The organism is Rhodococcus sp. IEGM 1307, from assembly GCF_030056915.1.
GTDB classification, from domain to species: domain Bacteria; phylum Actinomycetota; class Actinomycetes; order Mycobacteriales; family Mycobacteriaceae; genus Rhodococcus_F; species Rhodococcus_F opacus_D.
In genome coordinates this window covers 1-57416 of record NZ_JASHKW010000006.1, presented here as the reverse complement: position 1 = coordinate 57416, position 57416 = coordinate 1, and the positions used below count along the sequence as shown (strand labels likewise).

The 57416-nt window shown below is 68.0% G+C and carries 55 protein-coding genes and 1 pseudogene (1 of these 56 running past the window's edge); 12 read left to right on the top strand and 44 right to left on the bottom strand.

Annotated features, from left to right (window positions below; all coding sequences use genetic code 11):
• From coaBC to QM841_RS13130, 14 genes are all read right to left on the bottom strand, one after another.
• Window positions 1-1194, bottom strand: the 5' portion of a protein-coding gene (gene coaBC, locus QM841_RS13195) for a bifunctional phosphopantothenoylcysteine decarboxylase/phosphopantothenate--cysteine ligase CoaBC (RefSeq protein WP_120659113.1). The gene continues 111 nt to the left of window position 1, outside the view; the window shows 1194 of its 1305 coding nt (coding positions 1-1194); the start codon lies at window positions 1192-1194; its stop codon lies off the left edge, out of view.
• A 14-nt stretch (window positions 1195-1208) separates the two neighbouring features.
• The gene (rpoZ, locus tag QM841_RS13190) at window positions 1209-1514 is read right to left on the bottom strand and encodes a DNA-directed RNA polymerase subunit omega (RefSeq protein ID WP_005241734.1); all 306 of its coding nucleotides are present in this window, start codon (window positions 1512-1514) and stop codon (window positions 1209-1211) included.
• Between the two features lie 41 nt (window positions 1515-1555).
• The gene (gene gmk / locus QM841_RS13185) at window positions 1556-2179 is read right to left on the bottom strand and encodes a guanylate kinase (RefSeq protein ID WP_283332344.1); all 624 of its coding nucleotides are present in this window, start codon (window positions 2177-2179) and stop codon (window positions 1556-1558) included.
• Between the two features lie 8 nt (window positions 2180-2187).
• Complete coding sequence (gene mihF / locus QM841_RS13180) at window positions 2188-2508, bottom strand: integration host factor, actinobacterial type (RefSeq protein ID WP_005262298.1); 321 nt, start codon at window positions 2506-2508, stop codon at window positions 2188-2190.
• A gap of 126 nt (window positions 2509-2634) precedes the next feature.
• Window positions 2635-3474: an orotidine-5'-phosphate decarboxylase gene (gene pyrF / locus QM841_RS13175; RefSeq protein ID WP_183102180.1), complete on the bottom strand. Its 840-nt coding sequence runs from the start codon at window positions 3472-3474 to the stop codon at window positions 2635-2637.
• A complete protein-coding gene (gene carB, locus QM841_RS13170; RefSeq protein WP_283332343.1) occupies window positions 3471-6839 on the bottom strand; it encodes a carbamoyl-phosphate synthase large subunit in 3369 nt (1122 codons plus the stop codon). Before carB ends, pyrF begins: the two co-directional genes overlap by 4 nt.
• Window positions 6839-7999 carry a glutamine-hydrolyzing carbamoyl-phosphate synthase small subunit gene (carA, locus tag QM841_RS13165; RefSeq protein WP_222820817.1) on the bottom strand — a complete coding sequence of 387 codons (1161 nt, stop codon included), beginning with the start codon at window positions 7997-7999 and terminating at the stop codon, window positions 6839-6841. Before carA ends, carB begins: the two co-directional genes overlap by 1 nt.
• Window positions 7996-8562: a PH-like domain-containing protein gene (locus QM841_RS13160; RefSeq protein ID WP_120659116.1), complete on the bottom strand. Its 567-nt coding sequence runs from the start codon at window positions 8560-8562 to the stop codon at window positions 7996-7998. The genes carA and QM841_RS13160 overlap by 4 nt, the downstream gene beginning before the upstream one ends.
• Window positions 8559-9902, bottom strand: a complete 1344-nt coding sequence (locus QM841_RS13155; RefSeq protein WP_283332342.1) for a dihydroorotase — start codon at window positions 9900-9902, stop codon at window positions 8559-8561. The genes QM841_RS13160 and QM841_RS13155 overlap by 4 nt, the downstream gene beginning before the upstream one ends.
• A gap of 11 nt (window positions 9903-9913) precedes the next feature.
• Window positions 9914-10858 (bottom strand): aspartate carbamoyltransferase catalytic subunit, encoded by a 945-nt coding sequence (locus QM841_RS13150; RefSeq protein WP_280782175.1) that lies wholly within the window; start codon window positions 10856-10858, stop codon window positions 9914-9916.
• Window positions 10859-11488, bottom strand: coding sequence for a bifunctional pyr operon transcriptional regulator/uracil phosphoribosyltransferase PyrR (pyrR, locus tag QM841_RS13145; protein WP_283332341.1), 630 nt, complete (start codon window positions 11486-11488; stop codon window positions 10859-10861).
• Between the two features lie 140 nt (window positions 11489-11628).
• On the bottom strand, window positions 11629-12138 hold the full coding sequence (nusB, locus tag QM841_RS13140) for a transcription antitermination factor NusB (RefSeq protein ID WP_009480418.1): 510 nt from the start codon (window positions 12136-12138) through the stop codon (window positions 11629-11631).
• Window positions 12139-12702 carry an elongation factor P gene (efp, locus tag QM841_RS13135; protein ID WP_105421857.1) on the bottom strand — a complete coding sequence of 188 codons (564 nt, stop codon included), beginning with the start codon at window positions 12700-12702 and terminating at the stop codon, window positions 12139-12141.
• 34 nt (window positions 12703-12736) lie between these two features.
• The gene (locus tag QM841_RS13130; RefSeq protein ID WP_009480416.1) at window positions 12737-13840 is read right to left on the bottom strand and encodes an aminopeptidase P family protein; all 1104 of its coding nucleotides are present in this window, start codon (window positions 13838-13840) and stop codon (window positions 12737-12739) included.
• A 135-nt stretch (window positions 13841-13975) separates the two neighbouring features.
• Between QM841_RS13130 and QM841_RS13125 the strand changes: the two genes are divergently transcribed.
• The gene (locus QM841_RS13125; protein WP_283332340.1) at window positions 13976-14722 is read left to right on the top strand and encodes a B-4DMT family transporter; all 747 of its coding nucleotides are present in this window, start codon (window positions 13976-13978) and stop codon (window positions 14720-14722) included.
• 86 nt (window positions 14723-14808) lie between these two features.
• On the opposite strand, the gene aroB is transcribed toward QM841_RS13125, so the two are convergent.
• The 14 genes from aroB to aspS form a co-directional block, all read right to left on the bottom strand.
• A complete protein-coding gene (gene aroB, locus QM841_RS13120; protein ID WP_283332339.1) occupies window positions 14809-15921 on the bottom strand; it encodes a 3-dehydroquinate synthase in 1113 nt (370 codons plus the stop codon).
• A 94-nt stretch (window positions 15922-16015) separates the two neighbouring features.
• Window positions 16016-16522, bottom strand: a complete 507-nt coding sequence (locus QM841_RS13115; RefSeq protein WP_005241678.1) for a shikimate kinase — start codon at window positions 16520-16522, stop codon at window positions 16016-16018.
• A 38-nt stretch (window positions 16523-16560) separates the two neighbouring features.
• Entirely contained in the window at window positions 16561-17748 is a 1188-nt protein-coding gene (gene aroC, locus QM841_RS13110; RefSeq protein WP_009480413.1) for a chorismate synthase, read from the bottom strand.
• A 75-nt stretch (window positions 17749-17823) separates the two neighbouring features.
• Window positions 17824-18483, bottom strand: a complete 660-nt coding sequence (locus QM841_RS13105) for a prepilin peptidase (RefSeq protein WP_283332338.1) — start codon at window positions 18481-18483, stop codon at window positions 17824-17826.
• Between the two features lie 34 nt (window positions 18484-18517).
• On the bottom strand, window positions 18518-19345 hold the full coding sequence (locus QM841_RS13100) for a shikimate dehydrogenase (RefSeq protein WP_283332337.1): 828 nt from the start codon (window positions 19343-19345) through the stop codon (window positions 18518-18520).
• The gene (locus QM841_RS13095) at window positions 19335-21044 is read right to left on the bottom strand and encodes an endolytic transglycosylase MltG (protein WP_283332336.1); all 1710 of its coding nucleotides are present in this window, start codon (window positions 21042-21044) and stop codon (window positions 19335-19337) included. The genes QM841_RS13100 and QM841_RS13095 overlap by 11 nt, the downstream gene beginning before the upstream one ends.
• Window positions 21041-21577 (bottom strand): Holliday junction resolvase RuvX, encoded by a 537-nt coding sequence (gene ruvX / locus QM841_RS13090; RefSeq protein WP_105421869.1) that lies wholly within the window; start codon window positions 21575-21577, stop codon window positions 21041-21043. Before ruvX ends, QM841_RS13095 begins: the two co-directional genes overlap by 4 nt.
• A 2-nt stretch (window positions 21578-21579) precedes the next feature.
• Entirely contained in the window at window positions 21580-24252 is a 2673-nt protein-coding gene (gene alaS, locus QM841_RS13085) for an alanine--tRNA ligase (protein WP_283332335.1), read from the bottom strand.
• A gap of 88 nt (window positions 24253-24340) precedes the next feature.
• Complete coding sequence (locus QM841_RS13080; RefSeq protein WP_016880315.1) at window positions 24341-25777, bottom strand: replication-associated recombination protein A; 1437 nt, start codon at window positions 25775-25777, stop codon at window positions 24341-24343.
• Between the two features lie 54 nt (window positions 25778-25831).
• Complete coding sequence (locus QM841_RS13075) at window positions 25832-27007, bottom strand: phosphotransferase family protein (RefSeq protein ID WP_009480406.1); 1176 nt, start codon at window positions 27005-27007, stop codon at window positions 25832-25834.
• A gap of 65 nt (window positions 27008-27072) precedes the next feature.
• Complete coding sequence (locus tag QM841_RS13070; RefSeq protein WP_280782185.1) at window positions 27073-28023, bottom strand: transglutaminase family protein; 951 nt, start codon at window positions 28021-28023, stop codon at window positions 27073-27075.
• A complete protein-coding gene (locus tag QM841_RS13065) occupies window positions 28020-30599 on the bottom strand; it encodes a circularly permuted type 2 ATP-grasp protein (RefSeq protein WP_283332334.1) in 2580 nt (859 codons plus the stop codon). Before QM841_RS13065 ends, QM841_RS13070 begins: the two co-directional genes overlap by 4 nt.
• The gene (locus QM841_RS13060) at window positions 30599-31570 is read right to left on the bottom strand and encodes a DUF389 domain-containing protein (protein WP_105421877.1); all 972 of its coding nucleotides are present in this window, start codon (window positions 31568-31570) and stop codon (window positions 30599-30601) included. Before QM841_RS13060 ends, QM841_RS13065 begins: the two co-directional genes overlap by 1 nt.
• Before the next feature lie 70 nt (window positions 31571-31640).
• Window positions 31641-33449 carry an aspartate--tRNA ligase gene (gene aspS / locus QM841_RS13055; RefSeq protein WP_283332333.1) on the bottom strand — a complete coding sequence of 603 codons (1809 nt, stop codon included), beginning with the start codon at window positions 33447-33449 and terminating at the stop codon, window positions 31641-31643.
• Between the two features lie 143 nt (window positions 33450-33592).
• On the opposite strand from aspS, the gene ypfJ reads away from it, so the two are divergent.
• The 3 genes from ypfJ to QM841_RS13040 all read left to right on the top strand — a co-directional run bounded on the left by ypfJ (window position 33593) and on the right by QM841_RS13040 (window position 35930).
• A complete protein-coding gene (ypfJ, locus tag QM841_RS13050) occupies window positions 33593-34519 on the top strand; it encodes a KPN_02809 family neutral zinc metallopeptidase (protein WP_283332332.1) in 927 nt (308 codons plus the stop codon).
• A 65-nt stretch (window positions 34520-34584) separates the two neighbouring features.
• Window positions 34585-35160 (top strand): ArsR/SmtB family transcription factor, encoded by a 576-nt coding sequence (locus QM841_RS13045; RefSeq protein ID WP_283332331.1) that lies wholly within the window; start codon window positions 34585-34587, stop codon window positions 35158-35160.
• Between the two features lie 53 nt (window positions 35161-35213).
• Window positions 35214-35930: an SRPBCC family protein gene (locus QM841_RS13040; RefSeq protein WP_283332330.1), complete on the top strand. Its 717-nt coding sequence runs from the start codon at window positions 35214-35216 to the stop codon at window positions 35928-35930.
• Window positions 35931-35947: 17 nt separating this feature from the next.
• On the opposite strand, the gene QM841_RS13035 is transcribed toward QM841_RS13040, so the two are convergent.
• Complete coding sequence (locus QM841_RS13035; RefSeq protein ID WP_283332329.1) at window positions 35948-36403, bottom strand: hypothetical protein; 456 nt, start codon at window positions 36401-36403, stop codon at window positions 35948-35950.
• A gap of 130 nt (window positions 36404-36533) precedes the next feature.
• Between QM841_RS13035 and QM841_RS13030 the strand changes: the two genes are divergently transcribed.
• A complete protein-coding gene (locus tag QM841_RS13030) occupies window positions 36534-36956 on the top strand; it encodes a PPOX class F420-dependent oxidoreductase (RefSeq protein WP_271211387.1) in 423 nt (140 codons plus the stop codon).
• On the opposite strand, the gene QM841_RS13025 is transcribed toward QM841_RS13030, so the two are convergent.
• Window positions 36943-37986, bottom strand: coding sequence for an Rv2578c family radical SAM protein (locus QM841_RS13025; protein ID WP_283332328.1), 1044 nt, complete (start codon window positions 37984-37986; stop codon window positions 36943-36945). The genes QM841_RS13030 and QM841_RS13025 overlap by 14 nt on opposite strands.
• Window positions 37987-38103: 117 nt before the next feature.
• Between QM841_RS13025 and QM841_RS13020 the strand changes: the two genes are divergently transcribed.
• The gene (locus QM841_RS13020) at window positions 38104-38493 is read left to right on the top strand and encodes a RidA family protein (protein WP_411194544.1); all 390 of its coding nucleotides are present in this window, start codon (window positions 38104-38106) and stop codon (window positions 38491-38493) included.
• A 248-nt stretch (window positions 38494-38741) separates the two neighbouring features.
• On the opposite strand, the gene QM841_RS13015 is transcribed toward QM841_RS13020, so the two are convergent.
• The 10 genes from QM841_RS13015 to QM841_RS12970 form a co-directional block, all read right to left on the bottom strand.
• On the bottom strand, window positions 38742-38969 hold the full coding sequence (locus tag QM841_RS13015) for a hypothetical protein (protein ID WP_283332327.1): 228 nt from the start codon (window positions 38967-38969) through the stop codon (window positions 38742-38744).
• Window positions 38970-38973: 4 nt separating this feature from the next.
• Window positions 38974-39234, bottom strand: a complete 261-nt coding sequence (locus tag QM841_RS13010) for a hypothetical protein (protein WP_283332326.1) — start codon at window positions 39232-39234, stop codon at window positions 38974-38976.
• Between the two features lie 178 nt (window positions 39235-39412).
• Window positions 39413-40582 carry an acyl-CoA dehydrogenase family protein gene (locus QM841_RS13005; RefSeq protein WP_491932797.1) on the bottom strand — a complete coding sequence of 390 codons (1170 nt, stop codon included), beginning with the start codon at window positions 40580-40582 and terminating at the stop codon, window positions 39413-39415.
• A 49-nt stretch (window positions 40583-40631) separates the two neighbouring features.
• Window positions 40632-42473, bottom strand: coding sequence for a fatty acid--CoA ligase FadD11 (fadD11, locus tag QM841_RS13000; protein ID WP_283332325.1), 1842 nt, complete (start codon window positions 42471-42473; stop codon window positions 40632-40634).
• Window positions 42470-43441, bottom strand: coding sequence for an SDR family oxidoreductase (locus QM841_RS12995; protein WP_283332324.1), 972 nt, complete (start codon window positions 43439-43441; stop codon window positions 42470-42472). Before QM841_RS12995 ends, fadD11 begins: the two co-directional genes overlap by 4 nt.
• Complete coding sequence (locus QM841_RS12990) at window positions 43441-44925, bottom strand: aldehyde dehydrogenase family protein (RefSeq protein WP_283332323.1); 1485 nt, start codon at window positions 44923-44925, stop codon at window positions 43441-43443. The genes QM841_RS12995 and QM841_RS12990 overlap by 1 nt, the downstream gene beginning before the upstream one ends.
• A complete protein-coding gene (locus QM841_RS12985; protein ID WP_283332322.1) occupies window positions 44922-45449 on the bottom strand; it encodes an SRPBCC family protein in 528 nt (175 codons plus the stop codon). Before QM841_RS12985 ends, QM841_RS12990 begins: the two co-directional genes overlap by 4 nt.
• Window positions 45446-46549, bottom strand: coding sequence for a PDR/VanB family oxidoreductase (locus tag QM841_RS12980; RefSeq protein ID WP_283332321.1), 1104 nt, complete (start codon window positions 46547-46549; stop codon window positions 45446-45448). The genes QM841_RS12985 and QM841_RS12980 overlap by 4 nt, the downstream gene beginning before the upstream one ends.
• A complete protein-coding gene (locus QM841_RS12975) occupies window positions 46546-47478 on the bottom strand; it encodes a metal-dependent hydrolase (RefSeq protein WP_283332320.1) in 933 nt (310 codons plus the stop codon). The genes QM841_RS12980 and QM841_RS12975 overlap by 4 nt, the downstream gene beginning before the upstream one ends.
• Complete coding sequence (locus QM841_RS12970) at window positions 47475-49019, bottom strand: flavin-containing monooxygenase (protein ID WP_283332541.1); 1545 nt, start codon at window positions 49017-49019, stop codon at window positions 47475-47477. The genes QM841_RS12975 and QM841_RS12970 overlap by 4 nt, the downstream gene beginning before the upstream one ends.
• 265 nt (window positions 49020-49284) lie before the next feature.
• On the opposite strand from QM841_RS12970, the gene QM841_RS12965 reads away from it, so the two are divergent.
• Window positions 49285-49425 (top strand): hypothetical protein, encoded by a 141-nt coding sequence (locus tag QM841_RS12965; protein ID WP_283332319.1) that lies wholly within the window; start codon window positions 49285-49287, stop codon window positions 49423-49425.
• 90 nt (window positions 49426-49515) lie between these two features.
• Here the strand turns inward: QM841_RS12965 and QM841_RS12960 are convergent, their stop codons facing one another.
• Together QM841_RS12960 and QM841_RS12955 are read right to left on the bottom strand one after the other, a co-directional pair.
• A complete protein-coding gene (locus tag QM841_RS12960; protein WP_283332318.1) occupies window positions 49516-49953 on the bottom strand; it encodes a carboxymuconolactone decarboxylase family protein in 438 nt (145 codons plus the stop codon).
• Between the two features lie 55 nt (window positions 49954-50008).
• Entirely contained in the window at window positions 50009-50647 is a 639-nt protein-coding gene (locus tag QM841_RS12955) for an HD domain-containing protein (protein WP_283332317.1), read from the bottom strand.
• A 125-nt stretch (window positions 50648-50772) separates the two neighbouring features.
• Between QM841_RS12955 and QM841_RS12950 the strand changes: the two genes are divergently transcribed.
• Window positions 50773-51759 (top strand): GlxA family transcriptional regulator, encoded by a 987-nt coding sequence (locus QM841_RS12950; protein WP_411194547.1) that lies wholly within the window; start codon window positions 50773-50775, stop codon window positions 51757-51759.
• A gap of 123 nt (window positions 51760-51882) precedes the next feature.
• Window positions 51883-52380, top strand: coding sequence for an SRPBCC family protein (locus tag QM841_RS12945; RefSeq protein ID WP_283332315.1), 498 nt, complete (start codon window positions 51883-51885; stop codon window positions 52378-52380).
• 2 nt (window positions 52381-52382) lie between these two features.
• Here QM841_RS12945 and QM841_RS12940 read toward each other — a convergent pair whose 3' ends face one another.
• The gene (locus tag QM841_RS12940; protein ID WP_283332314.1) at window positions 52383-53300 is read right to left on the bottom strand and encodes an alpha/beta hydrolase; all 918 of its coding nucleotides are present in this window, start codon (window positions 53298-53300) and stop codon (window positions 52383-52385) included.
• A 94-nt stretch (window positions 53301-53394) separates the two neighbouring features.
• On the bottom strand, window positions 53395-54717 hold the full coding sequence (locus tag QM841_RS12935) for a class I SAM-dependent methyltransferase (RefSeq protein ID WP_283332313.1): 1323 nt from the start codon (window positions 54715-54717) through the stop codon (window positions 53395-53397).
• Between the two features lie 245 nt (window positions 54718-54962).
• Here QM841_RS12935 and QM841_RS12930 point away from each other — a divergent pair, with 245 nt between their 5' ends.
• The 3 genes and pseudogenes from QM841_RS12930 to QM841_RS12920 form a co-directional block, all read left to right on the top strand.
• Window positions 54963-55223 carry an acyl-CoA-binding protein gene (locus QM841_RS12930; RefSeq protein ID WP_283332312.1) on the top strand — a complete coding sequence of 87 codons (261 nt, stop codon included), beginning with the start codon at window positions 54963-54965 and terminating at the stop codon, window positions 55221-55223.
• Between the two features lie 80 nt (window positions 55224-55303).
• Complete coding sequence (locus QM841_RS12925; RefSeq protein WP_283332311.1) at window positions 55304-56530, top strand: NAD(P)/FAD-dependent oxidoreductase; 1227 nt, start codon at window positions 55304-55306, stop codon at window positions 56528-56530.
• Between the two features lie 645 nt (window positions 56531-57175).
• Window positions 57176-57416 (top strand): annotated as a pseudogene (locus QM841_RS12920) (DEAD/DEAH box helicase); the annotation flags it as partial.

Genomic DNA, 57416 nt, shown 5'->3' with positions numbered 1-57416 from the left:
GTCGTTGTGGTCGACCTCGAACGCCTTGCCCTCGCCGACCGCGTTGACGACGAGGAGGTCGCAGCCCTTACGCGCGAGCTTGGCCCTCGCGTAGGTGAGGACGTCGCCGTCGGCGTCGCCCGTCTCGGCCGCGAATCCGACGATCACGGTCTTGGACGGGATCTCGCCGTCCCGCCGGGACTGCACCAGCCCGGCGAGGATGTCCTCGTTCTTGGTGAGTGCGATCGAGTCGGGCTCGCCCGCACCCTTCTTGATCTTGCTCGCCACCATCGTCGACGGCCGGAAGTCGGCCACCGCCGCGGCCATGATCACGGCGTCGAATCCGGGCGCGTGCTTGCCGACCGCGACCCGCATGTCTTCCGCCGTGCGGACGTGCACCATGTCGACGGCGGCCGGGTCGGCGAGGCCGGCGGTGTAGCCGGAGACGAGGGTGACCTCGGCCCCGCGCTGCACGGCGAGCCGGGCGATGGCGTATCCCTGCTTGCCCGAACTGCGGTTACCGAGGAACCGCACCGGATCGAGCGGTTCGCGGGTGCCGCCCGCGGACACGAGGATCCGCCGGCCCTCGAGATCACGGGGCAGGGCGTCGGGACGCTCCACCAGCAACGACGCCAACCCGACGATCTCGTCGGGTTCCGGCAGCCGGCCGGCGCCGGTGTCCTTGCCGGTGAGGCGGCCGGATGCGGGTTCGATGACGGTCACGCCGCGTGCGCGCAGCGTGGCGACGTTGGCGACGGTGGCCGGGTGTTCCCACATCTCCGTGTGCATCGCGGGAGCGAACACCACGGGACATCGTGCGGTGAGCAGCGTCGCGGTGAGGAGGTCGTCCGCGCGTCCCGCCACGGCCCGCGCCATGAGGTCGGCGGTGGCGGGCGCGATGACGACGAGGTCCGCTTCCTGCCCGAGACGGACGTGCGGAACCTGCGGAACGTCGGTGAACACACCCGTGTGCACGGGGTTGCCCGACAGCGCCTCGAACGTCGCCTTGCCGACGAACTCGAGCGCGGACTCCGTCGGGATGACCCGCACGTGGTGACCGGCCTCCGTGAAGGCCCGGATGACGGCACAACTCTTGTACGCGGCGATGCCGCCGCCGACACCGACGACGATCCGCTTGCGGGCTGCCCCCGCCAGAACCGGTTCCGGTGAATCCGTCACGTGCCCGGTGCCCGGGCCCGCTGCCTGTTCAGGCACGGCAGATCCTCCGCTCACTCGCCTTCGGTGTGCTCGAGAAGATCGGAGTGGATCTCACGCAGCGCGATCGACAGCGGCTTCTCCTGCAGGCCCGGCTCGACGAGGGGGCCGACGTACTCGAGGATGCCGTCACCGAGCTGGTTGTAGTAATCGTTGATCTGACGCGCACGCTTGGCCGCGTAGATCACCAGCGCGTACTTCGACGACGTGCGGGCGAGAAGCTCGTCGATCGGAGGATTGGTGATGCCGAGCGGGGTGTCGTAAGCCGGCAGGGCGCCGTGGCTGGGAGTTGCGGACGCTACTGCGGGGGTGCTGCTCACTCGGTATCTCCTGAAATAGTTCTGGCTAGTTGATGTGAGATCTAGTGGGTCGACTCGGACTGTTCCGGTCGTCCAACCAACAAGGTTACCAACTCGTCGCACGATCGGCTGACATCCTCGTTCACGATGACCTCGTCGAACTCGTCCTGCGCCTCCAGCTCGACTCTCGCGGTCGCGAGACGCCGCTCCACCACCTCGGCGGATTCGGTGCCCCGGCCGGTCAATCTCTCGACCAGCACGTCCCAGCTCGGGGGCGCCATGAAGACGAGCAGAGCCTCCGGCATCGCGGCGCGGACGGCCCGCGCACCGGCGAGATCGACCTCGACCAGCACCGGTTTGCCCTGCTCGATGGCCCGGCGTACGGGTGCGGCCGGGGTTCCCGACAGCTGGAGTCCGCCGTGGATCTCGGCCCATTCGAGCAGCTCACCGGATTCGATCATCCGCTGGAACTCGTCGCGAGAGGTGAACCGGTAGTCCTTGCCGTCCACCTCGCCCGGGCGTGGGTCGCGCGTCGTCGCGGACACGCTGAAGACGAGCTCCGGCATCCGTTCACGCAGGAGTCGCACCACGCTGGACTTACCGACGGCCGAGGGGCCGGCCAGAACTACCAGCCGACCCCTCCGCACTGCGGTCTTGCTCTCTGACACTTGTGCGTCAGCTACCACTGTCGTGCTCAGGCCTCGAAGTCGAACCTGGCGAGCAGGGCCTTCCGCTGCCGATCGCCGAGGCCACGGAGGCGACGGGTCGGAGCGATCTCCAGCTCGGTCATGATCTCCTGCGCCTTGACCTTGCCCACCTTGGGCAGCGCCTCGAGCAGTGCCGACACCTTCATCTTGCCCAGGATCTCGTCGTCCTCGGCGTCCTTGAGAACCTGCTTGAGGTCGGTGCCACCACGCTTCAGGCGCTCCTTGAGCTCAGCCCTGGCCTTGCGGGCAGCAGCTGCCTTCTCCAAAGCAGCAGCGCGCTGCTCATCAGTCAACTGGGGAAGGGCCACGGTTCCTCCGTCTCGTCGTTGGCAAATAGTCCAAACCACTGGATAACCAGCAGCGATAGCGACCGTACTCACGCCCGGCGCCGATTGCGAACCCACCCCCCGAGGTCAGAGCCGGATTCGGGTGGGCTATGAGAGTGCGGACTCGATCTCGTCGCGGACCTTCACGGCCGCCTCACGCAGTGCCGTCACCGACGGTCCGGCACGGAGAACACCACGAGAACTGTTCGGCAACAACAGTTTTCGAGAATCGGGAAAAATGTCGGCGAGGTCACCGGGAGTCGCGCCCTGGGCGCCGAGACCGGGCGCGAGAATCGGTCCGGAAAAATTCGACAAATCCAGGCCGTGTCCGCGTGTCGCGCCCACCACCAGACCCACCAGACCGGGTTGCGCGTCGTTGTGCCGGACCGCCGCGTCCACCACGGACTGGGCCACGGACGCTCCCCCGGCGGTCTGCGCCGCCTGCAGGTCGCCGCCCTCGGGATTGGACGTCCGGGCCAGCACGAAGAGCCCGCGGCCCTGCTCCGCCGCCAGCGACAGCGCCGGGTCGAGCGCACCGAATCCCAGATACGGCGACACCGTCACCGCATCGGAGGACAGGGCCGACTCCGCACCCAGCCAGGACTGCGCGTACGCCGCCATCGTCGACCCGATGTCCCCGCGCTTGGCATCGGCGACGACGAGCGTCCCTGCCTCTCTGAGGACCGAAATGGTGCGTTCGAGCACCGCGTACCCGGCGGAGCCGTACGCTTCGAAGAACGCCACCTGAGGCTTCACGACGGCCACCTCACCGACGAAGGCCTCCACGCAGATCTCCGCGAACGTCTCCAGCCCCTCGGCGGAGACGGGCAGCCCCCACGCCTCGAGCAGTCCCGGATGCGGATCGATCCCGACGCACAACCGCCCCCGGTGCTCGACCGCCGATGTCAGCCGATGCACCCAGGAGTGGTGGTGATGGTGTCCGCTCACGACGACGCGGAACCGCTCGCGGGAGCCACGACGACGGCGGGCGACCGCAGCCGCTCGTGCAGCGCCTGGAGCGACTGGACACCGATGTCGCCGCGAATCGCGGCCTCGATGCCCTGCACCGCGGCGGACGCACCCTGCACGGTGGTGACGCACGGGATGTTCATGGCGACGGCCGCGCTGCGGATCTCGTAACCGTCGACGCGCGGTCCGGAGTTGCCGTACGGCGTGTTGATCACCATGTCGACCTCGCCGTCGCGGATCATCTCGACGATGGTGCGCTCACCCTCCTCCAGCTTCTCGCCGGAGTGCTTGTGCACCTCCTGGCAGGTGATCCCGTTCCGGCGGAGAACCGCCGCGGTGCCCTCGGTGGCCAGGATCCGGAAACCCAGGTCGGCGAGCCGCTTGACCGGGAAGATCAGCGATCGCTTGTCCTTGTTGGCGACGGAGACGAACACTGACCCCGACGTGGGCAGCGAGCCGTACGCGGCCGTCTGGCTCTTCGCGAACGCGGTGCCGAAGTCGGCGTCGATGCCCATGACCTCGCCGGTCGACTTCATCTCCGGGCTCAGCAGGGTGTCGATGCCGGTGCCGTCGGCGCGCCGGAACCGGTTGAACGGCAGCACGGCCTCCTTGACGGCGACGGGTGCGTCCGCCGGGGTCGAGCCGCCGTCGCCGGTGGCCGGGAGCACACCGCTCGCACGCAGATCGGCGATGGACTCGCCCAGCATGACGCGGGCGCACGCCTTGGCGAGCTGCACCGCCGTCGCCTTCGACACGAACGGCACGGTGCGGCTGGCGCGGGGGTTGGCCTCGAGGACGTAGAGGATGTCGTCCTTCAGGGCGTACTGGACGTTGAGCAGGCCCTTGACGCCGATGCCCTTGGCGAGCGCCTCCGTGGAGCGGCGGACGTTCTCGAGGTCGGCGCGGCCGAGGGTGATCGGCGGCAACGCACAGGCCGAGTCGCCCGAGTGGATGCCGGCCTCCTCGATGTGCTCCATCACACCGCCGAGGTACACCTCGGAGCCGTCGCAGAGCGCGTCGACGTCGATCTCGATGGCGTCTTCCAGGAACCGGTCGACCAGGACGGGCCGATCGTCGGAGATCTCGGTGGCGCGGGAGATGTAGCTCTCCAGCGATGCCTCGTCGTAGACGATTTCCATGCCGCGGCCACCGAGGACGTACGACGGGCGCACCAGCACCGGGTACCCGATGCCGGCCGCGATCTCGCGGGCCCCGGCGAACGTGGTGGCGGTGCCGAACTTGGGAGCGGGCAGACCGGCCTCGACCAGCACCTTGCCGAACTCGCCGCGATCCTCCGCGAGGTCGATCGCCTCAGGGCTGGTGCCGACGATCGGCACGCCCGCGGCCTTCAGCCGCTTCGCCAGACCCAGCGGGGTCTGTCCGCCGAGCTGCACGATCACGCCGGCGACGGTGCCCGACAGCGTCTCGGCCCGGTACACCTCGAGCACGTCCTCGAACGTGAGCGGCTCGAAGTACAGGCGGTCGGCGGTGTCGTAGTCGGTGGAGACGGTCTCCGGGTTGCAGTTGACCATCACCGTCTCGTAGCCGGCCTCCGACAGCGTCAGTGCGGCGTGGACGCAGGAGTAGTCGAACTCGATGCCCTGACCGATGCGGTTCGGTCCGGAACCGAGGATCAGGACCTTCGGACGCTCGGTCTGCGGGGCCACCTCGGACTCGGCCGCCGGGTCGAGTTCGTACGTGGAGTAGTGGTACGGCGTCTTTGCCTCGAACTCGGCGGCGCAGGTGTCGACCGTCTTGTACACGGGGTGGACGTTCCACTGCTCACGCAGCGCCCGGACGGCGTCCTCGCCGCCGATCTCGGGGCGCAGGGCCGCGATCTGCCGATCCGACAGGCCGTGGTGCTTGGCGCGGCGCAGTACCCGCTCGGTCACCTCGGGCGCCTCGCGCAGCGTGTCGCCGAGCTCGTGGATCTGCAGGATCTGGTCGAGGAACCACGGGTCGATCTTCGTGGCGTCGAACAGCTGCTCGACGGTGGCGCCGAGAGCGAACGCCTTCTCGAGGCCGTACACGCGGCCGTCGCGGGGGATGCTCAGTTCCGCCAGGAGGCTGTCCAGGTCGGTGGCCTCCACGTCGGGTCCGGTCCAGTACCCGGCCCGCTTGGTCTCCAGCGAGCGCAGCACCTTGCCGAACGCCTCGGTGAAGTTGCGGCCGATCGACATGGCCTCACCGACCGACTTCATCGTCGTGGTGAGGGTGTCGTCGGCGCCGGGGAACTTCTCGAACGCGAACCGCGGCGCCTTGACGACGACGTAGTCGAGGGTCGGCTCGAAGCACGCCGGGGTTTCCTTGGTGATGTCGTTGACGATCTCGTCCAGCGTGTAGCCGATCGCGAGCTTCGCGGCGATCTTCGCGATCGGGAAGCCGGTCGCCTTGGAGGCGAGTGCACTGGACCGCGACACGCGCGGGTTCATCTCGATGACGACGAGGCGTCCGTCGGTGGGATCCATGGCGAACTGAATGTTGCAGCCGCCGGTGTCGACGCCGACCTCGCGGAGAATGTCGATCGAGAGGTCGCGCATCGCCTGGTACTCACGGTCCGTGAGCGTCATGGCGGGGGCGACGGTGATCGAGTCGCCGGTGTGCACGCCGACGGGGTCGACGTTCTCGATCGAGCACACGATCACGACGTTGTCGCGGCCGTCGCGCATCAGCTCGAGCTCGTATTCCTTCCACCCGAGGATCGACTCCTCGATCAGCACGTTGGCCGTGGGTGACGCGGCGAGACCGCCGCCGGCGATCCGCGTCAGGTCCTCGTCGTCGTAGGCCATGCCGGAGCCGAGGCCGCCCATTGTGAACGACGGCCGCACCACGACGGGGAAGCCCAGTTCAGCGACGGTGTCGCGGACCTCGTCCATCGTGTAGCAGACACGGGAGCGCGCGGACTCGCCGCCGACCTTGGCGACGATGTCCTTGAACTTCTGCCGGTCCTCGCCGCGCTGGATGGCGTCGAAGTCGGCACCGATCAGCTCGACGTCGTACTTCTCGAGGATGCCCTGCTCGTGCAGCGCCACCGCGGTGTTGAGGGCCGTCTGGCCGCCGAGCGTCGCGAGGACGGCGTCGATCGGGTGGCCCTTCTCCGCCTCGAGGGCGATGACCTTCTCGACGAATTCGGCGGTGATCGGCTCCACGTACGTGGCGTCCGCGAACTCGGGGTCGGTCATGATCGTGGCCGGGTTGGAGTTGACGAGGCTGACCCGCAGGCCCTCCTCGCGCAGCACCCGGCAGGCCTGGGTTCCGGAGTAGTCGAACTCACAGGCCTGGCCGATGACGATCGGCCCGGAGCCGATCACCAGGATGTGGGAGAGATCTGTACGGCGTGGCATTAGTTCTTGACTCCCTCGAGCAGGCTGGTGAAGCGGTCGAACAGGTACGCGGCGTCGTGCGGGCCCGCCGCGGCCTCGGGGTGGTACTGCACCGAGAACGCGGATCCGTCGAGCAGGCGGACCCCCTCGACGGCACCGTCGTTGGCGCAGGTGTGGCTGATCACGGCCTTGCCGAACGGGGTGTCGAACTCCTGCCCGGCCTCGCCCTCGAGCGCGAACCCGTGGTTCTGCGCGGTGATCGCGATGCGTCCCGTCTCGTGTTCGACGACCGGGATGTTGATGCCTCGGTGACCGAACTTCATCTTGTAGGTGCCGAGACCGAGAGCCCGCCCGAGGATCTGGTTGCCGAAGCAGATGCCGAACAGGGGCAGGCCCTGCCCGATGACTTCCTTGGTGAGGTGCACGGCGCCGTCGGCGGTCGCCGGGTCGCCGGGACCGTTGGAGAGGAAGACGCCGTCGGCCTTCAGGTCGAGGATCTGCTCGAGCGTCGCGTTGGACGGGAGCACGTGCACCCGGATGCCGCGCTCGGCGAACATGCGCGGGGTGTTGGTCTTGATGCCGAGGTCGATCGCCGCGACGGTGAAGCGCGCGTCTCCCCCGGTCGGCTCGACGACGTACCCGCTGGTGGTGCTGACCTCGCCGGCGAGATCCGCGCCGAGCATCGACGGCTGGCTCTTCACCCGGTCGAGCAGCACGTCGGTCTCGGCCAGTGCGTCGCCGGAGAACACCCCGGCGCGCATCGAGCCGCGGGTGCGCAGGTGGCGGACCAGTGCGCGAGTGTCGATGCCGGCGATCCCGACGACCCCCTGCTTCACGAGCTCATCCTGCAGGGACCCGGTGGCGCGCCAGCTGGAGGTGCGGCGGGCGGGGTCGCGGACGACGTACCCGGCCACCCAGATCTTCGCCTCGGCGCTGCTGCCGGTGGGGCCGACGGACTCGTCGTCCTCGTCGTTCCATCCCGTGTTGCCGATCTGCGGCGCGGTGGCCACGACGATCTGGCGGTGGTAACTGGGGTCGGTGAGGGTCTCCTGGTAGCCGGTCATGCCGGTGCTGAAGACGGCCTCACCGAGGGTCTGGCCGACGGCACCGAACGTGGTGCCCCGGAATGCCCGTCCGTCCTCGAGGACCAGTACTGCAGAGTCGGTGTCGTAGCCGCTCATGCGTTCTCTCCGTTCTGCTCGACCTCACCAGAGCTCGCCGCATTCGCTGAATCTTCACTGTCTGTCTTGCCGTCCGGCTCCCCTGCGCCGACCCAGGCGGGGTACACGGACTTGTCGTCGCTCCGGAAACCGGTGTCGATCTCGGTGCCCGTCGGCAGTTCCCACCGGATCACGAGGACGCCGTCCTTGCTCATGACCTTGCCCGCAAGACCGCGCTCGGTGCGCACGGCGCGGACCGCGTCCTGCGGAATCCAGATCGCCGACGCCCCGTCACGTTCGAGCAGGATCCCGGCCGCGTAGCGGGAGATCTCTCCCGTCGCCCGGAAACCGAGGTCGCCGACCGCGATCCGGTCCTGCCAGCTCGGGGCCAGGGTGCTGCCCACATACAGTCCGGTGGCCGGGGCGATCGTCTGCTCGCCGAGGTGCGCGGGCACGGCGGGAAGCTGCCCGACCCGGTCGGCCTGACGGCGGGCACGACCGCGCCACCCGATGTACATGAGGAAGATGGCCAGCGCCCAGAACGCGACGAGGCCGACTATCCACAGAATTCTCTCCACCGTCATCCCCTACCGTTCCGCACCGGGACGCGGGCCTGGCCGTCGCTCGCGGTGACCCGGCCACGGAGGATCGTCGTGGTCACCCGCGCCGGCAGCGTCATCGACTCGTACGGCGTGTTGTGGGCGACGCTGGCGAGATCGGGGCCGTGGACCGTCCATTCGGCGTCCGGATCGATCAGCACCAGGTTGGCGGGCTCGCCGACCTCGATCGGGCGACCCTGGTCGTCGAGTCCGACGATCTCGGCGGGCCGCTCACTCATCACCCGCGCGACGCCGCGCCAGTCGAGCAGGCCCGTGCGGACCATCGTCTGCGCGACGATCGACAGTGCCGTCTCCAGTCCCAGCATTCCGGGTCGGGCGGCCGCGAACTCGCAGCACTTGTCCTGCTCGGCGTGCGGTGCGTGATCGGTCGCGACGCAGTCGATGATCCCCTCGGCCAGTCCGGCCCGGAGCGCGGCGACGTCGCTCGCCTCCCGCAGGGGCGGATTCACCTTGTTGACGGCGTCGTACGTCTCGAGCCGGGAGTCGTCGAGCAGCAGATGGTGCGGGGTGACCTCGGCGGTGATCGAAATGCCTTGGCCGCGTGCCCACTTCATCAGTTCGACGGTCCCCGCGGTGGAGGCGTGGCAGATGTGCACGCGCGCCCCGGCGTCGCGGGCGAGCAGCGCGTCGCGGGCGACGATCGACTCCTCGGCGGCGCGCGGCCAGCCCGCGAGCCCGAGCCGGGCGGCGGTGGGGCCCTCGTGTGCGACGGCGCCGACGGTGAGCCGCGGCTCCTCCGCGTGCTGCGCGATGAGCACCCCGAGCGAGCTCGAGTACTCGAGCGCCCGGCGCATGATCAGCGGGTCGTAGACGCAGTGGCCGTCGTCCGAGAACATCCGCACCCGGCCGACCCCCGACGCCATCGTGGCCATCTCGGCGAGCTGCTTGCCCTCGAGCCCGACGGTGACGGCGCCGACGGGATGCACGTCGACGAGTCCGACTTCCTGGCCGCGGCGCCACACGTGGTCGGTGACGACCACCGAATCGGCGACCGGGCTGGTGTTGGCCATCGCGAACACCGCGGTGTACCCGCCGAGCGCGGCGGCGGCCGAACCGGAATCGATGGTCTCGGTGTCCTCGCGGCCGGGTTCCCGCAGGTGGGTGTGCAGGTCGACGAAACCGGGGAGCAGGATCTGCCCCGCCGCGTCGATCACGTCGACGTCCGGCCCGCTGTCCTCGCCCGCGTCCGCACCGATCGCGGCGATGACGCCGTCCCCGAGCAGCACGTCGGTGGGTTCGCCCTCGCCGTACAGCAACACGTTCTTGATGAGCACTGTCTCTCCTGTCACTGCACTGTCACTCATCCCGCTACCACTCATCCCGCAACTTCCTCCGCTCCGACCAGCAGCCGGAACAGCACCGCCATCCGCATGTGCACACCGTTGGTCACCTGCTGCAGCACGGCGGTCCTCGTCGAGTCGGCAACCGCCGACGCGATCTCCATGCCGCGCAGCATCGGGCCGGGGTGCAGCACCACCGCGTGGTCGGGAAGCAGCGCGAGCCGCTTCTCCGACAGGCCGTAATTGATCGAGTACTCCCGCTGGGACGGGAAGAATCCGCCGTTCATCCGTTCCGCCTGCACCCGCAGCATGAGGACGGCGTCGAGGCCGGGAAGCTCCGCGTCCAGCGAATGCGCCACCGACACCGGCCAGGTGGACACCCCCACGGGGAGCAACGTGGGCGGCGCGACGAGAACCACCTCGGCGCCGAGCATCGACAGCAGCAGTGCGTTCGACCGCGCCACCCGGCTGTGCAGGATGTCGCCGACGATGGCGATGCGCTTGCCCTCGATGTCGCCGAGACGCTGACGCAGCGTGAGCGCGTCGAGCAGCGCCTGGGTGGGATGTTCGTGGGTACCGTCGCCGGCGTTGATGACCGCCGGCCCGCCGTCGTCCTGATGCCCGGTCCACTTCGCGATCTGGTGGGCCGCACCCGAGGCGGGGTGGCGCACGATCAGGGCGTCGGCGCCGGCCGCGCGCAGTGTCATCGCCGTGTCCCGGAGGGATTCACCCTTGGACACCGACGAACTGGAGGCGCTGACGTTGATGACGTCCGCGCTCATCCACTTCCCGGCGACCTCGAACGACACCCGGGTCCGGGTCGAGTTCTCGAAGAACACGGTCATGACCGTCCGGCCCCGCAGCGTCGGGAGCTTCCGCACCTCACGTCCGAGGAGTGCTTGTTCGAAGCGTTCGGCCTCGTCGAGGAGTTCGACAGCCGATTCCCGTGTCAGGTCCGCGATCGACAACAGGTGCTTCACTTAGCTCTTCCCCCCGGAGATCATGACCGCGTCGCGGCCGTCGTGTTCGCTCAGGAGCACCTTGACGTCCTCGGTGCGGGCGGTGGGCACGTTCTTGCCCACGTAGTCGGCGCGCAGCGGCAGTTCGCGGTGGCCGCGGTCGACGAGGACGGCCAGCTGAACGGCGCGCGGCCGCCCGAGGTCGCGGAGGGCGTCGAGTGCCGAGCGGACGGTGCGGCCGGAGAACAGCACGTCGTCGACGAGCACCACCAGGGTGTTGTCGACGCCGCCCTCGGGCACCGACGTGCGTTCGAGGGGACGGTGCGGTTTGGTGCGCAGGTCGTCGCGGTACAGGGTGATGTCGAGGGAGCCGACCGATGGGCGCACCCCGGAGAATTCTTCGACCTTCGCGGCGAGGCGGGCGGCGAGCGTCGTGCCCCGGGTGGGGATGCCGATCAGGACGACCCGCGGCGCGTCACCGTCGGCGGCGTCCAGCGCGGTCTTCTCGATGATCTGGTGCGCGATTCGCGCAATGGTCCGTCCCACATCGGCCGCGGACAGCAGCTCGCGTGCGGGTTCGACGGACGGAGACGACTCTGGTGTTGAATCCGCCGGTTCCCCGGCGGGGCGAGACCCTTCGGGCACGCGCATACAACGACCTCCTTCTCCGCCTCACTGGACGGATCGTTAAAGGATGCCTGACGCGGACAGCTTATCAGCGCGTCGACTGCGCCAGGCCCGGACCCCTGACCTGCGGGCCCGCAGTCGCGGGCCCGCAGCGGGACACGAACTTACGAACCGGCGTCGTTCGACTCGCCGCCGGCGGTCTCGGTGCGCCGCGACGTCGCGGCCGCAGCCGACCGCACCTGCGGCGCCACCAGCACGACCTGACCGAGGATGCCGTTCACGAACCCCGGCGACTCGTCGGTGGACAGCTGTTTGGCCAGCTCCACCGCCTCGTCCACGGCCACGACCGGAGGCACGTCGGTAGCGTGGAACAGCTCCCACACGGCGATGCGCAGGATGGCGCGGTCGACGGCGGGCAGCCTCTCCAGCGTCCAGTCCTGCAGGTGGGATCTGATCACCTCGTCGAGGCGGTCCAGGTTCTCCGCCACCCCGGTCACCACGGTGACGGTGTACGGAGCAACCGGCGCCACGGAGTCGTCCTTGCCGGACAGCTCCGCGCGCTCGGTGGCGAGATCGACCGGATCGAGATCTCGCGCCTCGGCCTCGAAGAGGAAATCGACGGCGCGCTTGCGGGCCTTGTGCCGTGCGCCGAGTTTCTTATGCGTACCGGACACTCAGGAATTCACACGCCCGAGGTAGTTGCCGTCGCGGGAATCGACCTTCAGCTTGTCACCGGTGTTGATGAACAGCGGCACGTTGATCTCGGCACCGGTCTCGAGGGTGGCGGGCTTGGTGCCACCGGTGGAGCGGTCGCCCTGCAGACCGGGATCGGTGTGTTTGACCACCAGTTCGACGGTGACGGGCAATTCCACGAACAGCGGGACGTCCTCGTGCGTCGCAACCTGCACGGCCATGTTCTCGAGCATGAAGCGTGCACCGTCGCCGACGGTGGCCTCGCTGATCGAGATCTGGTCGTAGGTGTCGCCGTCCATGAAGATGTAGTCGGTGCCGTCGTGGTACAGGTACGTCATGTCGCGGCGGTCGACCGTGGCCGTCTCCACCTTGACGCCGGCGTTGAACGTCTTGTCGACGACCTTGCCCGAGAGCACGTTCTTCAACTTGGTGCGCACGAACGCGGGACCCTTGCCGGGCTTCACGTGCTGGAACTCGATGATCGTCCACAGCTGGCCCTCGATCTGCAGGACCAGGCCGTTCTTGAAATCACTAGTGGAAGCCACTTGCTTCGCGTCTCCTCGATAAGGTCGAAACCGTCTACACGACAGTCAGGTCTTTGGTGGTGAGTGTGAGCAGCTCCGGTCCCTGCTCACGAACCACGAGCGTGTCCTCGATCCGCACGCCTCCGCGCCCGGAGAAGTACACGCCCGGCTCGACGGTCACCGCCGCACCGTCCAGAAGTGTACCGGTGCCGAGCTTGCCGATTCCCGGAGCTTCGTGGATCTCCAGGCCGACGCCGTGTCCGAGCCCGTGCAGGAACAGTTCCCCGTAGCCCGCGTCTTCGATGACCCGGCGGGCGGCACCGTCCACGGCGGACACCTCGGCGCCCGGGCGCAACGCGTCCCGCCCGGCCTCCTGCGACCGCGCGACCAGCGCATACACGTCCCGTTGCCAGTCGGCGGCCTGCCCCAGGACATACGTTCTGGTCATGTCCGAGTGGTATCCGCCGACCTCGGCGCCGAAGTCCAGCTTCACGAAGTCGCCGCCGGCGAGGACCGCCTCGGTGGGGCGGTGGTGCGGGATCGCCGAGTTGGCGCCGGCCGCGACGATGGTCTCGAACGAGATGCCGTCGGCGCCGTGCGCGAGCATCAGCGCCTCCAGTTCCCGGCCCACCTCCTTCTCGGTGCGTCCCGGGCGGAGGCCACCCCGTTCGATCAGGTCGGCGAGCGCGGAGTCGGCGGCCGTGCACGCCGCCCGCAGCAATCCGACCTCGAAATCGTCCTTCACCATCCGCAGTTCCTCGACGAGACCCGGAACGGGATCGAGGCGCGCGTCCGGCGCGAGCACCGACCAGGCCGCGAACTCGTCCACCGTCACCACGTGGCTCTCGAACGCCAGCGAGGACGGGCTCCGCCGACCCACCGATTCGATGAGGTGCGCGGCGCTGGCGCGGGCGATCTCGGCCCGCAGATCGGGAACCTGTTCCCCGACTTGCGTGAGGTAGCGGCCGTCGGTGCAGATGACGGTGCGCTCCTCGGCCCCCTCGGCGTCGGCGGCGTGCACGAGCAGGGCGGCGTTCGATCCGGTGAACCCAGTGAGATAGCGGATGTTCACCAGATTCGTCACCAGAAGTGCGTCGAGATCCCGGGCGGCGAGGGCCGCGCGCAGCGCCGCGCGCCGCGAACCATGATCAGCAGGCATGTCGTCAAACGTACCGGCAAATCGCCGCCCGGAGGGCGCGGATCGACGGCACCCGTCCGGTGGCGAGAACAGGTTTCAGAGCGCGCCGTGTGGGTTAGACCACACGGGTGAAAACCCGCTCGTTACGCTGTGCCCATGAATGCGTGGGTGGTACGCGGCCTCGGCATGGCCCTGATACATGTTTTCGTTCGTGTGATCCTCGGTGTGTCGATCACACAGTGGCCCCTTCAGGGATCCGCTCTGAGATGGCTCGCACTGCTGATCGTCGTGTTCGTGGCGCTGATCTGGGCCGGCATCGACGGCATCCGGGACCGTCGCCGGAACCCCGAGCCGGAGGACGGCGCCGACCTGACGATGCTGTGGCTGAAGGCGGCCCTGCTCGGCGGCATCGTGGCGGGTGTGGGGAGCTGGCTGGCCAACCTGATTCCGTCCCTCAACGTCACCCAGAACTCGTTCTTCTTCGAGATCACGTCCGGGGCCGCGTTCACGGTCCTGCTGATCTTCGTGCCTGCCATGCTCGCCGTGTTCCTCGGCCGGTTCTTCGTCAGCCGCGAGTCCAGGAAGACGGAGAAGGACCGCGGCGAGCGTCACCCGACGGCGCGCGGCGCCGGAACGGCCGCAGGGGCCGCAGCGGGGGGAACCGCAGCAGCAGCCGTCGCCGACGACGAGGGCTACGGACAGAACTATCCCGGCCAGGCCTACGAGCAGACCGCGGACACCGGTTACGCCGGGTCCGACGCCGACACGGCCGTGTTCGAACCGGTGCACAACTACCGCGAGGACACGTCCGACCTCGATCAGCCGCAGGGTGGGGACACCGCGTGGCAGGACCCCGTCGACCTCGGGAAGCGCACCACCGACGACCAGCGCCGCGGCGAGTAACAGCCTCGGCTTCACCACACCGACAGACGACGCGGCGGTGTGAGCGCACTCGCTCACACCGCCGCGTCTCACTTCGTGCCGCTACGTCACAGCAGGACGGCACCGCCGGCGCCCGGCTTCTCCTCCCGCGCCACCGCGGAGTACGCGGCCACGAGCAGAGACGGGTCCGGGCCCTCGAGCCGTCCCGGCTTCGCGAGCCCGTCGAGCACGACGAACCGCAGGACGCCCGCCCGGTTCTTCTTGTCGGTCTGCATCCCCTCGACCAACTGGCCGAACGCGTCCGCGTCGTACGTGGTGGGCAGACCCACCAGTTCCAGGATGGTGCGGTGCCGGTCCGCCGTCGCATCGTCCAGGCGTCCCGCCAGACGCCCCAGCTCCGCCGCGAACACGAGCCCGACGGCGACCGCCGCACCGTGGCGCCAGCGGTAGCGCTCACGCCGCTCGATCGCATGCCCGAGGGTGTGCCCGTAGTTCAGGATCTCCCGCAGATCGGATTCGCGCAGATCGGCGGCCACGACCTTGGCCTTGACCTCAACGGACCGCCGGATCAGTTCGGGCAGAACGGTTCCCGTCGGGTCCAGGGCGGCTTCGGGATCCTTCTCGATGAGGTCCAGGATCACCGGGTCGGCGATGAAGCCGGTCTTCACGACCTCCGCCATTCCGGCGACGATCTCGTTGCGGGGCACCGTCTCCAGCGTGGCCAGGTCGATCAGCACCGCCGACGGCTCGTGGAACGAGCCCACCAGGTTCTTGCCGGCCTCGGTGTTGATGCCGGTCTTGCCGCCGACCGCCGCATCCACCATCGCGAGCAATGTCGTGGGCACGTGGATCACGCGCACACCGCGCATCCACGTCGCCGCGACGAACCCGGCGAGGTCGGTGGCCGCGCCGCCGCCCAGGGAGACCACGGCGTCGCTGCGGGTCAGCCCGATGCGGCCGAGGACCTCCCAGCAGAATCCGGCCACGGCCAGATCCTTGCCGTCCTCCGCGTCCGGAATCTCGATGCGGTGCGCATCGATTCCCTTCTCGGCGAGTGCCGCGCGCACCGCCTCCGCCGTCTCGGCCAGCGGCGGCTGATGGAAGATCGCCACCGTCCTCGTGCCGGTGAGTTCGTCCACCAGCTCGCCGAGCAATCCGCGCCCGATGATGACCGGGTAGGGGTTCGCCGTCTGCACCTGTACGCGTACCGGTTCGGTCACTGTCTGCTGCTCCGCTCCGTCTTGTCCGAGATTCTCGGATGTCTCTGTTCCGCCGGGGTCGCCCATCACTCGGCGACTCCGCCGGGGTCGCCGATCACTCGGCGAGTTTCGCCACCAGCTGCTGCACCACGCGGGCGGGACTCCGCCCGTCCGTGCGTATCCGGATGGACGCCACCTGCCGGTACAGCGGTCGGCGCTTGCGCATCAACTCGGTGTACTTCTGGCGGGGGTCGCCACCGGCGAGAAGGGGGCGCGCGGTGTTGGTCCCCGTGCGCTTGAGCCCCTCGGCCACGCTGATCTCGAGATAGATCACGGTGTGGCCCTTCAACAATTCCCGGGTCCGCTCGGAGAGGATGGATCCACCGCCGAGCGACACGATCCCCTCGTGGCTCTCGATGGCCTTCCGGACGATCTCTTCCTCGAGGGCGCGGAAGGCGGGTTCGCCCTCCTGGACGAAGATCTCGGCGATCGTGCGTCCCGCCTCCTCCTCGACCGCCACGTCGGTGTCGAACAGCGGAAGGTCCAGGGCCTGCGCGAGGCGCCGCCCGATCGTGGACTTACCCGCTCCCGGGGGGCCGACCAGCACGGCTTTCGGTGCCATCATCCGTCACCGCCCCGATGCGACGACAGACCGGGTGGTCATCGCGCGAGCCGGGCTGCGACGCCCGACGCGTAGCGCTCGTAGTTGGCGGTCGTCTCGGCAACCGAGTCGCCCCCGAACTTCTCGAGTGCCGCCTGGGCGACGACCAACGCCACCATCGCCTCGGCCACGACACCGGCGGCGGGCACCGCGCACACGTCGGACCGCTGGTGGATGGCCACGGCTTCCTCACCGGTCGACATGTCTACGGTGGCCAGCGCGCGCGGGACCGTCGAGATCGGCTTCATCGCCGCACGCACGCGGAGCGCCTCCCCGTTGGTCATGCCGCCCTCGAGGCCGCCCGCGCGGTTGGTCGAACGCAGGATTCCGTCCGGGCCCGGACGCATCTCGTCGTGCGCCTGGCTGCCGCGACGGCGCGCGGTCTCGAAGCCGTCGCCGACCTCCACACCCTTGATGGCCTGGATGCCCATCAGGGCGGACGCGAGACGGGCGTCGAGACGGTCCGCGCCGCTGATGAACGATCCGAGACCCACGGGGAGACCGTGGATGACGACCTCGACGACCCCGCCGAGGGTGTCGCCGTCACGCTTGGCCGCCTCGATCTCGGCGATCATCGATTCCTCGGCGGCCTTGTCGAAGGCGCGTACCGGGCTGGCGTCGATCGCCGCCAGATCCGACGCGGTGGGTTCGGGACCGACGTACGGATCGGACGCGCCGATGGAGATCACGTGGGACAGCACCTCCACACCGAACACCTGGCGGAGGAAACTACGGGCAAACGTCGCGGCCGCGACCCGGGCCGCGGTCTCGCGTGCGCTCGCGCGTTCGAGAACCGGGCGGGCGTCGTCGAATCCGTACTTGAGCATGCCCGAGTAGTCGGCGTGACCGGGGCGCGGGCGGGTCAGCGGCGCATTCCGCGCCTGGTCGGCGAGCAGTTCGGCGTCCACCGGGTCCGCGGACATGATGGTTTCCCACTTGGGCCACTCCGTGTTGCCCACCTCGACGGCGATCGGTCCGCCGAGTGTCCGCCCGTGGCGTACACCACCGACGATGGTGACCTTGTCGGCCTCGAACTTCATCCGCGCGCCGCGGCCGTAGCCGAGTCGGCGTCGCGCGAGTTGGGTCGAGATGTCCTCGGACGTCACTTCGACGCCCGCGACCATCCCCTCGAGCATCGCGACGAGGGCGGGACCATGGGATTCTCCGGCAGTTATCCAGCGCAGCACGCCCAATATCCTTCCATGTCGCCGCGCCCGGCAGTGACGGTGGTCCTCCCAACCGTGTGCCGGGCGTGGACTCGTTCACGCGATGTGCACGGCGAACAGCGCAACCAGTGTCGCGGCACACATGGCCGGGCCGTGCGGGAGCGGTTTCGGCGAACGCCGGGCGGCGAGGACGATGCAGCCCGCCAGCGCTGTCAGCGCCGGCGCGAGCCCGGCCGCGAGCACCCAGGCTTCTCCCCCGGCAAGCCCGGCGGCGGCGCCCACCCCGAGCGCGAGTTTCACGTCACCCGCACCGACCGCCCCGGGTGCGCCGAGGTACAGGGCGAGATACGCCGACGCCAACAGGAACCCGCCGATCACGGCTGTGGCCGCGGATCCGGTCGCGGCGCCTACGCCGACGATCGCGAGGAATCCGGGCAGGGTCAGCGGGTTCGGCAGCTTCCGTGCACACAGGTCGGTGGCGGCGAGACTGACACACCACCACCAGAACACGAGCGCACACGGCAGCACCCACAGTGCGGATGCGGTGGTACCGGCCCAGACCGTGGCGGGGACGCCGACCGCGCACACCGCCTCGCACCAGCCCGCCCGCACCGTGCCCACGAACAGACCGGCCGTCCGGCGGGCTGCCCAGCCCGCACCCGCACCTGCCACCACACTCGCCGCGATCAGCCACCACATGCCGAGCAGCATGCGTGACCGGATCACCGTGTGGATCGCCATGACCTGGCACGACAATCGACCTGTGGATAGCGGTCCGGCCTGTGGACAACTAGCCCAGAGCGGCCACCATCGCCTCGCGCGGCGCCGGGCGACCGGTAAACTGCTCCACCTGCCCGAACGCCTGGTGCAGAAGCATCGAGAGACCGCCGACGACGGTGCCGCCCGCCGCCTCGACGGCCGCTGCCAGCGGGGTCGGCCACGGGTCGTAGATCGCGTCGAGCACGAACGGCGCCCGCCCGAGAATGTCCGCGTACTCGGTGATCGCGGCGGACGGAACGGTGCTGACGAGCGCGGCGGCCGCCGCGCACCGGGCACCGAGTTCCGGGCTGTCGAAGCCGAGCAACCGGACGTCGAGCCCCACCGATTCCGCGCACCCCAGTGCGCCTGCCGCGCGACCCGCGTCGCGTGCCACCACGGTCACCGATTTCACGCCCATGTCGGCGAGCGCCACGAGCGCGGGTCTGGCCGTTCCCCCGGCGCCGACGACGACCGCCTCGGCGCCCGCGATGGTTCCGACACCACCCGCGGTGAGCGCACCGCTGACCCCGTCGACATCGGTGCAGTCGGCACGCCAGCCACCCTCGATACGGACGAGGGTGTTCGCGGAGCCGATCACCACGGCCCGTTCGGTGCGCTCGGACGCGAATTCGAGTGCGGCGATCTTGCCCGGCATCGTGACGGACAGTCCGACCCATTCCGGGCCGAGCCCGGACACCAGGCCGGGCAGTCGCGCCCCGTCGCACTCGATCCGGTCGTACGTCCACCCGGTGAGACCGAGCGCCCGATACGCCGCGAGGTGCAGGTGCGGCGAGCGCGAATGCGCGATCGGGCTGCCCAGCACCGCAGCTTTGCGTGCGGTCACCACTTCATCGTCCACTGTTGAGAATCCCGTTGTTCAGAGCCTGGTCGATGTTGGCCAGGTGTTCGTCGTAGCTCTTCGTGAACAGTGTGGTGCCCTTCGAATCGACCGTCACGAAGTAGATCCAGTCGCCGGGCGCCGGTTGTTCGACCGCCTGCAACGCCCCGATGCTCGGCGAGGAGATCGGCGTCGCGGGCAGACCGGGGCTGGCGTACGTGTTCCAGGGTGTCACCTGTGCGCGGTCGGCGTCGGTGGTGGCCAGTTCGGTCGTGTCGAGCGCGTAGTTGACCGTCGAGTCGAACTGCAACGCCTGGTTGACGGCGAGCCGGTTGAGGATGACGCGAGCGACCTTCGAGAAGTCGTCCGGCATCGCTTCCCGTTCCACCAGGGACGCGGCGATCAGCATCTTGTACGGCGTGAGTCCGACCTGGTTGCCCGCGGTGAGGATGCCGGTCTTCTCGTAGCTCGCGGAACTCTCGGTGACCAGCCTCTGGAGTATGGCGGCGGGACCGGCGGTCGGGTCGAAATCCCAGCTGCCCGCGGCGATGAGCCCCTCGAGCTGGCGGTCCCGGTCCGGAACGCCGGCGACCGCGTCCTTCGCCCAGTCGGGTACCCCGAGCGCGGACAGGTCGCCCGCGCCGGCGGCGTTGAGATCGTCGTAACTGATGCACTGCTCCTGGCCGGTCTCACCGATGCAACTGGCCTCGGAGATCAGGGTGTAGATCCCCTTCTTCTTGGCCCCGGTCTGCACATCGGTGGTGTCGTGGAGTTGCCTGCCCTCGGAGATGATCATCTGCCCGACGCGGGAGGTGGGGTCGACCAGTTCCTGCACGGCGTCATCTGCCGGGATCTGGGTCGAGAGGCTGTAGAAGCCGGGTTGCACCGAGTTCATCGCGTTGCTCTGGACCGCGGCGTTGAAGAAGGCCGATCCGCTGGCGACGACGTCCCGCTCGGCCAGAGTGGAGGCGATCTCCTCGGCGGTGTCGCCTGGATGAACCTGCACGACCACCTCGGGACCACCGGGGCCCGCGTAGTCCGCGGGCGCGTCGGGACCGCCGAAGAACATCTTGCCGCCGACGAACACGATGCCGACCAGCACTATCAGGACCGTCGCGGCGGCGAGGGCGCCGAACAGCTTGCCCCTGCGTGCGCGTCCCGTGGCCTGTTTGCGCCGGCGGGCCTGCGTGCGGGCGTGGGCGCGCGTCGGCGGGATCTCCTCGGGGATCGCGGAGATTATCTGCGTCTCGGCCTCCGCGAACGCGACATCGGGCTCGTCGGGCGGTGTGTCGTAGCGGTCGTCGGCATAGGTGTGGGCCTCGTACTGCTCGTCGACGTGCACCGGCTCGTCGGCGTAGGCAGGCTCGTCGTACGCGTGCTCGTCGGCTGCCGGTGCCCGGTAGGCGCGGGCGTCGCCGTACGAACGGGGACCGTATCCGTCTTCGTAGACGGGCTCGGGGTCGAACGGCTGCTCGTACACCGGGTTCTCGTACGCGGGCTGCTCGTACACCGGCTCTGTGTAGTCGGCGTGGGGTTCGTCGAATTCACGGTCGTCGTACACCACCGCGTGGCGCCCCGTGGTGACGACGTCGTCGTCCTCGGGGGGCGGCGCGTAGTCGACGTGGTCGTCGTCCTCGTCGAGGTAGCGGTGCCGTCGGGGTTCGCGGGGGACGTACTCGAATTCGGGTCGCTCACCTGCGGGTCGCCGATGATTGCTCACTGGCCCCCCTCCGGTAGCTGCACGTCCCCACCTGAATCCCCTGCATTCACCGACCTGCTCCGCTCGTCCAACCATCCCTGCAAGATCGCCACCGCCGCAGCCTGGTCGATCACAGGACGCTGGCCCCTCGCACTGACACCGCTCTCGCGAAGCGCCCGTGCGGCAGTGACGGTCGTCAGACGTTCGTCCGCCATCCGCACCGGTATCGGGTCGACCTTCCTTCGCAATCGCTTCGCGAACACAGTAGCGATCGAGGCGGCCTTCCCCCGTTCACCCCGCAAGGTCTGCGGCAGACCGACGATAACCTCCACGGCCTCGTATTCCTCGACAATGTCGGCAATGCGCCGGATATCCGGCGCGTCGGGTCCCCGATCCTTGGACCGGGGCACCGTCTCCACGGGGGTGGCGAGGATCCCGTCGGGGTCGCTCGACGCGACCCCGATCCGGACGCTGCCCACATCGATGCCGATGCGCCGACCACGCCCAGGGTCGTCGGCTCCCGGTCGATCCGGACCCTGTTCCGCGTGATCCACCGCTACTGGCTCCCCACCTTGTCCGCCACTTGTCCCCGGACAGCGTCGAGGGCGGCCGCAATTCCGCTGGTGTCCGAACCGGAACCCTGTGCCATGTCGGCCTTTCCGCCTCCGCGGCCGCCGATCTTCGGACCGAATCCCTTCACGAGGTCGCCGGCCGCCAGGCCGAGTTCCTGTGCCGCCTTGTTCACGGCCACCACGAACGGAACCTTGCCGTCGACGTCGCCGAGCAGCGCGACCACGGCGGGCTGGGTGCCGAACCGGCCGCGGATGTCGGTGACGAGACCACGCAGGTCGTTGCCGCCGACACCGGCCGGGGCGGCATCCGCGACCAGCAGCACCGGCCCGACCCTCTGCGCCTTGTCGACGAACGTGCCCGCCGCGGCGAGAACCGCCTGCGCGCGGGTCTGCTCGAGTTCCTTCTCCGCCACGCGGAGTCGCTCCACCAGCGCTTCGACGCGGGCAGGCACTTCTTCCGAGGGCACCTTCAGCGACGACGACAGACCGGCGAGGAGCGCGCGTTCCTTGGCCAGGTAGCGGTACGAATCGAGCCCGACGTACGCCTCGACGCGGCGCACACCGGAACCGACGGACTGCTCACCGAGCAGCGTGACGTTGCCGATCTGCGAGGAGCTGCCCACGTGAGTTCCACCACACAGCTCCATCGAGAAGGGTCCGCCGATTTCGACGACCCGCACCTCGTCGCCGTAGTTCTCGCCGAACAGCGCCATCGCGCCCATCGACTTCGCCTTGTCGAGATCGGTGACGAACGTGTTCACCGAGTAGTCGGCGGCCACCGCCTCGTTCGCGACGACCTCGATGTCCTGCTTCTGCGCTTCCGTCAGCGCGCCCTGCCAGGAGAAGTCGAAACGCAGGTAGCCCGGCTTGTTCAGCGAGCCGGCCTGAACCGCGTTGGGGCCGAGCACCTGTCGCAGCGCGGCGTGCACCATGTGGGTGCCGGAGTGACCCTGCGTGGCACCCTTGCGCCACGCGGCGTCGACCTGCGCGAGCACGACGTCGCCCTCGGTGAGCTGACCCTCCTGCACGGTCACCTTGTGGACCCACAGCTTCTTGGCGATCTTCTGGACGTCGTTGACCTTCACCCGCAGGCCCGGGCCGGTGAGGGTACCGAGGTCGGCGATCTGGCCACCCGCCTCCGCGTACAGGGGGCTGCGGTCGAGGATGACCTCGACGTCCTGGCCCGCCGTCGCGACGGGGACCCGCTGCCCCTGCGAGATCAGCGCGAGAACATGTGCCTCGGAGACCAATTCGTGGAATCCGGTGAACTCGGTGGGTCCGCGGTCGAGGAGTTCCTTGTAGACGGTCAGGTCGGCGTGCGCGTGCTTACGGGCCTGGGCGTCGTCCTTCGCGCGCTGCCGCTGTTCCGCCATCAGCGTGCGGAACCCCTCCTCGTCGACGGTCAGGCCGGCCTCGGCCGCCATCTCCAGGGTCAGGTCGATCGGGAAGCCGTACGTGTCGTGGAGCGCGAACGCCTGGTCGCCGCCGATCGTCGACTTGCCGGACGCCTTCACCGACTCGGCGGCGCCTTCGAACAGCTTCGAGCCGGACGTGAGGGTCTTGAGGAACGCGGTCTCCTCCCCCACCGCGACCGTCTCGATGCGGCCGAAGTCGGTGTCGAGGACCGGGTAGGACGGCGCCATCGTGTCGCGGACGACGGTGATGAACTCCCGCATGCTGGGCTTGTCGGCACCGAGTAGCTTCGCGGACCGGACGATGCGCCGCAGCAGGCGGCGCAGGACGTAGCCGCGCCCGTCGTTGCCGGGGTTCACGCCGTCGGCGATGAGCATCGCCGCGGTGCGCGCGTGGTCGGCGATGACCCGGAAACGCACGTCGTCGTCGTGGACGGCGCCGTACTTGCGGCCCGACAGTTCCTCGGCCTTCGCGATGACCGGACGCACGAGGTCGGTCTCGTACACGTTGTCGACGCCCTGGAGCAGGAACGCGACGCGCTCGACACCCATGCCGGTGTCGATGTTCTGCTTCGGCAGCGGGCCGAGGATCTCGAAGTTGTCCTTGCTGATGCCCAGGCCACGCTCGTTCTGCATGAACACGAGATTCCAGATCTCGATGTAGCGGTCCTCGTCGGCCTCGGGGCCGCCTTCCTTGCCGTACTCGGGGCCGCGGTCGTAGTAGATCTCCGAGCACGGGCCGCAGGGGCCGGGAATGCCCATGGACCAGTAGTTGTCGGCCATGCCGCGGCGCTGGATCCGCGATTCGGGAACGCCGACCTCGTCGCGCCAGATGTCGCGGGCCTCGTCGTCGTCGAGGTAGACCGTCACCCAGATGCGCTCGGGATCGAAGCCGTAACCCCCGTCGTCGACGCTCGAGGTCAGCAGCGCCCACGCATGCTTGATCGCGTCGCGCTTGAAGTAGTCGCCGAACGAGAAGTTGCCGGCCATCTGGAAGAACGTGTTGTGCCGTGTGGTGATGCCCACATTCTCGATGTCGAGGGTGCGCACACACTTCTGGACACTGGTCGCCCTCGGGTACGGCGGCGTCTGCTGGCCGAGGAAGAACGGCACGAACTGCACCATCCCGGCGTTGACGAACAGCAGGTTCGGATCGTCGAGAATCAGCGAGGCGCTGGGTACCTCGGTGTGGCCTGCCTTGACGAAATGGTCGAGGAAGCGCCGGCGAATCTCGTGGGTCTGCACGTCAGTGATCCTTATTGTCTGTCTCGAGGGCAACGATGGGTCGAACAAGCGGAGCGAACCACGCGTCCACCGCGCAGTTCGGCAACATTCAGCTTAACCGGCCACCCTGACGGTTCGTGCCGCGGACGATGGCGCGCAATTTGTCCACGCGCCCCGCGATGTCCCGCTCACCGCCGTGAGTGGTGGGCTGGTAGTAGTCGACACCGACCAGCTCGTCCGGCGGATACTGCTGCGCCAGTACCCCGTCGGGGTGATCGTGGGGATAGCGGTATCCGACGGCGTTGCCGAGTTTCGCCGCCCCCGCGTAGTGGCCGTCGCGCAGATGCGGCGGGACGAGCCCGGCGTTTCCGGCCGCGACATCCGCCATCGCGGCACCGAGCGCGGCGATGACGGCCCCCGACTTGGGCGCGGTCGCGAGGTGGATCGTGGCCTGGGCGAGGGCCAGGCGGGCCTCGGGCATACCGATCAGCTGTACTGCCTGCGCGGCGGCGGTCGCGGTCTGCAGCGCGGTGGGGTCGGCCATGCCGATGTCCTCGCTGGCATGGACCACCAGCCGCCGCGCGATGAAGCGGGGGTCCTCGCCCGCCGTGAGCATCCGGGCCAGGTAGTGCAGGGCGGCGTCGACGTCGGAACCGCGGATCGACTTGATGAAGGCGCTGATCACGTCGTAGTGCTGATCGCCGTCACGGTCGTAGCGGACGGCCGCCTTGTCGACGCTCGCCTCCACGGTCGCGAGGTCCAGCAGCACCGGACGGTCCGCGTCGCCGGCCTGGTCGAGCGCAGCGCCCGCCGCCGCCTCGAGCGCGGTGAGCGCCCGGCGGGCGTCGCCGGCCGCGAGGCGCACCAGATGGTCCATCGCGTCACCCGCGATCTCGATCTCCCCGCCGAGACCCCGCTCGTCGGTGCGCGCCCGCTCCAGAAGGTTCTCGATGTCGTCCGCCGTCAGCGACTGCAGTTGCAGCACGAGTGAGCGGGACAGCAGCGGGGACACCACGGAGAACGAGGGATTCTCGGTGGTGGCGGCCACGAGGAGCACGATCCGGTTCTCCACCGCCGCTAGCAGGGCGTCCTGCTGGGTCTTGGAGAAGCGGTGCACCTCGTCGATGAACAGCACCGTCTGCTCGCCCGCGAGCAGGCGGCGGCGGGCCAGTTCGATGACGCCGCGCACTTCCTTCACCCCGGCGGACAACGCGGACAGTGCCTCGAAGCGGCGGCCGGTGGCCCCCGAGATCAGCGACGCCAGCGTGGTCTTGCCGGTGCCGGGCGGACCGTACAGGAGGACGGACGCGGCCCCCGACCCCTCCACGAGGCGCCGCAGCGGCGCGCCGGGGCCCAGGAGATGCTGCTGCCCGACCACCTCGCCGAGCGTGCGGGGACGCATCCGCACGGCCAGCGGTGCGTGGTGGTCGACCGACACGGGACCGGGAACCGATCGCGGGGCCGATGCCGCCTCGTCGGGCTGCGCCGTCTCGAACAGGCCTGCCGACTCGTCCTCGCCGACATCCGAACCGAAAAGATCGCTCACAAGTTCGACGCTACTGGAACCGCACCGTCCGACCCAGTCCGGCCGGACCGTGGGTCAGCCGACGGACAGTCCCCGGATCTTGTCGGCGATGACGCGGGCGTGGTGGGCGACCACCGTGTTCCCGGCGTGATCGGCCGAGCGGGCCAGCTTGTCCCAGCGCTGGGTCAGCGCCTCGGACCGCGGCACGGACAGGTGGTGTTCGCGGACGGCGGCGATGCGGGTGTGGTTCTCCGGTAGGAACAGGTAGGTGCTGAGCCACACCCAGATCAGCTGCGCCTCGACCATGCGGGCGGCGAGCACGTTGTCGTCGGCGAGCGCAGGCCACATCCCCACGACTTCCGCACGCCAGGCCTCGATCATCGCCTGCGTCCGGTCCTCGGACAGTTCGATGCTGCACAGGCAGCCGGGGAACGAGACCAGCGCGTACGCGATGTCGAGCATGGCGTCGCGGAAACCGCCCCACTCGTAGTCGAGGAACCGCACGCCCTCGTCGTTGACGATGATGTTGTCCGGGCACAGGTCGGAGGGGCTGAACGCCCGGAACCGGCCGCTCTCGAACAGCTTCGCGGCACGCGCCACCTGATCGGTCAGGTCCGGGGAGACATCGACGCGGAGGATCTCGGACAGCAGGCCGGGCACGGCGGGCACCGCGCGCTCCACCTGTTCGGCCACGGTGTCGTCGCAGTGCGCCACCTCGGCGCGGCGCAGCAGCGCGGTGAAGTCCTCCTCGCGGCCCACGGTGGCCGCGTGCATGCGGCCGAGCGCCTGGGCCATCGCCATCAGGGTGTTGGTGACGGTGTCGGAGTCGGAGTGCTCGAGCAGGGCGCTGATCGGGGTGGCGTCCCCGAGGTCGCTGAGCACGAGGAGCCGGGCGTCGAGGTCGGATGCGAGCAGTTCGGCTCCGGGGCGGCTGTCCGTCGCCAGCGCCGTGGCGAACTGGTACGAGACGGCCTCCCGGAGGAAGGCGCTGCGGCTGTCGCCGGTGAGATCGTCGGGATCGACGGCCCGCGCGCCGGACACCCCGGACTCCTCGCGGACCTGCTTGATCACCAACGTCCGTGGAAGGGAGAACGGATTCTCCGCCACGCGCACGCGGAGCACGATGGTGCGGCCACTACCGCCGAGATCCACGGGATCCACCAGTGTCACGGGTGCCCCTGTGCGACGGGTGAGCAGCTTCTCGGCTGCGGCAACTACCTCTGAAACGGGGTCTGCCAGTATTGCAGTCATCGCGGACCAACTTACCTGCTAGTGACACGGATCATCGAGTCCTCCACCGGAAGCCCGGATGAATTTCAGCATTTCGGCTGATCCGGCGCGAGCACTTCGATCGGCGCCACGTCAACCGACACCGCAATGGTGCTGTTTCGTGCCTCTGTGTATATGACACCGCGCAGCGGCGGCACGTCCGCGTAGTCCCGGCCCCACGCGACCACGGTATACCGCTCGTCGACCAGCTGGTCGTTGGTGGGGTCGAAGGCGAGCCACCGGTCCCCCGGCATCCACACGGCCGCCCAGGCGTGGGTCGCGTCGACGCCGATCATCCGTTCCTTGCCGGGCGGCGGTTGCGTCGCCAGATAGCCGGACACGTACCGGGCCGCCAGTCCGCGCGAGCGCAGGCAGGCGATGGCGAGCCGGGCGAAGTCCTGGCACACCCCCGACCGCTTCTCGAGCACCTCCGCGACGCGCGTGGAGATCGACGTCGACCCCGACTTGTACTGGAAGTCGCGATGGATGCGCGTGGTGAGATCGACCACCGCGTCGGCGAGGGGCCGTTCCGGCGGGAAACTCGGCGCCGCGTACTCGCGGACCGCGTCGCTGATCTCGGGGGGTTCGAGGTCGAGCACGAACTCCTGCGCCATCGCTCCCTCGGTTCCCACGGGGCGGGACAACTCCCACGGCGCGTTCGCGGGTGCGGCGGCGAGTCGGGTCTTGTCGGGTCCGTAGACCTCGATCTCGGATTCGGCCGCCACGACCAGTTCCTCGTGCGGCGTGCTCACCTGGAAGTACAGGTCCCGGTTGCCGTACACGTCGGACCCGGTGGAACGGTCTGCGGGCGCCGGCGAGATGTCGACGACGGAACTCACGCATCGCTGTTCCTCGGTGTCGCGGGGCAGGAGATAACCCCGGCCGTACGACGAGGACACCGGCCCCGAGTACGTGTACGTGGTGCGGTGGGTGATCTTGTATCGGCGCAGCACCGGCCGTTCCGCTGCCTCGTCCGCGCGGGGCGACACATCGGTCATGCGGGAACCCCGCCCTGCGCGGCGCTCCACGTGGTCCCGCTACCCCACAGCGGCTGGGTGCCGCCCGGCAGCGACAGCTGACCTTTCAGCATCACGTCGGACAGTTCGCTCAGCAGTGCGCGCATCGTGGTCGTCAGCTCACCCAGCTCCTTCCTGGACCCGTTCGCGTCGACCGATTCGAGTCGAGCAGGATCGACGCGTCGCACGGTGTTGACCATGTCCTCGACGAGCCGCTCCGCACGCGACGCACCCGAGGCGTCCGGCAGTGCAGCCAGATTCGCACGGAGCGCCTCGAGCTGGAACGCCAGCGACCGCGGGTTCTTCACGTCGAACAGCAGCAACTCGGCCACGGCGGCCGGGCGGATGCTCCGATTGCGGCGGCGGTAGACGACGGAACTCTCCGTGGCGACGAGGAGCGATTCGATCACCGCCCGCTCGGTCGCCGGGTCCGTCCTCCGTCGCAGCGTGGACTCCACCAGCGCGATCAGGGTGGATGCCCGCTCGATCCGTTTGCCGATGTCCATGACGTGCCAGCCGGTGTCCCGCACCAGCGATTCCGCGGCGACTCCGGACAGTGCGAGCATCCCGCCGAGTACGGCGGACTGCGCCTCGAACAGCAGGGAACCGTCGTCGGCCGTGTCGGCGGCGACCTGCCCGAGTGCGCGTTCGACGGAACTGAGGACGGCCCAGATGTCGTTCGACAGTTGCCCGCGCACGGCCCGCGCGGCCTGCTCGACGCCGCGGACCGCATGCGCGAGCGACCCGTCCCGGTCGGGGTCGACCGTCAGCGAACGGAACTCCGAGCGCACCCGCGGCTGGTCGGCGACCGGATCCGAGCCTGCCTCGGCACCGCGATCGGGCCCTTGCGGGCGGTTCCCGGCGTCGGCGACCCGCAGGACCGTGTCGAGCAGGATCGGGAGGCTTCCGCCGCCCGCGAGCCACGGTCGCAGACGGTAGTCGCGGTACTTCTCGCCGACGGCGATCATCAGGCGTGCCGCACCCTCGGCGCGCTCGGCGAACCGGCCCATCCAGAACAGTTCGGTCAGTGCGCGCGGCGACGTCATCAGGTCGGACGTCGTCGCCGCATACGTGGGCAGGGCTTCCCCGTCGCGGTCGGCGGCGTCCCCCGGATCGGTGGACGCGGTGCGCTGGGCCAGCCGGATCCAGACGTCCTTCGCGCCGGCGTGACGCCGGTCGCCGCGCTCGGCCCCGGGAACGAGGGACGTGCCGAGACCTCCGGCCATGGGGGTGAATCCGACCTGCTGCGCGACGTTGAACAGCCGCACCCCGACCGGTGCGAGGAAGACGTCCCCGGATCCGTCGGCCGCCGGCGCATACGAGGGGTCCGGGACGATCTGCCCGACCCACCGCTCGGGTTCGGCCCGCACCCGGTCCAGCAGGGTGTCCCGGTCGGCGGCACCGAGCTCGGCGGGCACGATCGGCGACCCCCCGTGCACCGCGCGCAGCACCATCGACGAGACGTTCGCGAGGATGTGCGACAGCTCCGACCGGTCGCCACCCCAGAAACTCGGCACCGACGGCAGGAGTAGGTCCTCGTCGAGGAGACGACGGCACAGGTCCGGGAGCAGCCGGGTGAGGGCCGGGTTCTCGAGGATTCCGCTGCCGAGAGGGTTGACGACGGTCACCGCTCCCCGTCGCAGCACCTCGACGAGCCCGACCACGCCCGACCGGGAGTCGGGGCGCAGGTCGAGGGGGTCGGCGAGGTCGGCGTCCACCCGCCGGACGATCACGTCGACGCGTTCCAGGTTGCCGAGCGAGCGCATCCACACGTGGCCGTCGCGGACCACCAGGTCGGCGCTCTCCACGAGCGGGAAGCCGAGGACGGTCGCGAGATACGCCTGATCGAATGCCGCCTCGGACCGAGTACGGGGGCTGAGGACCACGACCAGGGGGTCCTCGGTGCCCGCGGGGGCGGCGTCGATCGCCGCCAGCCGCATCGACTGGGCGAAGGAGGACAGCGGACGCGGGCCCACGCTCTCGTAGATGCCGGGCATCGCCCGGGCGACGACGCGGCGATCCGCCATCGCGTAGCCGGCGCCTGCCGGCGACTGCGTGTGGTCGCGCAGCGCGTGGAACGTGCCGTCGGCCCCGCGGCCGACGTCGAGTCCGTGCAGGAACAGTTGATGGCGGCCCGGCACCGTGATGCCGTGCGCCGCACGGACGTACCCCGGGTGTCCGAACACCGTGCGGGCCGGCACGGCGCCGCTCCGGACGAGCGCCATCGTTCCGTACAGATCGGCGAGTACCGCGTCGAGGAGGCGGGAGCGCTGCACGAAGCCCGCCGCGAGCTGCTCCCATTCCTCGGCCGCCACGATCAGCGGGACCGCGTCGATCTCCCACCGCGGCGGCACGGTCGGGGCGTCCGATCCGTCGAGGGGGTTGTAGGTGATCCCGTGGTTGTCGACGAGAAGCCGGATGCGGGACTGCAGGCGGCGGACGGAGTCCGGCCCGCCTCCGGTGAAGTCCTGGGCCAGCTCCGCCCACGGGTCCCGGACGTCGCCGCCGTCGTCGAAGAGTTCGTCGTAGCCCGCGCCGTCGTGGGGCGACACGATCATCAGGCCCTCCGCCTCTGTGCCACGGACCGCTCTTTCCGCGCCTGCTCGAGGAGCCGGCGGGGATCGCCGCCGCTGCGCAATCGCAGTGCCAGAACCAGGACGCCTGCGATCACGATGCCCACCATGTTGACACCGAGTTGCAGCGCCGCCAGCGCCGCGACGCGCCATTCGCCCACGGTGACCGCGACGGCGGCGAATCCCGCCGCGGGGACGGTGGTGACCGAAATGAAGACGCCGACGAGTGCCGCCGACTTCGCGGACACGAGCGCGAGCATGCCGGCCGCGCCGGCGAGGAGCGCGACGATCAGTGAGAGCGGTCCGACCCGGTAGATGAAGTCGACCTGGTCGAGGGACTCGATGCTCTCGAAGTCCATCCAGCCGACCCGCTCCATCAGCAGCGTCGCGACCAGCGTCGCCGCCATCGCGAACGGGAAACCGAAGAGCAGGGCGATCAGCGATCGCCGGGCCAGACCGAGCTTGCGCCGCATCAGCGCGACGGCGAGCGCGGCGAGCGGACCGAACTCCGGCCCCACCACCATGGCCCCGACGACGGTGATCGGCGAGTCGGTCACCACACCCACCGCGGCCAGCAGGCAGGCGATGGTGAGGAACGCGAGGAAGGTGCCGTTGAGTGTCGACTCCTCGCGCGTCCGGCTGACCAGTTCCTCCCACACGACGCTGTCCGCGGGATCGCCCGGAGCCGCCTTCTCCGCGTCGTGTGCGGACTTCGACAGCACCGTTTCGACGGGCACCACCGTGATCGCGCCGGTGCGATCGATTCCCAGGGCCTCGAGCGCGTCGATCACGTCGTTCGCGGACTCGCGGGCCACGTCGGTCTGGATCGCGTCGCCGGCGGGGTCGATCGCGGCGGCGCGCAGCACCACCACGTGGGTGGCCCCGGGTTCCGCGGCGAGCACACCGAGGACGTCCTCGGTGCGCTCGGCCGGACAGATCACTCGCAGGTGCAACATCGTGTCCCCCGGCTGTTCCGCGTCGTCCGGTCAATCGAGTCCTGCCGGCAGATCGCGCCGGCGGGCCCGCCTACTTGGCTGCGGGTGCGTCGGGCTCGGCCGCAGCGGCATCGCCCTTCGGCTCCGGCTTGGCGTCCACCCCGGACTCCTTGCGCTGCTGCGCGGTGATCGGAGCCGGAGCATTGGTCAGGGGATCGACGCCGCCGCCCGACTTCGGGAACGCGATGACCTCGCGGATCGAATCGACACCGGCCAGCAGGGCGGTGATGCGGTCCCAGCCGAACGCGATGCCGCCGTGCGGCGGGGCGCCGAATGCGAACGCGTCGAGCAGGAAGCCGAACTTCTCCTCGGCCTCCTCGTGGGAGATGCCCATCACCTTGAACACTCGCTCCTGAATGTCCTTGCGGTGGATACGGATACTGCCGCCACCGATCTCGTTGCCGTTGCAGACGATGTCGTAGGCGTAGGCGAGCGCGGACCCCGGGTCGGTGTCGAACGTGTCGATCGACTCCGGCTTGGGCGAGGTGAACGCGTGGTGCACCGCCGTCCAGGCGCTGTAGCCGAGCGCGACGTCGCCGCTCGCGGTGGCGTCCGCCGTCGGCTCGAACAGCGGTGCGTCGACGACCCACACGAAAGCCCACGCGTCCGGGTCGATGAGGTTCTGCTTGCGGGCGATCTCGCCACGCGCGGCACCGAGCAGCGCACGCGACGACTTGGTGGTGCCGGCGGCGAAGAAGATGCAGTCGCCCGGCTTCGCCCCGACGTGCGCGGCGAGGCCCTCGCGTTCGGTGTCGGTGAGGTTCTTGGCCACCGGTCCGCCGAGCGTGCCGTCCTCGCCGACGAGCACGTACGCCAGACCCTTTGCCCCGCGCTGCTTCGCCCATTCCTGCCAGGCGTCGAGCTGCTTACGCGGCTGGCTCGCACCGCCGGGCATGACGACCGCGCCGACGTACTCCTGCTGGAATACCCGGAACGTGGTGTCCTTGAAGAACTCGGCGCACTCGACCAGTTCGACGCCGAAGCGCAGGTCCGGCTTGTCGGAGCCGTAGCGACGCATCGCCTCCGCGTACGTCATGCGCGCGATCGGCGTCTTGATCTCGTGCCCGACCAGCTTCCACAGCGACGACAGAACCTCCTCGGCGAGGAGGATGACGTCGTCCTGGTTGACGAAGCTCATCTCGATGTCGAGCTGGGTGAACTCGGGCTGGCGGTCCGCGCGGAAGTCCTCGTCGCGGTAGCAGCGCGCGATCTGGTAGTAGCGTTCGATGCCCCCGACCATGAGCAGCTGCTTGAATAGCTGCGGGCTCTGCGGCAACGCGTAGAAGCTGCCCGGCTGCAGTCGCGCGGGAACCAGGAAGTCGCGGGCGCCCTCCGGCGTCGACCGCGTCAACGTGGGCGTCTCGACCTCGACGAACTCGTGGTGCGCGAGCACGGCGCGGGCCGCGGCATTGACCTTGGACCGCAACCGGATGGCGTGGCCGGGGCCCTCACGGCGCAGGTCCAGGTAGCGGTACTTGAGGCGCGCTTCCTCACCGGCATGGTCGTCCAGCTGGAACGGCAGCGGCGCGCTCTCGTTGAGGACCTCGAGGTCGGTGACGTTGACCTCGATGGCCCCGGTGGGGATCTCGAAGTTCTGGTTGCCCTCGGGACGCACCTCGACCACACCGGTCACCTTGACGCAGTACTCCGCGCGCAGACGGTGAGCCTGCTCGGCGGCGGCGCCCTCCCGGAACACCACCTGGGAGACACCCGACGCGTCACGTAGATCGATGAAGATCACCCCGCCGTGATCACGACGCCTGGCAACCCAACCGGTGAGGGTTACGGTCTGCTGGGCCTGCTCGGCTCGCAATGAACCGGCGAGATGTGTGCGCAGCACGGGATTCCTTTCGAAACATGGGGCAAGCTACTTCGTTGGCTGAGATCCTACGGAGACACCGGGCGTGAGCGGAAACGCATACCCGCTTCACGTGCGAGGCTCGATCGGCACGCACCGGAAAACTGCAGAGAAAGCGACGACACATGACCTTCAACGAGGGCGCCCGAATGGACTCCGGCCGGGTGTCGGTCGGCGGCGGGGGCGGCGGTGGCCTCGGCGGCAAGTTCGCGATGGGCGGCGGCGCCGGCGGTCTTATCGTGCTGGTCCTCGCACTGCTCCTCGGCGGCGATCCCGGCTCGCTACTCGGCGGCCTCAGCGGCACCACCGATTCCTCCGCCCAGAATTCCGGCGCGGGCCTCGCCGGATGCGAGACCGGCGCGGACGCCAACCGCGACGTGAACTGCCGGGTGGTGTTCACCGCAGGCAGTCTCGACTCCGTGTGGGAGCAGGAGCTCGCGAAACAGACCGGCACCGCGTACGTGCCGCCGGAGGTCGTGCTGTTCTCCGGTTCGGTCAACACCGGCTGCGGCAACGCCACCAGCGAGGTCGGACCGTTCTACTGTCCGGCGGACTCGACGGCCTACTTCGACACCAGCTTCTTCCAGCTTCTCGTCGACCGCTTCGGGTCCAGCGGCGGACCGCTCGCGCAGGAGTACGTCGTGGCGCACGAGTTCGGCCATCACATCCAGAATCAGCTCGGCGACATCGGGCGGGCACAGGCCGACCCGCGGGGCGCCGACTCGGCCGCGGTCCGAACCGAGTTGCAGGCCGACTGCTACGCGGGCGTGTGGGCCCACTACGCCGACAGCCTCCCCGGCCCCGACGGCGGGCCGCCGTTCCTGAACACCCTGACCGGCACCGACATCGACGACGCCCTCTCCGCCGCCTCGTCGGTCGGTGACGACCGGATCCAGCAGTCCGCGGGCGCCCGGGTGAATCCGGAGGGCTGGACGCACGGCTCCTCGGAGCAGCGCCAGAAGTGGTTCGCCACCGGGTACCGGACGGGTCAGGTCCAGGCCTGCGACACCTATTCGGCGCGCGATCTGAACAACCCACCCGCGCTGCGCTGACCACCCGACTCACCGACAATTATTTTTGTCTTGACAGAATTTACTGTCAGTGTGAGAGTTGACGCATGTTGGACGTAGCAGTGATCGATCAGGCGGCCGCCGCGGAGATCTCCCTGGACCCGGTCCGGGCGCGGTTGCTCGCGGCGCTGGCCGAACCCGGTTCGGCGAGTTCCATCGCCGCGACGGTCGGATTGACGCGGCAGAAGGCCAACTACCACCTGCGGGCACTCGAGGAGCACGGCCTCGTCGAACTCGTCGAGGAACGCAGGAAGGGCAACGTCACCGAACGGGTCTTCCAGGCCACCGCGGCGTCGTACGTCATCTCCCCCGCCGCGTTCGCCGCCCTCGCCCCCGATCCCGACCGGTCGCCGGACCAACTGTCGGCCCGCTGGCTGGTGGCACTGGCCGCGCGCCTGGTGCGTGAGGTCGGCGAGCTGATCGCCGGCGCCACCGCGGCGCGTCAGCCGCTGGCCACCTACGCGATCGACAGCGAGATCCGGTTCGCGTCCGCGGCCGACCGGTCCGCCTTCGCCGACGAACTCGGCGAGTCCGTGAAGCACCTGGTGGCCCGATACCACGACGAGAACGCCCCGAACGGCCGCAGACACCGACTCGTCGTCGCACTGCACCCCAGCCTGTAAACACCGTCCGAGCAAGCGAAGTCACCCGACAACTGTCACGAGGAGAGCTAGCCATGTCCCAGAACTTCGAGATTCGCCGCGAGGTCGTCCTGAACGCCACCCCGGAAGAGGTGTTCGCCGCCGTCACCAGCGGCACCGGCGGGTGGATGTTCCCCTCCGATCTCGATCCCGGCGTCGGCAGCGAGGGACCGGACGACCCGACCGTCGTCGCGTGGGAGCCGCCGCAGAAGTTCGCCGTGCGCCAGGAAGGTCCCGACGGATGGTTCAACGCCCTCGAATACCTCATCGAGGCCCGCGAGGGCGGCACCGCGGCGCTGCGCTACGTCCACAGCGGCATCTTCACCGACGACTGGGACGCGCAGTACGACGGCGCCGACAAGCACACCACGTTCTACCTCCACAGCCTCGGCCAGTACGTCCAGTACTTCGCAGGCCGCGCGGCCACCTTCATCACGACCGCCGGCCCGGATACGTCCACCGGTCCGGGCGCGATGGCCACACTCCGCGGCGCGCTGGGGCTGACCGACACTTCCGCCGCAGGCGACGCCGTGTCCGTCGACGTGCCCGGTTTCGGCACCGTCGACGGTGTCGTCGACTACCTGACGCCGCACTTCATCGGCATCCGGACCGCCGATGCGCTGTACCGGTTCTACGGCCGCAACGCGTTCGGCGGAACGGTCGACGCGGCGCACCACCTGTTCACTGCGGGTGCCGACCAAAAGAAGTCGCAGGACGCGTGGAAGTCCTGGCTGGACAACGCCTTCGCCTGAACCCGGCACACCTCCGCTCAGGACGCCGTGAACTCGCCCCTCCCCGGAATGTTCGGGGTGCTCGTGGCGATCTCGATGCTGACCCGGCCCGCCCCCGGATCGAAGTACACGGCTGTCGGCGCGCCCGGACCGTCCCATCCGCTCAACGCCCACTGCTTCGTTCCGGAGGCGCCGGTGTCGAGGTTGCGCCAATGCAGGGTGCCGTCGACCATGCAGACCCGGGAGGGGCCCACGAAGTACGTCGTCAACAGCACGTAGTTCGGACCGTACGACTCCGGGTAATCGGACGACGCGTGGGCGTCGATCCGCCCTCCGCACACGCTGAGGTCGCCGGGGTTCAGACCGTGCCCGATCGTGTAGGTGGGGGTCAGCGTCGCAGCATCCGCCCCGGCGGCGGCCGGTGCACCGAGTAGTGCGGCCGCGGCGAGCGAACCCACCACCGCCGATCGGACAACCAGATTTCCCACAGGCATGGCGCTCCTCGGTCGTTGTGCGTCGGGCGAACCTCTCTCCCCCTTGTCTCCGGGAATGCGGGGAGCGTTACTCGTGCGCTTGGCTAGTGTCGACGCAGAAACATCGGTCGACATCGACGAGGAGATTTCCATGTCATTCACGGACGAAGAGATCGCCTACCTGCGGTCACAGCCGATCGCCCGCGTCGCCACCGTGGGCGCGGACGGGCAACCCGACGTGGTTCCACTCGCCTTCGAGTTCGACGGAACGGACTTCTGGGTGGGAGGTTCCGGTCCGTCCGTCGCCGGTACCCGCAAGTTCCGGAACATCCGGGCCGGGAACGACAAGGTGTCGCTGGTCGTCGACGACCTGGTGTCGTTCGAACCGTTCGTCGCGCGGTCCATCCGGGTCTACGGCACGGCCGATCAGCCGGTGGAACGGGACGGAATGGTCGGCCCCGGCCTCTATGTGCGCATCGCGCCGACCATCTCGTGGAGCTGGAACATGGCGGGAGAACCTGCCGGCGCCGAATGGTACGAGCCGAGGCGGACCGTTCACGTCAGAACAGAGTGAGCGCCGGTCCGGGACGACCGACTCCGACCAGTTCACCGCGAGCGGGCTCGACGGCCTCGGTCTGTCCGGCCTCCCGATGGTTCGCCGCGCCGCCCAGACCGTACCGGTCGACGAGAGGGTCGACGCGCTGCTTCAGCCACGATGTGTACTCGGGCGGAACGTAGGCCGCCCGCCCGTACAACTGCCGGTACTGACGGACGAGAGCCGGATGCTCCGTCGACAGCCAGTTCATGAACCAGCCCTTGGTACTGCCGCGCAGGTGCATCGGGAAAACGGTCACACCCGAGGCCCCGGCATCGGCGATGGATTCGAGTAGTCCGTCCAGATGCCGTACCGAATCGGTCAGGAAGGGAATGACGGGGGCCACCATCACATTGCAGGGGAGGCCGGCGTCGGTGATCGCCCGGATCAGATCGAGGCGCGCCTTCGGAGTGGGTGTGCCCGGCTCGATCGACTTCTGGAGGTCGGGATCGTGGATCGCCAGCGACACGCCGATGCTGACCGGCACCTGCTGGGCCGCGAGCGTCAGCAGCGGGAGGTCGCGCCGTAGCAACGTCCCCTTGGTCAGTATCGAGAACGGGGTGGCGGATTCGGCCAGCGCTCGAATGATGCCGGGCATCAGACGGTACCGGCCCTCCGCTCGTTGATAGGGATCGGTGTTGGTGCCGAGCGCCACGTGCTCCCGCTTCCACGACCGGCGCCCCAGTTCCTTGCGCAGCACCGCCGCGACGTTGGTCTTCACGACGATCTGACTGTCGAAATCGCGGCCCGCGTCGAGGTCGAGGTATTCGTGGGTGGGCCGCGCGAAGCAGTAGCGACAGGAATGTGAGCATCCGCGAAAAGCGTTGACGGTGAATCGGAAAGGCAGTTGCGACTCCTCGGGCATCTTGTTCAGCGCGCTCTTGCACAGCACCTCGTGGAAGGTGATGCCGTCGAACTCGGGTGTCTGCACGCTGCGCACGAGCCCGGCGCGCTCCAGCCCCGGCAATGCACCGTCGTCGGCGTCGACCGCTTGCCCATCCCACCTCATGAGTACATGCGAACATTTGTTCTAACCGGTGTCAAGACTTCGACCCGCGCGGAGACCGGATCGTGGGGAAAGACCGCGCTGGTGAGCGCCGGATCGGGGCTTGCGACAATGTTGCCCATGTCGAACAGAAACAACGTCTCGTCCGGTTCCGAATGGGAAGCCAAGATCGGCTATTCCCGCGCCGTGCGCATCGGCCAGCTCGTGTCCGTGTCGGGCACCACGGCGTCGGGTCCCGACGGCCCCGTCGGCGGAAACGATCTCGGCGAACAAACCCGGGAGGCCCTGCGCCGGATCGAGGCAGCACTCACGGAGGCCGGCGCGAGCACGACCGATGTGATCCGCACCCGCATGTACCTCACCGACATGAGCCGGTGGGAAGAGGCCGGCATCGCGCACGGCGAGGTCTTCGGCGAAATCCGACCCGCCACCACGATCCTCGAGGTCAGCGCGCTGATTGCCCCCGGCCTGCTCATCGAGATCGAGGCCGACGCCGTCATCGGCGACTGACCGACGCGGGGAGGCGGCACCTCACCCACCCGTTCACGACGCACGCATTTGCGTACTGAGCACCGCCTCGACTTCCGACCGGGTCGCCACCGTAGTGGGCGCCCGGTCGGAATCCGAGATGGGTGGGTCCGCACCCGGTGTGGGCACGCCTGAGCGACACTCACTGCCCGACCGGCGATCTGCCTGCGGTCATGATCTGCGGGATTCCGCCGATCGGTAGATGCGTCGCGTTTCTACGTTTTCAAAGATCAACCTGGGATACCCGGGCCGACGCTCTTGTCGAGCATCCAGCGGCCGTGTTGCTCGAACTCTGCGTCACCAATGTTGTGAGCCCACACCACAGTCGCTATCGCCTGATGCATCCACTCGAGGTCCAAGGTTTCGACGTCCGAGGCGGTGAGATCACGCCCGAGACCGGCAAGGAAGGCCTCCTCCAAATCGGGTCGGCCCATGAACTGCTGAGACTGCAACCTCACCAGATCACTTGTCCAATGCCTCCAGCTGGTCAGCCGACACCAGATCGTCCGCCCGCTCGATGTACCCATGCGTGCGCTCGATCAGATTTGCGTAGTACACGGCAGACACCTCGCCCGGCAACAGCAGGCCAGCGAGTGCCTGCCCCGCCTGCAGGTAGGTGGCCGGGCCCCATTCCGCTGGCGACCCCTCGACCGTGATGCCTTCACGATGAAGTCGTTGCAAGCTGTCCGCACTCTCAGTACGGTCGTGTCCTGCAATGGCCACGAATGATCCGCGAGAACCTGCCACTGCCCGAACCAACGGTCCAGTAGAGCCGATTGCTCTTCTGTCAGATCTGTTCTCCGCCCCGGCAAGTCCCCAGACTAGGCCGAGCCGATCGTGTGCATATTGGTAGGCACTTGCGGAATCACCCACCATGCGACGACGCTGAGCTGCCTGCTTGCTATAGCGCTCTCGAGATCAGTTCTTTCAAGACCTCGTTGGATCCGGCGTAGATGCGCTGGATGCGGGCGTCGGCGTACATCTGGGCGATGGGGTATTCGAGGATGTAACCGTATCCTCCGAACAGTTGGAGACAGCGGTCGATCACGGCGCACTGCTGGTCGGTCAACCAGTATTTCGCCATTGCGGCGGTAGTGACATCGAGTTCGCCGCGAAGGTGCTTGTCGATGCAGTCGTCGATGAAGGTGCGCGATACCCTCGCGAGGGAGGCGCATTCGGCAAGTTCGAAGCGCGTGTTCTGGAGGTCGAACAGGGTCTTTCCGAACATTGTCCGCGATTTGGTGTACTCGATCGTGAGTGCTACTGCGCGTTCGATCGCGGCGACGGCAGCGACGCCGCAGATCAGCCTTTCCTGTGGTAGTTGCTGCATCAGCTGGACGAAGCCGGCACCCTCGCGTTCTCCGAGGAGGTTGTCCACCGGGACGCGAAGTCCGTCGAAGAACAGTTCGGTGGTGTCCTGCCCCTTCTGGCCCAGCTTGTCGAAGATCGGTCCGCGCGAGAATCCGGGAGTGTCGTCGTTCACCTCGGCGACAACGAGAGACACACCCTTCGCCCCGAGCGTGGCATCGGTCTTGGCCGCGATGATCACGAGGTCACAGTTGCGACCGTTGGAGATGAAGGTCTTGCCGCCGGTGATGACATAGTCACCCCCGTCACGCACGGCCTTGGTAGTGATATTTTGCAGATCCGAGCCGGCGCCCGGTTCGGTCATGGCGATGGCACCGACCCATTCACCGCTGGTGAGCTTGGGAAGCCATCGCGATTTCTGCTCGCGGCTTCCGTACGCGTTCAGGTAGTGCGGAACGATTCCCGAGTGCACACCGAGCTGCAACGAGTGGTCACCCGCCATCACCTGTTCGTGGAACAGCACGGCATCGTGAGCGAAAGTTCCTCCCCCTCCGCCGAACTCCGTAGGAATCGACATACCCGACAAGCCCAGCTTGCCCAGGGTGCCGTAGACCCCCTTGTCCGGAAAGCCCTGTGCGGCGAACCGGCGTTGGTGGGGGGTGACCTCCTTGGCGAAGAAGTTGCGGGCGAGTTCGGCAACCGCGCCGAGTTCGTCGTCCATCCATGGGGATGCGATGTCGGTGATGGCAGGGTGAGCAGTCAAGGGTTCGTCTCCACAGTTGTTGCGAACGAGTCATGAGGGATCAGGTGTCTCAGCTCCCCACCGGGACTCCCGACGTCCGGGCGGCGGGCTCATACACACCTTGGGCGAGTGGTTCGCGGTAGAGCAGCTCGATCTCGGATGCATACTTCTCGGCGATCGGTTTGCGGCGCAGCTTCATCGTCAAGGTGAGTTCGTCACCGCCCGGCTCCCAGAAGGTGGGGAGGATCAGGAAGCGCTTGATCTGCTCCACGCGAGAGAGGCACGTGTTGGCCATCGCGACGGCGGTCGCGATCATCGCGATCATGTCGCGGTCTCGTGCCAGGGAAGCGGCGTCGACCAGGATGTCCTTCGTCGCAGCGAAATTGGCTGCGGCCTCGGGATCGAGTGAGATCAGGGCCGTGTTGTACGGCCGCGCATCTCCGATGGTGGCCACGCCGCCGATGAGCGAGGAGGTGGCCTTGAGTGCGTTCTCGATGGTGGCGGGGGACATATTCTTCCCCGACGAGTTGATGATCAGTTCCTTCTTCCGATCGATCACGGCGAGGTATCCGTCCGGGTCGATGGACACCACGTCACCGGTGGCCAGCCATCCGTCGGCGTCGACGGCGTCGGCAGTCTTGGCAGGCTCCCCCCGGTAACCCTTCATGACGAGGGGGCCACGAACGAAAAGCTCACCATCGTTCGCGACCCGCATGTCCATGCCGGGCACGATCTTGCCGACCGTTCCCAGTTTGGCGGGATCGGCCGGGGCCGCGCTGGCGATGCAGGTCAGTTCCGACATCCCCCAGATCTCGGAGATCTGCAGCCCGAGCCCGGAGAAGAACGCCAACGTGTCGGCGGGTATCGGTGCCGCCCCCGACACGGCCCATCTGAGCTTGTCGAATCCGAGTTCGGCGCGCATCGGCGCCAACACCATCGATTCTGCCTTGACGAACTCGTGTTCCAGTTCCTCCGGTACCGGCAGCCCTGCCCGGAGCATCTCGATCCGGCGTGCGCCGACATCGAGTCCCCACTGCAACGCGTGCCGTCGTGCGTCGTCCGGCTCGTTCGCCACCGCCCGCTCGACCGCGATCTTCAGCTTCTCCCAGACACGCGGCACCGCGCCCCAGATGGTCGGCCGGCAGTCGGGAAGTGCGGCAGCGATCTCCCGCACGTCCGCGACGACGGTGACTTGAGTTCCGAACACCATCTGGAAGTACAGCGCCGTCATCCGATCGGCGATGTGTGCCGACGGCATGAAGGAGGTGATGCGGTCTCCGAACTCGATCGGGAGGATCCAGCACACCGCGCCGGCCTCGAACAGCAATGCGGCATGAGTCGACTCCACGCCTTTCGGGTTGCCGGTGGTGCCCGAGGTGTAGATCAGGGTTGCGACATCGTTGGGCCGCACCGATTGCCACGCGGCGTCGAAGTCGAAGTCCGGTGAGCCGAGTGCCTTCATCTGGTTCAAGGTGAGTGTCCCGGCCGGGGCAATTCCTCCCTCGGCGTCGATGACGACGATCTGCTCCAGCTGTGCGCCGGATTCCCTGATCCGCTCCACGTACTGGGCCTCGCACACCACGACCTTGGCTTCGGCGTTGCCGAGAACGTATGCGATGGCAGAGGGGGGAAGCGTGTTGTAGATCGAGAACGACGTCGCCCCGACATGCTGGGCTCCGACATCGATGGGGTAGAACTCCACACGATTGGCCATCATCACGGCGACGGTGTCGCCGCGGCGGACTCCGAGTGCGGCGAATCCGGCTGCCACGTCGCGGACCTGGCTCGAGTACTGCCGCCAGGTCAAGGTCTGTGCATCACCGACCGTTCGCAGCGCGATGGCGTCCGGGTCGATGGCGGCGGTGCGTTGAAAAGCTGCGCACAGGGTGTGGGGCGCTTCCTCGATGGTCATGGTGTTCTCCTCGCGTCGGGACCGGCTGTCGTGGATCCACTCGCATGTGTGGTGATGGGGCGTTCTTCGAGCTCACGGATCAGTTGGTGGCATTCGGCGTCGGCCGCGAGGTAGCCGTCGGCGAGCACGTTCACCAGTCCTCGTCCCAGGGCCCACGGTTGCCATGCCGCTGGAGCGAGGGTGCGTCCCGCGCGGCGGGCGATAGCGTCTGCGATCACCCTCGCCGCATCCTCCGGGCTGATGCGGCGGCGCAGCGGACGCGGAAGGCGCGCATCGAGCCTTCTGCCGATCTCGTCGTCGTCGAGTGTTGCCCGAGCCAGTTGGGTGTCGACCATCCCGAAGTACGCCACACCCGCGGAGGCGCCGTATCCGGCGAGTTCGAGACGGAGCGCCCGGCCGAGTTGTTCGACGGCGGCCTTGCTGATCATGTAGGACGCGCCACCGAGACCGGGTGCGAAGGCCGCCGCAGACGACACCACCACGATGTGGCCGCGTCGCGCGATCACTTCGTCGATCGCAGGATGGACGGTGTTGAAGACACCGGTGAGATTTATGTCGATGACGCGGTCGAAGCCCGCCGGATCGATCTGGCGGAGGGTGGACGGGGACGGGGTCACTCCGGCGTTCGCGATCACCACATCGATCCGCCCATACCGCTCGATCACCGCGTGCACGGCCGAATCCATGCCGGGACGGTCGCGGACATCGGCGACCAGGGTGAGGACCCGCCGTCGGCCGAGCGCGAATTCGGCTGCCGCCAGCGATGATTGATTGACGTCGAGCAGTGCGACCGTTGCGCCGCGGGCATGCAGCGCTCGCGCCGATGCCAGTCCGATACCGTCGCCTCCGCCGGTAATCAGGACCACCTTGCCGGCAACGTTGTACTCGGCGCCTCGACCGGGAAGTGGGAGGCCCAGGTCTCTCAGGGTGCGCGCAATTGTCGACCGGGTTCTGAACGTGGCCATCATCAATGCCTTCCGTGGAGCAGTCGGACGAGAACGCGGACCAGAGCGTCGATGCGTGGTGTGCGCCGGAACGTGGTGAGCGGAAGAATCGACGGGAATCGCTGCCTCGTCTTCGCACACGGAAACGTGAATTCCCGCAACCCGTCAGCGCCGTGAACCCGGCCGAATCCGGAATCACCGACACCACCCAGCGGCAGGCTCGGGACGGCGGCGTACATGACGTACGAATTGACCGACACCGCGCCGGTGCGGATTCGTGTCGCGATCTCGTCGCCGTGACGGCGGGAGAAGATGCTCAGCCCCAACCCGTATCGGGTCGCGTTGGCCCGTTCGACCGCCTCGTCCATATCCCGCACCCTGGCGACGGTCAGTGTCGGCCCGAATGTCTCCTCGGTGACCGCGACACTGTCCTCCGGCACGTCCACAAGAATGGTCGGCTGCACCACGTTGCCCTCGATGGCGTCCGGTCCTCCGAGCACGGCGCGGCCGCCCCTTCCGATCGCGTCGTCGATGTGGCGACGGATGACGTCGATCTGCGTGGGCATCGTGATGGGACCGATCTGGGCGTCCCCGCCGGTACCGGCCCGGATCGTGCCTGCGAGGGTGACCACCCGATCGACGAAGAGGTCGAATACCTCTTCGTGCACGTACACCCGCTCCACCCCGAGGCAGGTCTGACCGGCGTTGGAGAACCCACCCCACACCGCCGCATCGGCCGCGGCGTCGAGGTCGCCGTCAGCGTCCACGATCAAGGCGTCCTTTCCGCCGCACTCCATCAGGACCGGGGTGAGCGTCGCCGCGCACGCGATCATCACCTGCTTTCCGGTGGCGGTGGAACCGGTGAACCCGATCTTGTCCACACCCGATCGGCACAGCGCTGCTCCCGTCGAGCCGTCACCCGTGACCACCTGCAGAACCGGGTGTTCCGGCACGACCTCGGACAATGTCTGGGCCAACCACACACCGACTCCCGGGGTGTACTCACTGGGCTTGTGGACCACGGTGTTCCCGGCTGCGAGCGCGAAGGACAGAGAACCGAGCGGGGTGAAAATGGGGAAGTTCCACGGTCCGATCACCCCCACGACTCCGAGGGGGAGATACTCGATGCCGGCCGCCTGGTTGACGGTGAGGAGGCTTGGGCGGACCGTGCGACGACCCAGTACCCGGGCGGCGTTCTTCGCTGCCCACGCGAGGTGTTCCAAGGCCATCGCAATTTCGAGCATCGCGTCCGCTTGCGGCTTGCCCATCTCGAGGTGGGTGAGTTCCGCGAGTTCCGGTGCCCGGCGGGCGATGATGCCCCGCCACGCATCGAGTCGCCGGGCGCGTGCCTCGAATCCCAGTTCCGCCCACCATCCGGCGACCTCACGCGCGCGGCGCACCGCGTCGTCGACGTCGTCGGCCGACCCGCGTGGGTGAGTACCGACCACTTGCCCGTTCGCCGGACTGATCACATCGAACGTGTCGGCCGCAGCCGAGGTGCTGATCATCGGGTGGTGCCCTTCGGTCCGTCGAGCGCCGTGTCGTCGAGCGCCGTGTCTGCGAGCGCGTTCGCCCATCCCCGTGTCACCCGACGAAGGAGTGGCAGGGACAGCGCGAGAATGGGGGCGAAACCGGGCGCGGAGTCCACCGCAAAGGTCCAGGTGAGGCGGGTTCCGTCCGGCGTCGGCTCCAGGGTGATGTCCTCGGCGAACCGGCGGAATCCCGGTCTGCTGGCTGCCTCGGCGGTGAAGGTCATCCGTCTGCCCTCGTCCCAGCGGTAGAAGCGTTCCCTCAGCGCTGCGGCCCCGTGTCCGAGCGTCACGGTCCTGGTGGTGCCGACGCCGAACGACCGCGACGATGTCCACTCGCTTGCCGTGATCAGCCGCGCCCACGACACCAGTGCGTCGTGTGCGGTCAACACACTCCACACGTGGCCGGTGTCCGTCGAGAGATTCTCGACGTGCACGATCCGGAATCGGGCGGTCTGCAGGAACTCGTCGTCGGTCGCGGCGAGTGGGTACCAGCGCGTCACAGGTCGACCACCAGTGACCCACCGGCCGAGCGGGACAGACAGATCAGCATCGAATCCTCCTTCTCGTTGTGCGTCAGGATCCTGTCGCGGTGATCGACCTCGCCGGCCAGAACACGTACGCGACAGGTGCCACAAAAGCCCTGCTGACACGAGTAGGCGACGCCGGGGACCTCCCGGCGGATCGCGGCCAGCGCGGTCTCGTCCGGCCCGACGGACACGGTCGTCCCTCGGCGGGCGAGGTGTATCTCGAACTCGCGGCCATCGGCCACCGGAAGTGGTGAGAAGCGTTCGGTGTGAAGCGATCCGGTCGGGTCGATCTCGCGCATCACCCGACGTGCGGTCGTCATCAACGGTGTCGGGCCGCACATGTAGACGGCGGCACCCGGTGAAGCCGTGGCGACGATTCCGGCGATGTCGGGAGGGCCGAGTTCGTCGTCCGGCCGGATCTCGACCTGGCCACGGGAGTACCGGGCGAGTTCGTCGAGGAACGGCATGGTCGCTCGGGAGCGGCCGAGATACACCAGCCTCCATGGCAGTTCACGGTCGTGGCATCTCTTCAGCATCGGCAGGATCGGAGTGATTCCGATTCCGCCCGCGACGAACAGATACGAGTCCGCGGCCACCAGCGGGAAGGCGTTGCGCGGCCCCCGCACGGTGATCGACGTCCCTGCCCGCAGGGAGTCGTGTACCTCGATCGAGCCACCCAGACCGGTGTCGATCCGGCGGACCGCGATGCGGTAGGACGACAGGTCGTCGGGGTCGCCGCACAGAGAGTACTGCCGTTGCTTTCCCGACGGGAGGATCAGGTCGAGGTGAGCGCCCGGGATCCAGGACGGAAGATCGCGCCCGTCCGGCGACACCACTTTCAGGCTGACCACATCAGCAGCCTCGGTCCGCACCTCCGCAACAATCAGATCCCTATCGAACCCCCAGTTGCGCACAGGCTTCGGCCTCGACAGCCATGGAGCAGCACGGCTGGCGGCGAACACGTGCCGGTACGCGACCGTCGCCCGCGCGACCAGCCGGAGAACCCTGGAGGGTTCGAAATGGGGCGTATCGGAGTCCGAACCTGCGGACCTGTCCGACGTCGTCATCGTCATGAGTGACTTTCTCGGTGGGAACGGTTGGCGGCAGGCGACTGTGCGAGGTATCGCATCGCCACATCCATGTCACCGATCTGCGAGGGATGGAAGCCGGGACGGAGGTACGGCGGAATCTCCGTGATCAGGAATTTGATGTTGGGCACGAGCCCCCGCCTGGTTGCACGGATCAGCTGCAGCGGCCAGAAGCGACCCTTGTCCGTCGACGGGTCGGTGCAGAAGAGGTAGTTCATCGATGTCAGGAACAGCAAGCTGAGCGTGAGGCTGGCGATCAGCGCCGTTCGTACGCGGCGGGCATAGCTGCCGTCGACGTACATGTAGGCGTCGAAGGCGACGTTCCGGTGTTCGACCTCCTCGGCGCCGTGCCACCGGACCATGTCGAGCATCACCGGATGCATGCCCGCCTTCTCCAGCGCGGGGTCCGTCAGGAGCCACTCCCCCACCACGGCGGTGTAGTGCTCCATGGCGGCGAACAAGCCCAGCCGTTCGCACAGCCACGCCCGTTTCGCGCGGCCGGACAGCCCTCGATCTCCCAGAATCCGGTCTACGAGCCAGTCCATCTTCTTCGCCATCGGTTCGATGTCCATGCCCAGTTCCGCGAGGTGTTCACGGGCACCCTTGTGCGAAGCGGCATGAGTCGCCTCCTGGCCGACGAACCCGACCACTTCCTCATGGAGCCGCTCGTCCTCGATCAACGGCAGTGCCTCCGCCAACGTCGCGGACATCGCGCGCTCACCTTCGGGAAGAACCAGATGCATGAAGTTGATGACGTGCGTGGCCATCGGCTCGCCGGGAACATAGTGCAATGGCACTCCATCCCAGGAGAACTCGACGTCACGAGCGGCGATCGCGTGTGCCTCGTCCATGTACCGCCGCGCACCGACAGGATCGACCACAGGGTTTCGGCCGATTCGGGGAAACGACATCATCCTGCTGTCCTCACTGTCGACTTTGCCGAGGCTCCGGCCCCGCTGACGATGTAGTGGTCGAGGTCCACCCGGCGGGTCCGCGCGCGGAAGCGGCGGTTGAACCCCGGGTAGAAGGTGAAGTTGCGGCCCTCGCCGCTGAGGTAATAGCTGTTGCACCCGCCGGTGTTCCATACCGAGGTCTGTAACCTCTCGTCGACCTCGTCGACGAATGCCTGCTGAACATCGGGGCGGACGTCGATACTCGCCGCCCCCTGCGCGTTCATTTCCTGCAGACAACTGAGGATGTACGCAATCTGCGCTTCGATTGTCACAACCTGCGAGGTGTAGACGACCGAATTGGGACCGAGCAACATGAAGAAGTTGGGGAAACCACTGATAGTGGTGCCGAGATAGGCGCGGGCATTGCCGTTCCACGCCTCGGCGAGGGTACGACCGTCTCGGCCTCGCACCACATCGAACGCGGGATTGTCGGTCAACCGGAAGCCCGTTCCCAGCACGATCGTGTCGACCTCGTGCAGAACGCCGTCCTCGGTGACGATCCCATTCGATCGCACTTCCCGAATTCCGTCGGTGACCACGTCCACGTTCGGTTGCGCGAGCGCCGGATAGAAGGAGTTGGAAAACGTTGGTCGTTTGCAACCGAACGCATAGGTGGGCGTAAGTTTTGTCCGCAGTTCGGGGTTGCGGATCTGGCGGCGCAGGTGGGCGCGGCCGAGTGCCGCCAGCCCTTTCAGTAGCGCCGGCTTGTACACGAATCCGGGAACCATCGCCTCTTGGACCAGATCGAGACCGGTCCGTGCCAGCCGCTGGGCAACAGGTACCCGCGCGAACAGTTTCCGGGGCCATCCGGTCATCGGTTGGTCGGGGTGCGGAAGTATCCACGTCGGGGTCCGCTGGAACACTGTCATCGAACCGACGATCGGCTGGATTCGGGGGATGATCTGGACCGCAGAGGCACCGGTTCCGATCACCGCGACCCTTTCCCCCGCGAGATCGTGCTCGTGATCCCAGGCGGCCGAGTGAAAGACAGCGCCTCGAAAGCTCGCAAGTCCCGGGAGGTTCGGTACCGCCGGTTCACTGAACGGGCCCATCGCCCCGACCAGGATCCGCGCCTCCCAGGTTCCACGACTGGTGGTCACGTGCCACACCTGCGAGTCGTCGTCCCAGGTCGCGTCCCGCACGTCGTGACCCATCCGCAGATGCGGGACGATGCCGAAGTTCTCAGTGCAGGCGCGGAGATAGTCGTGGATCTCCTGCTGCAGCGGGTAAAGCCTGGTCCAGTTCGGGTTGGGCGCAAAAGAGAATGAATAGAGGATCGAGGGGATGTCGCACTGCGCTCCCGGGTAGGTGTTGACCCGCCACGTCCCGCCGATGTCCTCCGCGCGGTCGAGCACGACGAAGTCGTCGATGCCGGCTTGTTTCAGTCTGATCGCAGTTCCCAGCCCACCGAATCCCGCTCCGACGACGAGTACGTCGACCACTTCGGGTGGGTCATCGACGCTGTCGACCGGAAGTTCCACCGGTGTTGCAGACCTGACCATTCGGGCGCCCTCCTCGTTGATGCCGCGCATGCCGGCAACACTAGAACTGACATCACACGCTGTCAACAGCGATCGATGTCAACATTAGGGAGAGGATCACACCGGCATCCGACCTGCACGCCGCAGTGAGAGGATGAGGACATGACCGAGACCGGCCGCGGCGCACCCCGCCGATGGCGTGGACAGGAGCCGGAAGACCGACGGGCCACGCGCCGGGAACAACTGATCGAAGCAGGCCTGGAAATCATGGGCACGGACGGCAACGATGTTCGGCGCTCTCGCGTTCCTGTACCAGCATTGGCTCACCGGCAACTCGAAAATTTCCAAAAGCCGGGTCATAGACCATGTTTCGCTGGCAATCGAAGCCCAGGCCAACGTCAACAGCACGCCGGATCCAACCAGGTGACACTCGCCATGGACAACCACCGCGATTCCCGCACTTGCGCCGGCCCGATTCGCCGTCACCGTCTGCCTCGTGCCGCGAGGACCGAGAACTCTACGGCGCAACCGGATAGTGGCTGGTGATCGCGACCCGGTTCCAGGCGTTCATCACGGTCGCCAGCCAGCTGATCGCGGACACCTGCACGTCGGTGAGTGAGCCGTCGTCCCAGGTCCGCCGTTCCGGGACAGCGAGCGCGGTGACCTGTTCGGCGAGCCCGAGCGCCGCCCGCTCCTGGTCGCTGAAGTACTGCGACTCCCACCACGCCGCCACGACCGCAAGTCGATCCGCGCTCTCCCCCTTGGCCAGCGCGTCGCGGGTATGCAAGCGAAGACAGAACGCGCAGCCGTTGAGTTGCGAGACCCGAATCTTCACCAACTCCACCAGCAGCGGGCCCACCCCCGCCGCCTCCAGAGCTGCCTTCACCTCCGCGTCCAACTTCGTCAGGCTCTGGTAAACGGACGGGTGCTGCTTACCGAGATTCACGCTGGTCATCATGTTTCCTTCGAATAGTGTGCCGGACTGACGAATGGTCGTGCGTGCGTTCCGGTCACGCGGACCACGCCGACCCCGTGATCCGATCGACCATGCTCACGCTGCGGAAGCCCGGAACGAAGTGCTTGAGCACGTCGGCGTTGACGGTGCCGTAGGTCGTGTCCGGCCGATAGCTGAGCCCGTCGACGAAGGCACGCAGAAACTCGTTCTTGAAGTCACCTCGCGGATGGGCAGCGGTAATCTCCCCCACCTGATCCGGGTCCAGACCGTCCAAACCCAACCCGACCACATCGGTGAGAACACCGAAGTTCGTGGCAGCGACCTCATCCCCCATCCGGCCGGGAATCCCCGGCGTCGTGTGCAACGCGATCGCCGTCCACACCAACTCAGCGGCGGCATCGGAGAAACCGCGATCGAGCAGAAACTTGCGAGCACGATCGGCGCCATCGAGCTCGAACCGCTGCTCCACATCCGAGAAGGGCGTGAGTAGACCCGTGTCGTGGAAGAGGGCAGAGAGGTAGAGCAGCTCAGGGTCCGGCCGCAGGCCGAGCTCGCGAGCCCGCAGCGTGCTGAAGAGGAACACCCGCCGCGAGTGATGGAAGATCAGCGGGTTCGTCGTCTCCCTGATCAGAACCGTGGCCTCAGCCGCCGCCTGCGTCTCGGGAATCTCCACTCCTGCGATGATCTCGGTCATGAGCCCTGCACTTTCAGGTTTCGATGTTGTAGAACAGACGATGTGTCCGTCCCCCAACGGTGCCGCACACCTGGCCTCCGGCGCCGCCTCGGTCCGGCCATGAACCACTCGAATCCGGACAGGCGATGAGCATGCACACCAGCCCCCACCCCCACCGGGTCGCGATCCTGGTCTACGACGGGGTGAAACTGCTCGACGTCGCCGGCCCCGCCGAGGTGTTCGCCGAGGCGAACCTATGCGGCGCCGACTACCAGATCGTGCTGCTGTCACCGACCGGGGCCAATGTGGCATCGTCCATCGGCATCACGATCTCCGTCGACGGCGACGCAGCATCGGAACCGTCCCCCGACACTTTCCTCGTCGCCGGCGGCGACATCTACCCCCGAACCGCCATCGCCCGCGACCTCCTCGACGCCACACACACCCTCGCCACCCGAGCCGCCCGGGTCGGCTCCATCTGCACCGGGGCATTCATCCTCGGGGCGGCAGGCCTCCTGGACGGCAAACGCGCGACCACGCACTGGAAAGTCGCCCACGAACTCGCCGCCCGCCACCCGACGACCCACGTCGAACCCGACTCGATCTACGTTCGCGACGGCACCACCTACACCTCCGCAGGCGTCAGCGCCGGCATCGACCTAGCGCTGGCCCTCGTCGAAGACGACCACGGCCCCGAACTGACACGCGACGTCGCCCGACGCCTCGTGGTCTACCTGCAGCGCGCGGGCGGACAATCGCAATTCTCCGCGCCACTCCAAGGCCCACCGCCGCGCACACCAGCCCTCCGCCGAATCGTGGATCTGGTGACGGCGGACCCCTCCGGGAAGCATTCGCTCGCCGAACTCGCCACACACCTCCACATGAGCGCCCGCCACCTCACCCGACTCTTCCGCACCGAGCTGTCCACCACGCCTGCCCGGTATGTCGAGCTGGTCCGATTCGACCTGGCAAAGGCGCTGCTCGACCAGGGACACAACGCAACCCAGGCAGCATCACTCGCCGGATTTCCCAGCTACGAAAGCCTGCGACGAGTCTTCGTGCGAGAGCTGTCGATGTCACCGACGGCCTACCAACGCCGCTTCGGCACCGCACACCGCGCCGACGCAGGATAACCGTGGCCACCGTGTGGCGTCGGCGACCGATGAATTCCGCCTCGCCACGCAGTCTGTATTGATGAGTGTCCGCTTCCGCACCTGCGGGAGGTGTGAGATGAGGCAACAAGGAGCGTGCATACAGTGGATCAAGACAACGTGAACGCCACTGTGACGGTCACCGTGCCCGCCCCGAGGGTGTTCGCGGTATTGGCCGACCCGACGACCCATTCTGCGATCGACGGCACCGGCTGGGTTCAGCAAGCCGCCGACCGGGCGCCGCTGACCGAGGTGGGGCAGATTTTCCGGATGGACATGTATCACCCCAACCATCCGAACGGTGAGTATCAGGTGGCCAACGAGGTCCACGTGATCGACCCGCCGCGCGCCATCGGCTGGAGGACGGGGCAGGAGAAGGACGGCGGTCGCCTGGAGTTCGGCGGTTGGATCTGGCGCTACGACCTGGTGCCGCGCGGCCCGGCCGAGACCGAGGTCACGCTCACCTACGACTGGTCTGCGGTGCCCCAGTTCATCCGCGAGTACATCCAGTTCCCGCCGTTCGGTCCTGAGCATCTCACCAACTCGCTGCACCACCTGGCCGAGCTTGCCGCCTCGACCTCCCAGGCTTGGACGGCCGAGTAGTCCTACGGTTGGGCGAGCCGCTCGAGGAGCCATGATTCGACGCCGCTGAGCGCAGTCCTGGCCATTGCCGTGGGGTGGCCCGTGAACCCGTGGGGCGCGTCGGGATAGATCCGGAGCTCGACGTCATTGCCGGCGGCGGAGAGCCGGCCTGCCATCGCGAGGTTGTCTTCCAACAACACGTCCTTGCTTCCGACGACCAGCAGCGCCGGGGGAAGGCCGTGGAGGTCGCCGTAGAGAGGAGAGATGTCTGGAGCAGTGCGATCTTCCACATGGCCGGCGTAGGCCTGGATGAAGTATTCGTCGGCGATCCGACGTCCGGCCGGAGTCTGCGCGCTCGAGTCGAAGGTGCCGAATTGGAGTGCGGCGCCGGTGAACCCGTCGACGGCCCCCCGGTCCCGCAGCCGGAGCAGGGTTGCCATCGCGAGTGTCGCTCCCGCCGATCGCCCGCCGATCGCCAGTCGGGATGATCCGAAGCGGGCATCGGCGTGTTCGACGAGCCAGAGCGCCGCCGCTTCACAGTCATCGGGTGCGGCCGGCCACGGGTGCTCGGGTGCCAGCCGGTAGTCGACGCTGACGACGGCGATGCGGAGAGCGTCAGCGAGCTCACGGTTACGCACGTCGTCGCGCGCCGCGGAGTCCATGTAGAAGCCGCCGCCGTGTATGTCGAGGTAGACGCCCCGCGCTCGACCGCCGGTGGGGGTAGAGATCCTCACCGGGACATGCGCTCCCGCGGCTTCGACCATCTCTTCGATCGCCGGTGGATCGGCGGGAGAAGGAGCGGACCGCCTCGCCCGTACTTCCCTCAACTCCTCGGGGGTGCGGGGGCCACGGCCTGCTGCCCGCGAGGTGTAGAAACCCCGAGCTTCCTCGACCTGCTCCGCGGGCACGTCAGCCAGCAAATAGTCCAGCGCGAACCGCACGCGCCCTCCTCACCGTCGGGGTCTCATCACCACACTGTTTACCGCGCAGCGCTCGGCACACACCGAACGCGAATTCAGTGCTTCTGAACGGTTTTCAGCGTTCGCGAGCCGACGGAGATTGTATCGGTACAGATTGTTGCAAGAGTTCGGCACGGGTGCCGGGCATGCCGCTGTCACCCCGATCGGAGGATTTGACTGCCAGAACTTGGTTGATCCCGAGCCGATTCGCCGCAAACGCCAACGCCGCGCCGGCCATGTACATCCGCCACACCCGGGCCCGCCCGGCGCTGCTGTAGGCCACCGCCTCGTCCCAGTTCGCCTCCAGGTTCCCCACCCAGGCCCGCAGGGTCAGCGCGTAGTGCTCGCGCAGCGACTCGACGTCGCGCACCTCGAAACCGGCCCCTTCGAGCGCCTCGATCATCGTCGCGAGCGGTTCGATTTCTCCGTCGGGGAACACGTAGCGATCGATGAAGGACGTTTTGGAGAACGTGGCGGCGGGTTTGCGGGGTCGCCGCGAGATCGCGTGGTTGAGCAGCCGCCCCTGCGGGCGTAGCAACGCGAACAGGTCCGCGGCGTAGGTCGCCAGCATCGCGGCGCCGACGTGCTCGGCCATGCCGATGCTCGAGATCGCGTCGTAGGGGCCGTCTGTGACGTCGCGATAGTCCTGAACTCGGATCTGCACCAACTCCCCCACGCCCGCGGCGACCATCCGTTTGGCGGCGTAGTCCGCCTGCTCCTGGGACAGGGTGACACCGACGACGTGCACTCCGTAGTGACGTGCCGCGTGCAGCGCGAAGGTTCCCCACCCGCAGCCGACGTCGAGGATCCGCATCCCCGCGGTCAGGCCGAGCTTACGGGCCACCAGATCGCATTTGGCATATTGGGCTGCGTCCAGATCGTCGCTCGGCTCCGCCCAGTACGCGCACGAGTAGGTCATCGACTCGCCGAGCACGAGTCGATAGAAGTCGTTGCCGACGTCGTAGTGGTGGCTGATCGCGGCGGCGTCACGCTCCTTGTCGTGCCGGTGCCCGCGCGCCGGTTTCATCTCCTCGGCCGGTGGTTTCGGTGGGAGGCCGATGATCCCCAGACGCAGCGCCGCTGTCGCCAGCGCCTTCTTCGTCTGCCTGTCTATCCGTACGCCGGGGCCCCTCGTCGGGTCCGACACCTGCTCCAACACGTCGAGCCCGGCGAGCAGGTCACCCTCGATGTCGATGTCGCCGGATACGTAGGCCCGCGCGAAACCGAGGTCGTTGGGCGCCCACAGCAACCGCCGCAGACCACGCCGATTGACGATGTGCACCTGCCACGGCGCGTCCGAGGGACCACTGCGACTACCGTCCCAACACCGGATTCCTACCGGGACCTGTTCCCCCACCACCGCGCGAACCAGCGGCGCCACCGTGTCAGCGACCGTCATACACACCTCCGTCGAAGTTTGGGGTCCCACCACCACTGCGGCTGCTCAGTTCACCTCACTCGCCCGTCGACCATATCGATGGAACCCCCGTCGCCGCACACCTTCACACCAACTCCCGCTCGGGACATCCTGTTTCTCGAACCCCGACTCGCCGTCATCGAATGGGCGGCCCGAACGGATCAGACGCCATCGGCTCCGGGCGTTACGATTGCGTCGAAGAGTTCGTCCGAGAGCCAGGGGTGCCCATGTCGGATCTGGATCAGGCGTTCGCCGATGCGCAGGAGAACGTCACGAAGCTCACCTCGCGGCCGGCCAACGATGAGCTGCTGCGGCTGTACGCGCTGTTCAAGCAGGGGTCGAAGGGCGATGTCGAAGGCAAGCGGCCCGGTCGGTTCGACATGGTCAACCGCGCCAAGTACGACGCCTGGGCCAAGGTGGCGGGTACGAGCAGCGCCGATGCCAAGCAGAGCTACATCGACCTGGTGGCCCGTCTCACGCAGGGCTGAGTTCGGGCGTTCCGGTCCGGTGCTGCCCGATCGCGCGTGATCCAGCGGTCGCCCCGGCGCAGACCTGGCACGATGGCGGTGTGACGGATTCCAAGCGCGTCCTCGTCCTCGGCTCGGGATTCGCCGGCTTGTGGGCCGCGCTGGGGGCTGCGCGGCGGCTCGACGAACTCGATGCGGCGGGCACCGTCGATGTCACGGTGATCAGTGCGCAGCCGTTCCACGACATCCGGGTCCGCAACTACGAGGCAGACCTGAGCGCTTGCCGCATTCCACTGAGCGACGTGCTCGACCCGGTCGCCGTCGGGCACATCGCCGCCGAGGTGACGGCGATCGACACCGCGGCGCACAGCGTCACCGTTTCGGGTAACGGGGCACAACCCACGCAGAGGTACGACCGCTTGGTCATGGCGCTGGGCAGTCGGGTGGCGAAGCCCGATATCCCCGGTTTGCGGGAATTCGGCTTCGACGTGGACACCTACGACGGCGCAATGAAGCTACAGCGCCACCTGGCCACGCTGTCCGGCGGCCGAGCGGACGCGGGCGCGGCGACCGCGGTGGTGGTCGGCGCCGGCCTTACGGGCATCGAAACGGCGTCCGAGTTGCCCGGAATGCTGGCGAAGGTATTCGCAGGACGCAACGTCGAACCACGGGTGGTGCTGATCGACCACAACCCCTACGTCGGTTCCGACATGGGGGCATCGGCGCGACCGGTGATCGAAGCGGCTTTGTCCGACAACGGCGTCGAGACGAGGACGGGTGTCGGTGTCGCCGCTGTCGACGAGCACGGCGTGACGCTTTCCTCCGGAGAGGTGCTGGCCGCGGGCACCGTCGTCTGGTGCGCGGGCATGCGGGCGAACCCGCTGACCGCACAACTCGGTGCCGAGCACGACCGGCTCGGTCGCCTGCCGGTCGACGACTATCTGCGGGTGATCGGCTCGCCCGAGGTATTCGCCGCCGGCGACGTCGCCGCGGCAAGGGTGGACGAGGACCACCTGTCGGTGATGTCGTGCCAGCACGGGCGACCGATGGGCCGCTACGCGGGATACAACGTCATCAGCGATCTACTCGGGGAGGCGATGCTCCCGCTCCGGATCCCCTGGTACGCAACGATTCTCGACCTGGGACCGGCGGGAGCGGTGTACACCGAGGGGTGGGATCGACAGGTGGTGTCGCGCGGCGCGCGAGCCAAAGCCACCAAGGTCACCATCAACACCCAACGCATCTATCCCCCGTTGAACCGAGACCGTGACGCGCTGCTGGCCGCCGCCGCGCCGGCGCTGCAGGCGCGACCTGATCCCGGACAATGACTTTCAGATCGGCGGTCGAGGTCGTCGACCACATCGGTGACGATGACACGACCGCCCTGCCGGTCGCCCGCCAGGCCAGGACCTCTCACCAACTCACTACACCCGCCGATCGCTCCTTCGGCCGAGTCCATCTCAACATGTAGCGTACACTATCTATTCGTGCACAACTGATATGTGCCGCCTGCAGCGCCAGCCGCAGCGGACGGCCACCGAAACAGGTCAATAGGCACAGACAGGACCCCTACCACAAGCGAGGGCAAGGCCAATGAGACAGTCCGACAGCCCCTTCTACGACGAGATACGGGCAGGTACATTCGCCGCCTTGCTGAGTAGGCGCACGAACCGCCTGGGCGGGCGTTGTCCCGGGCCCGCCGAACGCGACGCCTGGTCGGGCTGCACGACGAAGGCGATTGCCTCAACATCCCCGACGCCACCGCGCGCACCGCCGAGTCGAGAGCAGTGGAACCGTCCGCAGAACCTGAGGTTGTGGAGACTATCGATATACATAATCGCCCTGCACCGGGCCCCGCGCCCGCCGCGACAGCCCGCGATTCCTCGGTGCCAGCCGCCGCGGCGGTCGCAACCGCATGCGCCGCAGATGACGTCGTCGACCCCGGCGATCCGCCTTGGGAATAGCCTGCACTCATGGCCGCACGCAAGACCACCCAGCGACGCTCCAGTCCCAGACGAGCCGGCGCCAAGCCCCTGATACCCACCCCGGGGCACGGGGAGCAGATCTGGATCCTCGACGTCCCGTATCGGGCATCCGCGCCCGGTGCCAAGTACTACAAAGCGCTCAAAGCATATGCCTACATCGGCGCTCAATTGCCTGACGAACTCACCGTCTACGCGTCGAAACCGTACTCGTACGCTCGCTGGGTCGAAG

Bases quoted from the DNA above. Each gene is read 5' to 3' on its own strand.
- QM841_RS13030 (WP_271211387.1), top strand. From the start codon at position 36,534: ATGTCATTCACGGACGAAGAGATCGCCTACCTGCGGTCACAGCCGATC.
- carA (WP_222820817.1), bottom strand. From the start codon at position 7,999: ATGAGCGGCTACGACACCGACTCTGCAGTACTGGTCCTCGAGGACGGA.
- QM841_RS13155 (WP_283332342.1), bottom strand. From the start codon at position 9,902: ATGAGTGACAGTGCAGTGACAGGAGAGACAGTGCTCATCAAGAACGTG.
- carB (WP_283332343.1), bottom strand. From the start codon at position 6,839: ATGCCACGCCGTACAGATCTCTCCCACATCCTGGTGATCGGCTCCGGG.
- QM841_RS12990 (WP_283332323.1), bottom strand. From the start codon at position 44,925: ATGATCAGCACCTCGGCTGCGGCCGACACGTTCGATGTGATCAGTCCG.
- fadD11 (WP_283332325.1), bottom strand. From the start codon at position 42,473: ATGACCATCGAGGAAGCGCCCCACACCCTGTGCGCAGCTTTTCAACGC.
- QM841_RS13070 (WP_280782185.1), bottom strand. From the start codon at position 28,023: ATGACCGATGTGTCGCCCCGCGCGGACGAGGCAGCGGAACGGCCGGTG.
- QM841_RS13160 (WP_120659116.1), bottom strand. From the start codon at position 8,562: ATGACGGTGGAGAGAATTCTGTGGATAGTCGGCCTCGTCGCGTTCTGG.
- QM841_RS12980 (WP_283332321.1), bottom strand. From the start codon at position 46,549: ATGACGATGACGACGTCGGACAGGTCCGCAGGTTCGGACTCCGATACG.
- pyrR (WP_283332341.1), bottom strand. From the start codon at position 11,488: ATGCGCGTGCCCGAAGGGTCTCGCCCCGCCGGGGAACCGGCGGATTCA.
- QM841_RS12975 (WP_283332320.1), bottom strand. From the start codon at position 47,478: ATGATGTCGTTTCCCCGAATCGGCCGAAACCCTGTGGTCGATCCTGTC.
- QM841_RS13130 (WP_009480416.1), bottom strand. From the start codon at position 13,840: ATGCCTGCTGATCATGGTTCGCGGCGCGCGGCGCTGCGCGCGGCCCTC.
- QM841_RS12950 (WP_411194547.1), top strand. From the start codon at position 50,773: ATGAGCATGCACACCAGCCCCCACCCCCACCGGGTCGCGATCCTGGTC.
- QM841_RS13075 (WP_009480406.1), bottom strand. From the start codon at position 27,007: ATGACTGCAATACTGGCAGACCCCGTTTCAGAGGTAGTTGCCGCAGCC.
- QM841_RS13125 (WP_283332340.1), top strand. From the start codon at position 13,976: ATGAATGCGTGGGTGGTACGCGGCCTCGGCATGGCCCTGATACATGTT.
- QM841_RS12930 (WP_283332312.1), top strand. From the start codon at position 54,963: ATGTCGGATCTGGATCAGGCGTTCGCCGATGCGCAGGAGAACGTCACG.
- QM841_RS13115 (WP_005241678.1), bottom strand. From the start codon at position 16,522: ATGGCACCGAAAGCCGTGCTGGTCGGCCCCCCGGGAGCGGGTAAGTCC.
- QM841_RS13035 (WP_283332329.1), bottom strand. From the start codon at position 36,403: ATGCCTGTGGGAAATCTGGTTGTCCGATCGGCGGTGGTGGGTTCGCTC.
- QM841_RS12960 (WP_283332318.1), bottom strand. From the start codon at position 49,953: ATGACCAGCGTGAATCTCGGTAAGCAGCACCCGTCCGTTTACCAGAGC.
- QM841_RS13065 (WP_283332334.1), bottom strand. From the start codon at position 30,599: ATGATCGTGTCGCCCCACGACGGCGCGGGCTACGACGAACTCTTCGAC.
- QM841_RS12995 (WP_283332324.1), bottom strand. From the start codon at position 43,441: ATGATGGCCACGTTCAGAACCCGGTCGACAATTGCGCGCACCCTGAGA.
- QM841_RS12935 (WP_283332313.1), bottom strand. From the start codon at position 54,717: ATGACGGTCGCTGACACGGTGGCGCCGCTGGTTCGCGCGGTGGTGGGG.
- QM841_RS13040 (WP_283332330.1), top strand. From the start codon at position 35,214: ATGTCCCAGAACTTCGAGATTCGCCGCGAGGTCGTCCTGAACGCCACC.
- QM841_RS13020 (WP_411194544.1), top strand. From the start codon at position 38,104: ATGTCGAACAGAAACAACGTCTCGTCCGGTTCCGAATGGGAAGCCAAG.
- QM841_RS12955 (WP_283332317.1), bottom strand. From the start codon at position 50,647: ATGACCGAGATCATCGCAGGAGTGGAGATTCCCGAGACGCAGGCGGCG.
- ypfJ (WP_283332332.1), top strand. From the start codon at position 33,593: ATGACCTTCAACGAGGGCGCCCGAATGGACTCCGGCCGGGTGTCGGTC.
- QM841_RS12965 (WP_283332319.1), top strand. From the start codon at position 49,285: ATGTTCGGCGCTCTCGCGTTCCTGTACCAGCATTGGCTCACCGGCAAC.
- QM841_RS13045 (WP_283332331.1), top strand. From the start codon at position 34,585: ATGTTGGACGTAGCAGTGATCGATCAGGCGGCCGCCGCGGAGATCTCC.
- QM841_RS12970 (WP_283332541.1), bottom strand. From the start codon at position 49,019: ATGGTCAGGTCTGCAACACCGGTGGAACTTCCGGTCGACAGCGTCGAT.
- QM841_RS13025 (WP_283332328.1), bottom strand. From the start codon at position 37,986: ATGAGGTGGGATGGGCAAGCGGTCGACGCCGACGACGGTGCATTGCCG.
- QM841_RS13060 (WP_105421877.1), bottom strand. From the start codon at position 31,570: ATGTTGCACCTGCGAGTGATCTGTCCGGCCGAGCGCACCGAGGACGTC.